General features: G+C 60.9%; 59 protein-coding genes and 3 pseudogenes (1 of these 62 only partly in view). 28 read left to right on the top strand and 34 right to left on the bottom strand.

The window, feature by feature from the left end; genetic code table 11:
• From AC0L2L_RS21010 to AC0L2L_RS20980, 7 genes and pseudogenes are all read left to right on the top strand, one after another.
• Positions 1–1,211 carry the 3' portion of a TIGR04295 family B12-binding domain-containing radical SAM protein gene (locus AC0L2L_RS21010; protein ID WP_473580821.1) on the top strand. 82 nt of this gene lie to the left of the window's left edge, so 1,211 of the gene's 1,293 nt are visible here — the last part of the coding sequence; the start codon falls outside the window, past its left edge; its stop codon occupies positions 1,209–1,211.
• Between the two features lie 23 nt (positions 1,212–1,234).
• Positions 1,235–2,296: a glycosyltransferase family 4 protein gene (locus AC0L2L_RS21005; protein ID WP_473580819.1), complete on the top strand. Its 1,062-nt coding sequence runs from the start codon at positions 1,235–1,237 to the stop codon at positions 2,294–2,296.
• A 2-nt stretch (positions 2,297–2,298) separates the two neighbouring features.
• On the top strand, positions 2,299–3,429 hold the full coding sequence (locus AC0L2L_RS21000; RefSeq protein WP_027168563.1) for a CgeB family protein: 1,131 nt from the start codon (positions 2,299–2,301) through the stop codon (positions 3,427–3,429).
• The gene (locus AC0L2L_RS20995; protein WP_473581018.1) at positions 3,426–4,520 is read left to right on the top strand and encodes a CgeB family protein; all 1,095 of its coding nucleotides are present in this window, start codon (positions 3,426–3,428) and stop codon (positions 4,518–4,520) included. Before AC0L2L_RS21000 ends, AC0L2L_RS20995 begins: the two co-directional genes overlap by 4 nt.
• Positions 4,517–5,626: a CgeB family protein gene (locus AC0L2L_RS20990; protein WP_473580817.1), complete on the top strand. Its 1,110-nt coding sequence runs from the start codon at positions 4,517–4,519 to the stop codon at positions 5,624–5,626. Before AC0L2L_RS20995 ends, AC0L2L_RS20990 begins: the two co-directional genes overlap by 4 nt.
• Before the next feature lie 26 nt (positions 5,627–5,652).
• A pseudogene (locus AC0L2L_RS20985) lies at positions 5,653–6,630 on the top strand (UDP-glucuronic acid decarboxylase family protein); the annotation flags it as partial.
• A 400-nt stretch (positions 6,631–7,030) separates the two neighbouring features.
• The gene (locus tag AC0L2L_RS20980) at positions 7,031–7,189 is read left to right on the top strand and encodes a DUF3309 family protein (protein WP_036259377.1); all 159 of its coding nucleotides are present in this window, start codon (positions 7,031–7,033) and stop codon (positions 7,187–7,189) included.
• 207 nt (positions 7,190–7,396) lie between these two features.
• On the opposite strand, the gene AC0L2L_RS20975 is transcribed toward AC0L2L_RS20980, so the two are convergent.
• A complete protein-coding gene (locus AC0L2L_RS20975) occupies positions 7,397–7,564 on the bottom strand; it encodes a hypothetical protein (protein ID WP_473580815.1) in 168 nt (55 codons plus the stop codon).
• A gap of 197 nt (positions 7,565–7,761) precedes the next feature.
• On the opposite strand from AC0L2L_RS20975, the gene AC0L2L_RS20970 reads away from it, so the two are divergent.
• The 12 genes from AC0L2L_RS20970 to AC0L2L_RS20915 all read left to right on the top strand — a co-directional run bounded on the left by AC0L2L_RS20970 (position 7,762) and on the right by AC0L2L_RS20915 (position 17,524).
• The gene (locus tag AC0L2L_RS20970) at positions 7,762–8,865 is read left to right on the top strand and encodes an inositol-3-phosphate synthase (protein ID WP_473580813.1); all 1,104 of its coding nucleotides are present in this window, start codon (positions 7,762–7,764) and stop codon (positions 8,863–8,865) included.
• A complete protein-coding gene (locus tag AC0L2L_RS20965; RefSeq protein WP_473580811.1) occupies positions 8,862–9,458 on the top strand; it encodes a histidine phosphatase family protein in 597 nt (198 codons plus the stop codon). Before AC0L2L_RS20970 ends, AC0L2L_RS20965 begins: the two co-directional genes overlap by 4 nt.
• Positions 9,459–9,471: 13 nt before the next feature.
• Positions 9,472–10,572: a CgeB family protein gene (locus AC0L2L_RS20960; protein WP_473580810.1), complete on the top strand. Its 1,101-nt coding sequence runs from the start codon at positions 9,472–9,474 to the stop codon at positions 10,570–10,572.
• A complete protein-coding gene (locus AC0L2L_RS20955) occupies positions 10,572–11,375 on the top strand; it encodes a sugar phosphate nucleotidyltransferase (protein ID WP_473580808.1) in 804 nt (267 codons plus the stop codon). The genes AC0L2L_RS20960 and AC0L2L_RS20955 overlap by 1 nt, the downstream gene beginning before the upstream one ends.
• A 2-nt stretch (positions 11,376–11,377) precedes the next feature.
• Positions 11,378–12,139, top strand: coding sequence for a TIGR04290 family methyltransferase (locus tag AC0L2L_RS20950; RefSeq protein WP_473580806.1), 762 nt, complete (start codon positions 11,378–11,380; stop codon positions 12,137–12,139).
• On the top strand, positions 12,132–13,064 hold the full coding sequence (locus tag AC0L2L_RS20945; RefSeq protein WP_473580804.1) for a beta-xylosidase: 933 nt from the start codon (positions 12,132–12,134) through the stop codon (positions 13,062–13,064). The genes AC0L2L_RS20950 and AC0L2L_RS20945 overlap by 8 nt, the downstream gene beginning before the upstream one ends.
• A 7-nt stretch (positions 13,065–13,071) precedes the next feature.
• A complete protein-coding gene (locus tag AC0L2L_RS20940) occupies positions 13,072–13,917 on the top strand; it encodes a PIG-L deacetylase family protein (protein ID WP_473580803.1) in 846 nt (281 codons plus the stop codon).
• Positions 13,914–14,978, top strand: a complete 1,065-nt coding sequence (locus tag AC0L2L_RS20935) for a glycosyltransferase (protein ID WP_473580801.1) — start codon at positions 13,914–13,916, stop codon at positions 14,976–14,978. The genes AC0L2L_RS20940 and AC0L2L_RS20935 overlap by 4 nt, the downstream gene beginning before the upstream one ends.
• The gene (locus tag AC0L2L_RS20930; RefSeq protein ID WP_473580799.1) at positions 14,975–15,967 is read left to right on the top strand and encodes a GNAT family N-acetyltransferase; all 993 of its coding nucleotides are present in this window, start codon (positions 14,975–14,977) and stop codon (positions 15,965–15,967) included. The genes AC0L2L_RS20935 and AC0L2L_RS20930 overlap by 4 nt, the downstream gene beginning before the upstream one ends.
• A complete protein-coding gene (locus tag AC0L2L_RS20925) occupies positions 15,964–16,875 on the top strand; it encodes a class I SAM-dependent methyltransferase (protein ID WP_473580797.1) in 912 nt (303 codons plus the stop codon). Before AC0L2L_RS20930 ends, AC0L2L_RS20925 begins: the two co-directional genes overlap by 4 nt.
• 65 nt (positions 16,876–16,940) lie before the next feature.
• Positions 16,941–17,159: a hypothetical protein gene (locus tag AC0L2L_RS20920; protein WP_473580796.1), complete on the top strand. Its 219-nt coding sequence runs from the start codon at positions 16,941–16,943 to the stop codon at positions 17,157–17,159.
• 188 nt (positions 17,160–17,347) lie between these two features.
• A complete protein-coding gene (locus AC0L2L_RS20915) occupies positions 17,348–17,524 on the top strand; it encodes a hypothetical protein (RefSeq protein WP_473580794.1) in 177 nt (58 codons plus the stop codon).
• A 9-nt stretch (positions 17,525–17,533) separates the two neighbouring features.
• On the opposite strand, the gene AC0L2L_RS20910 is transcribed toward AC0L2L_RS20915, so the two are convergent.
• From AC0L2L_RS20910 to AC0L2L_RS20885, 6 genes are all read right to left on the bottom strand, one after another.
• A complete protein-coding gene (locus tag AC0L2L_RS20910) occupies positions 17,534–18,118 on the bottom strand; it encodes a sigma-70 family RNA polymerase sigma factor (RefSeq protein ID WP_473580792.1) in 585 nt (194 codons plus the stop codon).
• A 34-nt stretch (positions 18,119–18,152) separates the two neighbouring features.
• Positions 18,153–18,941 carry an NRAMP family divalent metal transporter gene (locus AC0L2L_RS20905; protein ID WP_473580790.1) on the bottom strand — a complete coding sequence of 263 codons (789 nt, stop codon included), beginning with the start codon at positions 18,939–18,941 and terminating at the stop codon, positions 18,153–18,155.
• A 50-nt stretch (positions 18,942–18,991) separates the two neighbouring features.
• Positions 18,992–19,357 (bottom strand): divalent metal cation transporter, encoded by a 366-nt coding sequence (locus AC0L2L_RS20900; protein ID WP_473580788.1) that lies wholly within the window; start codon positions 19,355–19,357, stop codon positions 18,992–18,994.
• A 451-nt stretch (positions 19,358–19,808) separates the two neighbouring features.
• Positions 19,809–20,189, bottom strand: a complete 381-nt coding sequence (locus tag AC0L2L_RS20895) for a response regulator (protein WP_473581016.1) — start codon at positions 20,187–20,189, stop codon at positions 19,809–19,811.
• Positions 20,190–20,200: 11 nt separating this feature from the next.
• Entirely contained in the window at positions 20,201–23,779 is a 3,579-nt protein-coding gene (locus tag AC0L2L_RS20890) for a CheR family methyltransferase (RefSeq protein WP_473580786.1), read from the bottom strand.
• Entirely contained in the window at positions 23,733–24,833 is a 1,101-nt protein-coding gene (locus AC0L2L_RS20885) for a chemotaxis protein CheB (protein ID WP_473580785.1), read from the bottom strand. The genes AC0L2L_RS20890 and AC0L2L_RS20885 overlap by 47 nt, the downstream gene beginning before the upstream one ends.
• Positions 24,834–25,060: 227 nt before the next feature.
• Between AC0L2L_RS20885 and AC0L2L_RS20880 the strand changes: the two genes are divergently transcribed.
• Positions 25,061–25,264, top strand: a complete 204-nt coding sequence (locus AC0L2L_RS20880) for a CsbD family protein (RefSeq protein WP_027168580.1) — start codon at positions 25,061–25,063, stop codon at positions 25,262–25,264.
• 545 nt (positions 25,265–25,809) lie between these two features.
• Positions 25,810–26,064, top strand: a complete 255-nt coding sequence (locus tag AC0L2L_RS20875; RefSeq protein ID WP_027168581.1) for a hypothetical protein — start codon at positions 25,810–25,812, stop codon at positions 26,062–26,064.
• A gap of 114 nt (positions 26,065–26,178) precedes the next feature.
• Here AC0L2L_RS20875 and AC0L2L_RS20870 read toward each other — a convergent pair whose 3' ends face one another.
• The 3 genes from AC0L2L_RS20870 to AC0L2L_RS20860 all read right to left on the bottom strand — a co-directional run bounded on the left by AC0L2L_RS20870 (position 26,179) and on the right by AC0L2L_RS20860 (position 29,730).
• Positions 26,179–27,090, bottom strand: coding sequence for a hypothetical protein (locus AC0L2L_RS20870; RefSeq protein WP_473580783.1), 912 nt, complete (start codon positions 27,088–27,090; stop codon positions 26,179–26,181).
• 356 nt (positions 27,091–27,446) lie between these two features.
• Positions 27,447–28,397, bottom strand: coding sequence for a YihY/virulence factor BrkB family protein (locus tag AC0L2L_RS20865; protein ID WP_473580781.1), 951 nt, complete (start codon positions 28,395–28,397; stop codon positions 27,447–27,449).
• A 322-nt stretch (positions 28,398–28,719) separates the two neighbouring features.
• Positions 28,720–29,730 carry an SDR family oxidoreductase gene (locus tag AC0L2L_RS20860; protein WP_473581014.1) on the bottom strand — a complete coding sequence of 337 codons (1,011 nt, stop codon included), beginning with the start codon at positions 29,728–29,730 and terminating at the stop codon, positions 28,720–28,722.
• A 300-nt stretch (positions 29,731–30,030) separates the two neighbouring features.
• Here AC0L2L_RS20860 and AC0L2L_RS20855 point away from each other — a divergent pair, with 300 nt between their 5' ends.
• Entirely contained in the window at positions 30,031–30,333 is a 303-nt protein-coding gene (locus AC0L2L_RS20855; RefSeq protein WP_473580779.1) for a DUF982 domain-containing protein, read from the top strand.
• 179 nt (positions 30,334–30,512) lie between these two features.
• Positions 30,513–31,034, top strand: a complete 522-nt coding sequence (locus AC0L2L_RS20850; protein WP_473580777.1) for a YciE/YciF ferroxidase family protein — start codon at positions 30,513–30,515, stop codon at positions 31,032–31,034.
• A gap of 124 nt (positions 31,035–31,158) precedes the next feature.
• Here the strand turns inward: AC0L2L_RS20850 and AC0L2L_RS20845 are convergent, their stop codons facing one another.
• The gene (locus AC0L2L_RS20845; protein WP_473580775.1) at positions 31,159–31,677 is read right to left on the bottom strand and encodes an inorganic diphosphatase; all 519 of its coding nucleotides are present in this window, start codon (positions 31,675–31,677) and stop codon (positions 31,159–31,161) included.
• 198 nt (positions 31,678–31,875) lie between these two features.
• On the opposite strand from AC0L2L_RS20845, the gene AC0L2L_RS20840 reads away from it, so the two are divergent.
• Positions 31,876–32,265 carry a low affinity iron permease family protein gene (locus tag AC0L2L_RS20840; protein WP_473580773.1) on the top strand — a complete coding sequence of 130 codons (390 nt, stop codon included), beginning with the start codon at positions 31,876–31,878 and terminating at the stop codon, positions 32,263–32,265.
• Here the strand turns inward: AC0L2L_RS20840 and AC0L2L_RS20835 are convergent.
• The 5 genes and pseudogenes from AC0L2L_RS20835 to AC0L2L_RS20815 all read right to left on the bottom strand — a co-directional run bounded on the left by AC0L2L_RS20835 (position 32,258) and on the right by AC0L2L_RS20815 (position 35,826).
• Positions 32,258–32,503: a hypothetical protein gene (locus AC0L2L_RS20835; protein WP_473581012.1), complete on the bottom strand. Its 246-nt coding sequence runs from the start codon at positions 32,501–32,503 to the stop codon at positions 32,258–32,260. The two genes, AC0L2L_RS20840 and AC0L2L_RS20835, sit on opposite strands and share 8 nt — an antisense overlap.
• Before the next feature lie 399 nt (positions 32,504–32,902).
• Positions 32,903–33,037 (bottom strand): annotated as a pseudogene (locus AC0L2L_RS20830) (DUF3182 family protein); the annotation flags it as partial.
• 43 nt (positions 33,038–33,080) lie between these two features.
• Positions 33,081–33,446, bottom strand: coding sequence for a PRC-barrel domain-containing protein (locus AC0L2L_RS20825; RefSeq protein ID WP_027168590.1), 366 nt, complete (start codon positions 33,444–33,446; stop codon positions 33,081–33,083).
• A gap of 131 nt (positions 33,447–33,577) precedes the next feature.
• Complete coding sequence (locus AC0L2L_RS20820; RefSeq protein WP_473580771.1) at positions 33,578–34,558, bottom strand: cation diffusion facilitator family transporter; 981 nt, start codon at positions 34,556–34,558, stop codon at positions 33,578–33,580.
• Positions 34,559–34,722: 164 nt separating this feature from the next.
• Complete coding sequence (locus AC0L2L_RS20815) at positions 34,723–35,826, bottom strand: DNA topoisomerase IB (protein ID WP_473580770.1); 1,104 nt, start codon at positions 35,824–35,826, stop codon at positions 34,723–34,725.
• Between the two features lie 270 nt (positions 35,827–36,096).
• Here AC0L2L_RS20815 and AC0L2L_RS20810 point away from each other — a divergent pair, with 270 nt between their 5' ends.
• Entirely contained in the window at positions 36,097–37,464 is a 1,368-nt protein-coding gene (locus tag AC0L2L_RS20810) for a PAS domain S-box protein (RefSeq protein ID WP_473580769.1), read from the top strand.
• 435 nt (positions 37,465–37,899) lie between these two features.
• On the opposite strand, the gene AC0L2L_RS20805 is transcribed toward AC0L2L_RS20810, so the two are convergent.
• The 6 genes and pseudogenes from AC0L2L_RS20805 to AC0L2L_RS20780 all read right to left on the bottom strand — a co-directional run bounded on the left by AC0L2L_RS20805 (position 37,900) and on the right by AC0L2L_RS20780 (position 42,435).
• Positions 37,900–38,811 carry an aldehyde dehydrogenase family protein gene (locus tag AC0L2L_RS20805; protein WP_473580767.1) on the bottom strand — a complete coding sequence of 304 codons (912 nt, stop codon included), beginning with the start codon at positions 38,809–38,811 and terminating at the stop codon, positions 37,900–37,902.
• A gap of 74 nt (positions 38,812–38,885) precedes the next feature.
• The gene (locus AC0L2L_RS20800; RefSeq protein ID WP_473580765.1) at positions 38,886–39,164 is read right to left on the bottom strand and encodes an SDR family oxidoreductase; all 279 of its coding nucleotides are present in this window, start codon (positions 39,162–39,164) and stop codon (positions 38,886–38,888) included.
• Entirely contained in the window at positions 39,140–39,322 is a 183-nt protein-coding gene (locus tag AC0L2L_RS20795) for an SDR family oxidoreductase (RefSeq protein WP_473580763.1), read from the bottom strand. Before AC0L2L_RS20795 ends, AC0L2L_RS20800 begins: the two co-directional genes overlap by 25 nt.
• Positions 39,323–39,399: 77 nt before the next feature.
• Positions 39,400–39,624 (bottom strand): annotated as a pseudogene (locus tag AC0L2L_RS20790) (SDR family NAD(P)-dependent oxidoreductase); the annotation flags it as partial.
• A 234-nt stretch (positions 39,625–39,858) separates the two neighbouring features.
• The gene (locus tag AC0L2L_RS20785; protein ID WP_473580762.1) at positions 39,859–40,779 is read right to left on the bottom strand and encodes an NADP-dependent oxidoreductase; all 921 of its coding nucleotides are present in this window, start codon (positions 40,777–40,779) and stop codon (positions 39,859–39,861) included.
• Positions 40,780–40,941: 162 nt separating this feature from the next.
• A complete protein-coding gene (locus AC0L2L_RS20780; protein ID WP_473580760.1) occupies positions 40,942–42,435 on the bottom strand; it encodes an FAD-dependent oxidoreductase in 1,494 nt (497 codons plus the stop codon).
• Between the two features lie 504 nt (positions 42,436–42,939).
• Here AC0L2L_RS20780 and AC0L2L_RS20775 point away from each other — a divergent pair.
• Complete coding sequence (locus AC0L2L_RS20775; protein WP_473580759.1) at positions 42,940–43,584, top strand: redoxin domain-containing protein; 645 nt, start codon at positions 42,940–42,942, stop codon at positions 43,582–43,584.
• A 140-nt stretch (positions 43,585–43,724) separates the two neighbouring features.
• Here the strand turns inward: AC0L2L_RS20775 and AC0L2L_RS20770 are convergent, their stop codons facing one another.
• The 12 genes from AC0L2L_RS20770 to AC0L2L_RS20715 form a co-directional block, all read right to left on the bottom strand.
• Positions 43,725–43,940 carry a hypothetical protein gene (locus AC0L2L_RS20770; RefSeq protein WP_473580758.1) on the bottom strand — a complete coding sequence of 72 codons (216 nt, stop codon included), beginning with the start codon at positions 43,938–43,940 and terminating at the stop codon, positions 43,725–43,727.
• Between the two features lie 750 nt (positions 43,941–44,690).
• A complete protein-coding gene (locus AC0L2L_RS20765) occupies positions 44,691–45,032 on the bottom strand; it encodes a hypothetical protein (RefSeq protein ID WP_027168601.1) in 342 nt (113 codons plus the stop codon).
• Between the two features lie 2 nt (positions 45,033–45,034).
• The gene (locus AC0L2L_RS20760; protein ID WP_473580756.1) at positions 45,035–45,397 is read right to left on the bottom strand and encodes a hypothetical protein; all 363 of its coding nucleotides are present in this window, start codon (positions 45,395–45,397) and stop codon (positions 45,035–45,037) included.
• Positions 45,394–46,614, bottom strand: coding sequence for an Nramp family divalent metal transporter (locus AC0L2L_RS20755; RefSeq protein WP_473580755.1), 1,221 nt, complete (start codon positions 46,612–46,614; stop codon positions 45,394–45,396). Before AC0L2L_RS20755 ends, AC0L2L_RS20760 begins: the two co-directional genes overlap by 4 nt.
• Complete coding sequence (locus tag AC0L2L_RS20750; protein ID WP_473580753.1) at positions 46,611–47,045, bottom strand: hypothetical protein; 435 nt, start codon at positions 47,043–47,045, stop codon at positions 46,611–46,613. The genes AC0L2L_RS20755 and AC0L2L_RS20750 overlap by 4 nt, the downstream gene beginning before the upstream one ends.
• Positions 47,046–47,567: 522 nt before the next feature.
• Complete coding sequence (locus AC0L2L_RS20745) at positions 47,568–48,548, bottom strand: alpha/beta fold hydrolase (RefSeq protein ID WP_473580751.1); 981 nt, start codon at positions 48,546–48,548, stop codon at positions 47,568–47,570.
• Positions 48,549–48,628: 80 nt separating this feature from the next.
• Positions 48,629–48,877, bottom strand: a complete 249-nt coding sequence (locus tag AC0L2L_RS20740) for a hypothetical protein (protein WP_473580750.1) — start codon at positions 48,875–48,877, stop codon at positions 48,629–48,631.
• A gap of 80 nt (positions 48,878–48,957) precedes the next feature.
• On the bottom strand, positions 48,958–49,275 hold the full coding sequence (locus AC0L2L_RS20735; RefSeq protein WP_473580748.1) for a hypothetical protein: 318 nt from the start codon (positions 49,273–49,275) through the stop codon (positions 48,958–48,960).
• A gap of 528 nt (positions 49,276–49,803) precedes the next feature.
• Positions 49,804–50,412: a LysE family translocator gene (locus AC0L2L_RS20730; RefSeq protein ID WP_473580746.1), complete on the bottom strand. Its 609-nt coding sequence runs from the start codon at positions 50,410–50,412 to the stop codon at positions 49,804–49,806.
• A gap of 323 nt (positions 50,413–50,735) precedes the next feature.
• Positions 50,736–50,960 (bottom strand): hypothetical protein, encoded by a 225-nt coding sequence (locus AC0L2L_RS20725; RefSeq protein ID WP_473580744.1) that lies wholly within the window; start codon positions 50,958–50,960, stop codon positions 50,736–50,738.
• A 22-nt stretch (positions 50,961–50,982) separates the two neighbouring features.
• Entirely contained in the window at positions 50,983–51,261 is a 279-nt protein-coding gene (locus AC0L2L_RS20720; protein WP_473580742.1) for an usg protein, read from the bottom strand.
• 7 nt (positions 51,262–51,268) lie between these two features.
• The gene (locus AC0L2L_RS20715; RefSeq protein WP_473580740.1) at positions 51,269–51,616 is read right to left on the bottom strand and encodes a hypothetical protein; all 348 of its coding nucleotides are present in this window, start codon (positions 51,614–51,616) and stop codon (positions 51,269–51,271) included.
• A 325-nt stretch (positions 51,617–51,941) separates the two neighbouring features.
• Here AC0L2L_RS20715 and groES point away from each other — a divergent pair, with 325 nt between their 5' ends.
• Entirely contained in the window at positions 51,942–52,256 is a 315-nt protein-coding gene (groES, locus tag AC0L2L_RS20710) for a co-chaperone GroES (RefSeq protein WP_473580739.1), read from the top strand.
• 56 nt (positions 52,257–52,312) lie between these two features.
• Positions 52,313–53,941, top strand: coding sequence for a chaperonin GroEL (gene groL / locus AC0L2L_RS20705; RefSeq protein WP_473580737.1), 1,629 nt, complete (start codon positions 52,313–52,315; stop codon positions 53,939–53,941).
• Positions 53,942–55,302: the final 1,361 nt, after the last annotated feature.

Here is a 55,302-nt window from a genome sequence, read left to right as displayed (position 1 = left end):
AGCTTGGCTATGCGAAAGCCCTGCTGGAGATGGACGGGCACGACCTGCTGATGCTGGATGGGCAACTGCAGGACCTCGACAATGCCGCGCTTGCCGAGCAGGTGGCGGCTTTCGGGCCGCAGATGACGGTGGTGACGACCGCGCCCACATATCTCTTCTGGCGCTGCGCGCCGCCAGAGCTGCGGGTGCCGGCTGACTTCCTGAAGCATCTCGCCGGGCGCGGGGGTCGCACCGTCGCTGTTGGGCCGCATGGCTCGGCGACGCCAGCCCCTACCCTGCGCAAGCTTGGCGTCGACATCGTCGTGCGCGGCGAGTGCGAGGAAGTCGTGGCGGAGCTTGCCCGTCAAAGCGACTGGAGCGCCGTGTGCCATACGGCTCGGCTTGAAGGCAAGGAATTGATCTCAAACGGTGGAGTGCATGCCAGCCGCTTCGTCGACCACCCGGCGCTCCATTGGCCGTCGGACTGGATCGCTGCCCATGCGCACCATCATCACCGGTTCGACGCGAACCAGATAGGTGCCGGCGCGGAAGTGGAGGCGTCCCGGGGATGCCCCTATAATTGCAGCTTTTGCGCCAAGATCGATTTTCGCGATGCATACAGGCGCAGGAACCATGACGCCGTCGTTGCCGAGATCGACGGGCTGATCGCGCAGGGCGTCGGGTATGTCTATTTTATCGACGAGATATTCCTGCCGCAGAAAGCGCTGCTTGAGGCATTGATCGACCGCGATGTCCAATTCGGCATCCAGACGCGTATCGATCTGTGGAAACCCGAACTGCTGGAATTGCTGGGCGAAGCTGGCTGCGTCTCGATCGAAGCCGGCCTCGAAAGCCTGACTGTCGAAGGCCGCGAGATGCTGGCCAAGCGCTGCCGGCTCGGCACCGAGGAGTTGGCCGCGCTGCTCGTCGACGCCCGCCGTCATGTTCCTTTCGTCCAGGCCAATCTGATCGGCGTGGTCGAGGACGATCCGGCGCTAGTGGATTATTGGCGCAAGCACCTCATCGACAACGGCGTCTGGGCCAACGAGCCGGTGCCGCTCTATCCTTATCCAAGTTCGCCCAGCTACCGCGAGCTGTGGGGCGAACCCGACGATTTCGCCTGGGAGCGTGCGCATGAGCACTACCTCGCCTCGTTCCAAGCATTCAGCGACATCCAGGACCAGCGTCCACGTGCGCTGGCCGAGTTGGAGTTCTCATGCTGCAATCATTGACCCATCCCCCGAGACGTATCCTGATGACCACCGATGCCGTCGGTGGGGTCTGGCGCTATTCGCTCGATCTGGCGCGCGCGCTTGCGACCGGCGGCGACAGCATCATGCTCGCCGGCTTAGGACCTCAGCCTTCGGCGGAGCAGGTCAGGGAGGCGCGATCTTTCGCGACCCTCACCTGGCTTGAAAGCCCGCCTGACTGGATGACACGCGACGAGATCGATCTCGAGCAATTTCCTGGCGAGCTGAAGGCGCTTGCGACCGCTTATGGCGCCGATCTCGTCCACCTCAACGCACCGGCGCAAGCGGCGAAGCTCGATCTGCCCTGCCCTATCGTCGCGGTCTCGCATTCATGCGTCGTGACATGGCTGCATGCGGTGCGCGACCAAGTCGTGGCGGGCGACTGGGCTTGGCAGAAGGATCGCAACAGGGCTGGGTTCGATCGGGCCGGGATGGTCGTCGCGCCTAGTCGAAGCCACGCCGATATGCTCGAGACCTGCTACGGGCCGATTGCGCGCTTGAGCGTCGTCCACAATGGCGCCCTGCCCGGCCCGCCTGTGTCGCGCCGCGAGGCGTTCGTCCTCGCAGCCGCCCGCTGGTGGGACGATGGCAAGAACGCGGCGGTGCTGAATGCCGCGGCTGCGATCACCGAATGGCGGGTCTATGCCGCCGGCCCGCTCGAGGGAGCGGCTGGAGAGAAGGCGTGTCTCGATCATTGCGTCTCGCTCGGCTCGATCGACCATGCCGAGGCGCGTCGGCTTATGGCCAGGGCCAGCATTTTCGTCTCAACGTCGATCTATGAGCCTTTCGGTCTCGCTGCTTTAGAGGCCGGACTCTCGGGCACGCCATTAGTGCTTGCCGATATTGCAACCTATCGCGAGATCTGGGACGGCGCGGCCATTTTCTTCGACACACGTGATCCGCACGCACTCGCAGCATGCATCAACGGCCTCGCCCGCGACGCGGATTTGCGGCGCCAACTCGGTCGGCGCGCCGCTCGGCGTGCGCGTAGATATTCGTTGCAGGCGCAGTCGGCCACGATGCGCGAAATCTACGATCGGGCGGCGACGGCCGTTGCGGGGCACTGACCATGCATTTCGTATTCTATACCCATTCCGTCGTTTCCGACTGGAACCATGGCAATGCGCATTTCCAGCGCGGGATCATGCGCGCGCTCGTCGCGCGCGGGCATCACGTGTTCGCGCTCGAGCCCGCTGACGGGTGGAGCCGTTCGAACCTACTGCGCGAGCAAGGTCCCTTCGCCGTCGAACGTTTCCGGAAGGATTTCCCCGAGCTCGTTCCGGTGACCTATGACGCTTCTTTCGATCATGAGGCATGGGTTGCCGACGCGGATGTGGTGATTGTCCATGAATGGACGGATCCAGACCTCGTCGCCCGCGTTGGGCGGGCCAAGCTCAATAGTGGCAATTTCACGCTTCTGTTCCACGACACACACCACCGCGCAGTATCGTCGACGCAGTCGATTTCGGCGCTCCACCTGGAGCATTTCGACGGCGTGTTGGTTTTTGGCGAGGCATTGCGGGAGAGCTATCTTCGGGCCGGTTGGGGCAAAAGGGCCTTCACTTGGCATGAGGCAGCGGACGATCGTTTGTTCAGGCCGCACCCCGAAATCGAGCCTGTATCGGAGCTGGTCTGGATCGGCAATTGGGGCGATGAAGAACGCAGTGCCGAAATCCAGCAGTTCCTGGTCGATCCGGCACGCGAGCTCGGCCTGTCGGGAACCGTTCACGGCGTACGCTATCCAATGGGAGCACTGGCCGCACTCGCCGATGCCGGCTTGCGCTACGAGGGCTGGATCGCCAATGCCGACGTCCCAAAATCGTTCGCGCAGCATCGTGTCACAGTACACATCCCGCGCCGGCCTTACCGAGAACACCTGCCCGGCATTCCCACGATCCGTATGTTCGAGGCATTGGCCTGCGGCATCCCTCTTGTCTCGGCGCCCTGGTCAGACGTTGAAGGACTGTTCCGTCCCGGCAAGGATTTCCTGTTCGCCCGCGACGGCGCCGAGATGCGGCAGCACCTGCGCGATGTGCTGCATGATGCCGAGCTCGCAAAGGCGCTGGCAGCAGCCGGGTTGGAAACCATTCTAGCGCGCCACACATGCCGGCGTCGCGCGGATGAGTTGTTCGAGATACTCATCGCATGCGGCAATCAACGCGCATTCGAGGGCGCATTAACAAAGGAGGTCGCCGCATGAAAATCGCGTTTTATGGATCCAGTCTGCTGTCGTCCTACTGGAATGGCGCCGCCACCTATTATCGGGGCCTGCTGAAGGCCCTTTCCCGACGCGGTTATGATATCGTTTTCTATGAGCCGGACGCCTTCGACCGGCAGAAACACCGTGATATCGAGCCTCCCGACTGGTGCAACGTCGTCGTCTACGAGGCAACGCCGGATGGGCTGATAGAGGTCGCGTCCCGTGCCGCGCAGGCCGACATCGTCGTCAAGGCAAGCGGCGTCGGCTATGAAGACGAAGCGTTGTTGCGCGCGGTGCTCGACCACGCCCGCAGTGACGCGCTGACGGTGTTCTGGGACGTCGACGCGCCCGCGACACTGGGCGAACTACGGAACGATCCCGACCATCCTCTCCACGACGCGCTGAAAAGAATCGGGCTAGTGCTCACCTATGGCGGCGGCGACCCGGTCGTCTGGGACTACAGAGCATTTGGCGCGGCCGAATGCGTGCCGATCTACAACGCGCTCGATCCCGAAACGCACCATCCCGTCGCAGAAAATCCGCGTTTTGGCTGCGATCTCGCTTTTCTCGGCAATCGCTTGCCGGACCGCGAGGCACGGGTCGAGTCGTTCTTCCTCGAGCCCGCACGTGCCTTGGCCGGCCAAACCTTCCTGCTCGGCGGATCCGGCTGGGGTGACAAGCAGCTGCCGGCGAATGTCTCCTGGCTTGGCCATGTCGGCACCCGAGATCACAACGCTTTCAACGTCACGCCAAAAGCGGTGCTGAACATCAGCCGCGACAGCATGGCCAACAACGGATTTTCGCCCGCCACACGGGTCTTTGAGGCGGCTGGCGCTGGTGCGTGCCTCATCACGGACGCATGGGCCGGCATAGAGATGTTCCTGACGCCCGGGGAAGAAATTCTGGTCGCGCGGGACGGCGCCGATGTCGCCGAGATCACGCGGACGCTCAGGCCACGACGGGCGAAGACGATCGGCGCGGCAGCGCTTCGGCGCGTTCTTGCCGAACATACCTACACGCTGAGAGCTGAATTGGTTGACGCCATCTTCAAGGCGGATTTTGAGCGCCGGACGGTGGAGGCCGCGGAATGACGAAGCCGCTCGATATCGTTTTTCTTGGTCTTTCGTTGTCCTCTTCCTGGGGCAACGGCCACGCAACCACCTTTCGGGGACTGTTGCGAGCGCTCAACACGCTCGGCCATCGCGTCACATTCCTCGAGCGCGACGTGCCCTGGTACGCGCGTCACCGCGACCTGCGCGATCCCGATTTCTGCCGCTTGCGCTATTACGGCACGGTCGACGAACTGTGCCGCAAGCACAAGCGAGTGCTTCAGCGGGCCGATGTCGTGGTGGTCGGTTCCTTCGTACCCGAGGGCAGAGCGATCATCGATGCGCTCGCGTCATTGTGCACCGGACAGTTCTGCTTTTATGACATCGACACGCCGGTGACGCTCGCAAGGGTTGCCGAAGACGATTGCGATTATCTGGCCCGCCGGCAGATTCCCTATTTCGACGTCTATTTCTCCTTCACCGGCGGGCCGACTCTCGAACGCCTGAAGTTCGAATTCGGGGCACGCCGGGCGGAGCCGCTCTACTGCTCCGTCGACCCCGAGTGGCACCACCGAAGCGGAAATGCGATCGAATGGGATCTGGGCTATCTCGGCACCTACAGCCCGGACCGCCAGCAGACCCTGGAAGCACTTCTGCTTGAGCCTGCGCGTCGACTCCCGGATCGGCGCTTCGTCGTGGCGGGATCGCAATATCCTCACGATATCGCCTGGCCCGACAATGTCACGCGGATCGAGCACCTGCCGCCTGCCGAGCATGCCGGTTTCTACAGCCGGCAGCGCTATACGCTTAATGTGACACGCACCTCGATGATCGCGGCCGGATGGTCGCCCAGCGTGCGGCTATTCGAGGCCGCAGCGTGCGGCACGCCGATCATCAGCGACCGCTGGCCCGGCCTCGACAGTTTCTTTCCGACTTCGGCGATCCAGACGGCCGGCAGCGCCGATGATGTGACGGAAATCCTTCTGGCAAAGTCCGACGGGGCACGACTCCGTATGGCCAGACAGGCTCATTCACTGGTCCTGGCAAGACACACCGGAACCGCTCGGGCTCGTGAATTCACGTCCGCACTGACGCAGTCAAGACAGATACGTCCGGTGCTCGACCTGGGCGTTGAGAGTGCGGCATGACAGGCAGACTACAGGAGAACACACAGATGCGGCGTTCAAGAAAGGCCCAACGGACACGGACGGTGCTTGTCGCCGGCGGCGCTGGTTTCCTCGGTTCGCACCTATGCGAAGCCCTGTTTCGCAATGACTATCGCGTGATCTGTGTCGACAACTTTCTCACCGGCCGAATAGAAAACGTCACGTCGCTCATCGGCCAATCGCGGTTTCGGCTGATCGAGCAGGATATCTGTAATCCGCTTGAGCTCGGCGAGCCGGTCGATCGTATTTTCAACTTGGCATGCGCGGCATCGCCGCCCCGCTACCAAGCCGATCCCGTCCACACGACGCGCACCTGCGTAATCGGAACGCTCAATCTGCTCGAGCTTGCCGTTCGCGACGGTGCACGATTCCTGCAGGCATCGACGAGCGAAATCTATGGCGATCCCGAACAACATCCACAGCGAGAAGACTATCTCGGCCATGTGAACTGCACCGGCCCGCGTGCCTGCTACGACGAAGGGAAGCGCACCGCAGAGACGCTTTGCTTCGACTATCTGCGAGCCGACATGGCCGATGTCCGGGTCGCGCGCATCTTTAACACTTACGGCCCCAGGATGGATCCCGCCGACGGGCGAATCGTCTCAAACCTGGTCATGCAAGCACTGGAAAAGCGGCCGCTGACGATATTCGGCGATGGCCGACAGACCCGATCCTTCTGCTACGTCACCGATCTGGTCGAAGGACTGTTGCGGCTCATGGACATCGAGCCCAATCCGCGCCAGCCGATCAACCTTGGCAACCCCGGAGAATTCACCATCCTCGATCTGGCAGGCCTGGTGAGGGAACTGACGGGCACCAGATCGCCCGTGAAATTCCTACCTTTGCCGGAAGACGACCCTCGCCGGCGGCGCCCCGACATAGCTCGTGCGCGATCCCTTCTTGGCTGGTCGCCCAAAGTGCCTCTCAGGCAAGGTCTGCTGCAGACGGTCGTTTATTTCTCCGACCTTGGCAACGGCGCAACAGAGCCGGTTGCTGCGACAAACGGGTCAGGTGCAAATGGATTTGCACCTGGCGCCCGCGATAATCCGGATGCAACCCGCGTTCTTTACGCCGAAGGGGAACATCCGACAGAGATTCTGGTTGGGTCCGACAACCCCCGGCACGGAGAACGCAGTCGTGCAGTCGAAGCGATCAGCCAAGGACATCGAGCAGATGGCGGCCGCGCAAACCGCCGACTTCCTGCGACGATCGTCCATCACGTATCTCGAATGTTGCGTCAGCCTGATGATGACGCATCTCCAACGCGAAGAGGTCGCCAGCATCCTCGAGCAGGAAGCTGACATGTTGCGCAGGCTGGACTGAGCCTTGAGCCTCAGATGAGGCAGCCCAATGGCAGGTCCTAGCATCACTTGAAGAGGAACAGATATGAGCCTCGGCACTATCCTGATCGTAATTCTGATCCTGCTGCTAATCGGCGCGATACCGGCCTGGCCATATTCGTCGGGCTGGGGCTATGGGCCATCGGGCATTGTCGGCGTCATTCTTGTCATCCTGATTATCTTGGCGCTCATGGGCCGGGTTTGAGGCCAGACTGGAAGGGATGAGCCATTCCGTCCGCAGACACGGTGAAATGACATCCGGTCGCGCCGATCGTGCAAGCCGGTTCGACAGCAGAGATCGACAGTCATCCTGCAGGTGTCAATCCCGAACGGAACTCACGCTGCCATCAAGTTTTTTCTTCGCGGAAGATCCGCTCCCGATCCAAAGCGCAGCAAGGATCAACGCGGCCGCCTAATAAAACGTGCTGGCGCCCACCCACATGATCAGGCCGCCGAGTTGCTGGTCTTCAATCGCTGTCAGGCCCCATGGCGGCGCTGCCATGTCGCACCTTGCGCGCAGTTCCTCGTCGCCCAGATCGGAGTCACGGACCTCGCGACGCTCTTCGATCGAAAGACTCATTGCAAGTTCTCAGACACAGAAGCTCGAGATATCGGCCATAGCGTGTTGCGATCGGTTCCATGTGCTGGCCGTCTGCGAAGCAATCATGCCGATCCTCCTGTTGGACTTCGCAATTTTTCCGGCTTTCAAGGAACATTCCTGCTCTGTCCCAGTTCGGCGACGTGGACGGTTCCTTCAACAGCAGAGGCGGCAGTTTCGTGACATCGAAAAAGGTTCGCATCGGCATCGTCGGCGTCGGCAATTGCGCGTCCTCCCTCGTGCAAGGCCTAACCTACTATCGCCAGGCAAAAAGCAACGAGCCCATTCCGGGGCTGATGCATGCCGATCTCGGCGGCTATCATGTCGACGACATCGACGTCGTTTGCGCTTTCGACGTCGCCAAGGCCAAGGTGGGGCGCGACGTGGCTGAAGCAATTTACAGCGCTCCGAACAACACCTTTCGATTTGCCGACGTGACCCCGATTGGCGTGCGCGTGGAACGCGGGCCGACGCTCGACGGCATCGGCAAATATCTGCGCGACGAGATCGAGGAAGCGGACGAGCCGGTCGCCGACGTGACCGCAGCCCTACGGGAAAGCGGAGCCCAGGTGCTGGTATCCTATTTGCCGGTCGGCTCCGAAGCGGCCACCCACTTCTATGCCGAACGCGCCCTGGAAGCCGGATGCGCGTTCGTCAATTGCATACCGGTCTTCATTGCGTCGCGGCCAGAATGGCGGCGACGTTTTGAAGAGCGAGGCCTGCCCCTTGTCGGCGACGACATCAAGAGCCAGGTGGGCGCGACCATTGTTCACCGGCTGCTCGCCAATCTTTTCCGGGAACGTGGCGTGCGTATCGACCGCACCTACCAACTCAACTTCGGCGGCAACACGGATTTCCTAAACATGCTGGAGCGGGAGCGGCTGGAATCGAAAAAGATCTCCAAGACGCAATCGGTCACCAGCCAGATTGACGTTCCGCTTGAACCTGGCAACATCCATGTCGGACCAAGCGATCATGTGCCTTGGCTGACCGATCGAAAATGGGCCTATATCCGCGTCGAAGGAACGACTTTTGGCGGCGTGCCACTGAATGCCGAGCTCAAGCTGGAAGTCTGGGACTCGCCCAACTCCGCCGGCGTGGTGATCGACGCCGTGCGCTGCGCCAAGCTCGCCCTCGATCGCGGCATTGCGGGGGCGCTCACTGGGCCTTGCAGTTACTTCATGAAGTCGCCGCCGGAACAGTTCACGGACGCTGAAGCTCGCCTGCGGACGCTCGCTTTCATTGCCGGCAGGGACGAGCCGATGCTCGACGCCGCGGAATGACCACGACCTTCTTCCTCGTCCGGCATGCGGCGCATGACGACGTCGGCCACTGCCTGGCCGGCCGCCTGAAGGACATCGACCTCGGGACCGCGGGCCGCTCACAGGCGCAGGATCTGGCCCAACGCCTGGCGAGGGAGCCGCTTGCCGCGATCTTGAGCAGTCCACGCAAGCGCACGTTGGAGACCGCGAAACCCATCGCCATGTCATGCGGCGTGAAGCATATTTCGATCCGCCAGGAATTGGACGAAATTGATTTCGGTGCATGGTCCGGCAAGACATTCGAAGAGCTGAATGGCGATGCCGCCTGGCGAATGTGGAATGACCAGCGACAGAGCGCCCGCACGCCGGGCGGCGAGACCATGCAGGACACGCAGGAGCGGATTATCGGGCTGATGGATGCGTTGCGCCAACAGAAGCCAAATCGACATGTCGCGCTTATCAGCCACGCGGACGTCATCAAGGCTGCGGTGTGCAAGGTCCTCGGCCTTCAGCTCGGCGAGTCTTTCCGTTTCGACATTGAGCCCGCCTCGATCACCACCATCGTTCATGGCGACTGGGGCTCCAAGCTCATTCGCCTGAACGAAGTCGCCTGACGGGAGCTGCCCGATGCGCATGGTCATCTTCGGCCTCACTGTCACTTCCTCCTGGGGAAACGGACATGCCACGCTCTGGCGCGGGCTGATACGAGCGCTGGCGCCACTCGGCTGGCGTATCAGCTTCTTCGAGCGCGACATGCCCTATTACGCCGGTGCAAGGGACCTCGACCATCTCGATGGCGGCGACGTGGTGCTCTATGCCGGTTGGGACGAAATCGCCCAGGCCGCAGCGGTCGCCGTCCGGGAAGCTGACGCTGTCATTGTGACCTCCTACTGCCCGGATGCTATTCAAGCCTCACGCCTCGCGCGAGAAAGCTGTGCCGGGCTGAAAGTGTTCTATGATTTGGATACCGCGGTGACGCTGGCACGCATCGAACAGGGCGATCAGCCAGCCTATTTCGGTCCGGAAGGACTTCGCGATTTCGACCTGGTGCTGAGCTATACCGGCGGCCCGGCGCTTGATGCACTCAAGACCATGTTGGGCGCGCGTCTCGTCCTGCCGCTCTACGGCCATGTGGATCCCGGCCATCATCGGCCGTCGCAGCCTCGGGCCGAATTTGCCGGCGATCTGTCCTATCTCGGCACCTATGCCGACGATCGGCAAATCGGCGTCGAGAAATTGCTTGTCGCGCCGGCGGTCCGGATGCCCGAGCGCCGCTTTGTCATCGGCGGCGCACAATACCCGCAGGATTTTCCGTGGAGTGACAACATCTTCTTCGTCAGGCATCTGCCGCCCGCCGACCATTCGGCCTTCTTCTGCTCGTCACGCCTGACCTTGAATGTCACCCGCGAGGCGATGGCACGTAAGGGCTGGTGCCCCTCGGGCCGATTGTTCGAAGCGGCAGCCTGCGGCGCCGCGATCATTTCAGATGACTGGCCAGGCCTGGAAACCTTCTTCGAACCTGGCAAGGAGATACTACTTGCGCATTCCACGGAAGACGTGGTCGCAGCCCTGGGTTTATCGGACAGCGAGATCGGAGCGCTGGGCCGTAGAGCCCGCGAACGCGTGCTCGACGAACACACATCAGCTCGCCGCGCCGCGGAACTGGATCGGATCCTGAACGAGGCGGCCCGGGCGGCAGCCAGCGAACAGATGAAGGAAGCCGTCTGATGTTGGGCATCGTGCCTGCCGCAGGGCGCGGCAGCCGCATTCAACCGCTGGGCTTTTCCAAGGAGTTGCTGCCAGTGGGCAGCCGGATGGATGGGCAAACCGAGCGCCCCTGCGCGGTCAGCGAATATCTGGTGCGCCGAATGGTGCGCAATGGCGTCGACAGGATCTGCTTCATCATCGGGTCGGGCAAGTCGGACATCCTCGAATATTATGCCGCCGGCTATGGCAGCGCCGCCGCCATCTTCGTGGCCCAGCCTTCCCCGGTCGGCCTTTGTGACGCGATCTTCCGCGCTGCGCCTCTCGTCGTGCCGGAAGAAACGGTGCTGATCGGTCTGCCGGATACGATCTGGTTTCCCGAGGACGGCTTCTGCCATCTTCCGGACGACCGTCTGTCATTCCTGCTGTTTCCTGTGGACCGGCCGGAACTTTTCGACGCTGTGGTCGTCGATCAGGATGGCCGCGTCGAGCAGATCCAGGTCAAGCAGCGGGACGCGGCCACGGATTGGGTCTGGGGAGCATTCAAGATGCCAGGCCGCATCTTTCATCGGCTCGCGGGGCTCTGGCGCGAGCGGGATGGCTGCGATGAATATTTCGGCACGCTGGTCAACGCCTACCTGGCCGCCGGAGGTGAAGCCTGGGGTGTCAAGGCGGGCCTGGCCTATGTCGATGTCGGCACGTTCAACGGCTACCGCACGGCACTGCGGCTGCTCGAAAACAACGAAACGTCGGAAGACGAAAGCACGCCGAGGTTCATGCCGCCGAGCAGCTCCCAGGTACCATACCTGCCAGGCGAAGGAGGCTGACGATGCTGCATTCCGACGCGGAAATTCGCCGTCGAATAGATGCGCTGGGGCCGTGGTTCCACAACATGGAATTGGCGGGCGTTCAGACTGCTCCCGACCATTTCCTCGGCAACTATCCTTTGGTCAAATGGCAGAAGTTCGCCGATGCGATCCCGGCCGATCTTTCAGGCAAGTCGGTGCTCGACATCGGCTGCAACGCCGGCTTCTATTCCATCGAAATGAAGAAGCGGGGCGCCGATCGCGTGCTCGGCATAGATTTCGACGTAGCTTATCTGACTCAGGCGCGTTTCGCCGCCGAAATCGCCGGCTGCGACATCGAATTTCGCGAGCTGTCGGTCTATGACGTCGGCGCCCTCGGCGAGACTTTCGACATCGTGCTCTTCATGGGCGTGCTCTATCACCTGCGCCACCCGTTGCTGGCGCTCGACCTGATCCGCCAGCACGTTGCGCGGGATCTGGTAATCTTCCAGTCGATGCAACGCGGCAGCAGCGACGTCCCCGCGCTGGAACAGAACTACCATTTCTGGACCCACGATCTGTTCAATCGACCTGAGTTTCCGAAACTGCACTTCATCGAACACCGCTATGCGGACGATCCGACCAACTGGTGGATTCCGAATCGCAGCTGTATCGAAGCCATGCTGCGCAGTTCCGGTTTCGAGATCCTGCTCCACCCGGAAGACGAGGTCTATTTCTGCCGTGCATCCGGTGAGCCAGCTGGCGGAGGTGCGGTCTACCCTGCGAAAGGAAAAAACGATGATTGAAGCTGCGATGATCTGGAACGAGCCCAACAACAAGTCGCATTGGGACCCCGAACTCGATCCGGACTGGAGCCGCTTCGCGAACATGACCATCCTGGCTGCCGATGCGATCAGTCTCGAAAACCCGGCGATCACCCGGGTGCTCGGTGGCATTTCGCCGATCGACGCCGGCTTCATGTCATTGATGAAGGGGTACGGCGTGCTCGATCGTGTCGACGCCGTTGCGGTGCATGGCTTCCCGCTCGACTGGAATCTTTGGCAAATGCATGAATGGCCGCAAAAGCTCGCCGAGATTGCGGAAATCACCGATCTGCCGATCTGGATCAGCGAAGCCGGCGTGTCGAGCTTCGGCGCCGAGGAGGTCCAGGTCTGGGGTCTGCGACGAACGGCGGAGCTGCTGCTTGGCCGGGCACCCCGCGTCCAATGGTACAGCCTCTACGATTTGCCGCACGCCTGGGGAGCGACCACGCGGCATCGCGAGGTGGAAGGCTCCTCCTATTACCGTCATTTCTACATGGGCCTGCTGCGCGAGGATGGCACGCCCAAGCCGGCCTTAGAGGAGTTCCTACGCCACACTCCGCAGATGGGATTGGTCCAGTGGTTCCATTTCGAGGACCACCGGCTGGACGACGCCGTCGCCTGGATGAAGCGGTTGGGCGTCACAAATCTGCGCACGGGTCTTTCCTGGGCCGACAGTTTCAGACCGAGCGCCCTCGATTGGTTCGACCGCCAGATGGAAGCCCTGGCAGATTTCGACGTCACCGTCACTTTTTGCTTCACGCCCGAACACCGAGGCATGCAGCCTCACCATACAAGCCCGCCACAAGTGCCCGAAGAATTCGCCGAATTCTGCGCCAGCATGATGCGCCGCTACGCACCTGGCGTGCGCAGCGACGCGGTGCCGATGCGGCGGGTCTCGGCCGCATGAGATCGCCATGTCCTCAATCGATCAGTCGCCTGACGTGCTGGCAGAATTCGCCACACGGCTGACCGGCGATGACATCCATCCCGGTGCCGGCATTATGATTGTCGTGGCGCACCCGGACGACGAGACGATCGGCATCGGCGGACATCTCGCTGGACTGTTTGAGTGCCGCATCGTGCATGTCACCGACGGAGCCCCCCGCAACCTTGCCGACGCAAAAGTCCATGGTTTTGATAGCTGGCAAGACTACGCCCATGCCCGTCGCGGTGAATTAGAGGACGCGCTGTCGACGGCGGGCCTGTCGTGCGGGATCCTGACCAGCCTTGACTATCCTGATACGGAAGCGGTCATGCATCTCGTCCCGCTCGCGCAGGAGTTGGCCTGCCTCTTCGCTGCCGCCGAGATCCGCTTTGTCTGCACGCACCCCTTCGAAGGGGGGCATCCCGACCACGACGCCACTGCCTTCGCGGTCCATGCCGCCTGTCAATTGCTGCGCCGTGACCGGTGTCCGGCGCCCACCATCATCGAGATGGCGTTTTATGCCGCAGGGCCGAAGGGCCCCATCTTCCAGGATTTCGCCGATGATCTTGGGACGGACCGTGTCGAGGTCCGCCTAACCGAATCGGCCTTTCGGCTCAAGCAAGCCATGCTGGCCAGCTACAAGACGCAGTTGCGGACGCTTGCACCGTTCTTCGGGTCGACCGAGCGATTCCGTTTGGCGCCGGCCTACGATTTCCGCACGCTGCCCAATAACGGGAGGCTCTATTATCGATTGCTGCCTTTGGGCTTCGAGCCCCCGACCTGGCTGAGCGCCGCGGTTCTCGCGCATGAGGAGCTTCGGCTCGATCAGCCATGACGCTTACCGTGCTCAACGTCGCCTACCCGCTTGCGCCCGTCGGCCCCGATGCGGTCGGCGGCGCCGAACAGGTGCTGTCGATGCTGGACCGCGCGCTGGTGCGGCAAGGCCATCATTCCATCGTGGTCGCCTGCCGGGGCTCCAGCGCGGCCGGGACACTGGTCGAGACACCCGCGGAAAAAGGCGTGCTCGATGAGGCGGCAAAGAGCCGCGCCCAACGCGCGCATCGCGCGGCAATCGCTGCGGCCCGGGCGCGTTGGCCGATCGACGTCGTTCACCTGCACGGCATCGATTTCGACGCCTATCTCCCTGGCGACGGCCCGACACTTGTGAGCCTGCACCTGCCGCTCGCCTGGTACACACCCGACGTACTGAGACCGGCCCGTGACGACCTGTGGCTGCATGCGGTTTCGGAGGCGCAGCAAAAAACCGCGCCGCCCGGATCGAGACTCATCGCGCCGATCCCAAACGGCGTTGACGTTGATGCGCTGAACGAAATGCGATCGCGGCGCAATTTTGCGCTCGTGCTGAGCCGAATTTGCCCGGAGAAGGGCGTCCACCTTGCGATCGAGGCCGCCAAGCGTGCCGCCGTGCCGCTTGCGATTGGCGGTCAGATCTATCCCTACCAGACACATGTCCAGTATTTCGCCGATGAGGTGGCGCCTCGCCTCGACAGACGGCGGCGCTTCCTGGGACCGCTCGGGTTTTCCGCCAAGCGCAGGCTTCTGAATGCCGCCCGCTGCCTGGTCATTCCGAGCCTTGCGGCGGAAACAAGTTCGTTGGTTGCCATGGAAGCTCTTGCGTGCGGCACGCCCGTCGTGGCCTTCCCGAATGGCGCCCTGCCCAATGTCGTCGAACATGGCAAGACCGGATTTCTCGTCACCGACATTGACGAGATGGCGAGCGCCATAAACGCCTCGGCCGACCTCGACAGCGAAACATGCCTGGGCGAGGCGCGACATCGCTTCTCGCTCGACACCATGATTGTGGCCTACATGGATGCCTATCGGGCATTGGCAGAGCTCGGCGCTTGCCGCTCAGGCTCGAAGGCCGCGCAATGAACGGCTTGCGCGCCGATGTCATACGAGACCCGGGTGCGTTCGATGATCTCGAGCAGCATTGGTGGGCGCTCTGGGCGCAGTGCAGCTCTGCCACGCCTTTCCAGTCGCCCGCCTGGCTCTTGCCATGGTGGCGGACATTCGCGCCGGGCGATCTTTCGGCGATCGCCGTGTGGAACGGAAATGATCTTGTAGGACTGGCACCGCTCTACCTTGAGCGGCATGCATATGGTTCGCGCCTGCTTCCAATCGGGATATCGCTGAGCGACTATCTCGATGTTCTTTGCGTACCCGAACTCAAGAAAGCCGTCGGTACCGCGATTGCCGAAACAGTGGTTTCGCTCGAATGGGCGCAATGCATTCTGCCGGACCTTCCGCTTAAGGCCACCTCCCTGGATCTTGTACTGCCCGACATTGACGAGAGCCTATCTGCCGGGCATGCCGCCTGTCCGGTGCTTGCCGTGGCCGGCGACGAGACGCTTACAGGCTCGGTTCCCGCGCGGCGAAGACGCCAGCTTCGTCGCGCTCTGAGAGCCGCGCAACGGAGAGGCCGGGTAACGATTACGCGGGCGGAAGCCGCACCAGAGATGTTTCTCGGCCACCTGGTGCGCCTGCACAAAGCACGTTGGGCCGAACAGGGCGGAGGCGTACTGACGGACATCGCTCTGGGATTCCATCGGAAGGCCCTGCCTCGCCTTGCCGCGAACGATCTGGCGCGATGCTGGCTGATCGGAATCGGCGACGCTATCGTCGGCGCGTATTATGGCTTCCATCATCATGGCCGCGCCTATGCCTATCTCGGTGGTTTCGACTCGGCCTATGCGCAGGAAAGCCCCGGCGCGATCCTGATCGGCAACGCTATTGCCGAAGCCGCTCGCGAAGGGGCACGGGAGTTCGATTTTCTACGCGGCCGGGAGAGCTATAAGTATAGCTGGGGGGCAGTGGACCGGTGGACCGCGCAAAGGCTCTGGACCCGGAGCGCAGCGCCGTGATCGCGGCAGAACAGCAGAGGATGGCCGCCAGCCGCATTCTCGAGAATTGCATGGCAGACGACCTGTCCGCCGAGGTTGCGGTAGCCAGATTGGCCGTCCTTACGGCGGAAATCAATGCTGCGAAATTGGCGGATATCGCGCTGGAGATGCGGACAAAGGCCTACCATTGCAGAGGCTGGCTCGAGGACGTGGCCGCGCTTCTTTCGGCCAACACGGGCGCCTTTGACAGTCTCCGGGCGACGGCAGCTTCCATATGTCATGACCGTCAGGATAGCGAAACGGCCGAGATGACGGTCCGCCGGCTGGCCAGTGGCTTTGACCAGGCCCTCGTCATCTCACCGGCTGCCAGCGTCCAACTTTCGTCGCTCGGTGATGAGGAAAAGCTCTCGGCTACAACTGCCGAGATCGCCTCTTGGCTTGAGCGACAAGGGTTTACAGGCGAGGACAAAACAATACTCGACATCGGCTGTGGCATCGGCCGTTTCGAATGCGCGCTCTCCGCTAGAGCCAAACGCATTGTCGGCATCGATATTTCCTACGGGATGATCGCCGCGGCGCGTCGAAGGTGCGCCGGCCTCGGCAACGTCGAGTTCCGTCAGACCTCCGGCCTCGATCTTGCCGAAGTCGCCGACGAGCGCTTTGACGGCGTATTGGCGGTTGACATTTTCCCCTACCTGGTGATCGCCGGCGTCGCCGAGCGACACTTCAGCGAAATCGCGCGCCTATTGCGACCTGGAGGGATGGCGGCAATTCTCAACTATTCATACCGGATGTCCCCTGCCGCCGATTCTGCCGACGTCCGCAACTTCGCCAATGCATGCTCCATGGACATCGTGATCGATGGCGCGACGCCTTTCCGTCACTGGGATGGCACCGTCTTTCTTATTCGCCGTACCGGCGGAACATAACAGGCGGCCCGAAGTTCGGGCGCCGAGACCAGTTGCGCAGAAGCTGGCAGACCCAGGAGAAGCAGATGGCATCCGGCGGTAACAAACACATGGGCCGCGGCAGTCAGGGCAAACGTTCCGGGACCGGGGCCAAGACGGAGGTTCCGAAAGACATGGTCGGAGAAAACGACGTCTTGTCGAACCGGGATAAGAAGCAGCATACAAAACAACGCGGCCTGGACGGCAATCGGATTAAGTCCGATCAGTATCAGGACCACGCGGGAAACCGGCTCCCCGAAGACTGAGCTCCGGCGGCTCTCAGCGGACTTGCAGGGGCGCAAACGGATCAGATATGGGGTCAGGCAGAGGGCTTTGCTCTGGGCACAATCCAGTGCCGAGCCAAATCTGATCGGCGGCTGGAGCGCCTTGCAAACTCTGGCCGGCTATGGTCTCAGTGAATTTTCGAAGGGACCTTAATTGCTAAGAGAAAGCCATGTCTCGCCCGAGCCAAAGCGATACCGCCAGTAACGCAATCCTGAGCATAGACAAAGAGATTGCATCGCTGTTGACGGCGATCGAGCAGGAGAAGGTCCCGGATCGCCTGACCAAGCTCGCGATCGAGTTGCAGAATGCGCTGATGCAGAAGCGTCGCCGTGAAATGGAAAGCTGACGCGTGCTCTCATCGAGGTCTGTCAGCGGCTCTGTCCCAGTGGTCTTGCGAGACATGCTCATGTCTTTCGATCAGCGCTTGTGACGAGCTTTCATCAAGGGATTCCAGGACGCTGGCGCGCGCGCGGTTGAGACGGCTTTTGATGGTTCCTATCGCGCAATTGCATATCTCAGCGGTTTCTTCGTAGCTGACGCCTAGCACACCGATCAGCATCAGCACTTCGCGTTGATGTGACGGAAGCTTCTGGATGGCTTGGTAAACTTCCTTGCTTTGAATGGACCACTCTTGGGAGGCTTCCGAAATCGGTCTGCTGGAGACGCAGTCGAGCAATCCAGGTGCTTCTCTGGCTGCAGCGTTCACCCGCGTATAGTGCGTGTTGCGCATGATGGTGAAAAGCCAGGACTTCAAGCGCGTTCCTGGCTCGAACTTGTCCAAATTGGCAAGCCCCTTCATCAAAGTCTCCTGCACGAGGTCATCGGCATCATCGGGAACCCGGCAAAAAGTGCGGGCAAAAGCACGCAAGGCAGGGATGAGATCGATAACGTTGATTTCGCCCGGCACGCAGTCAGGCGTCGCATGGCCTTTTGGTAACACGGTTCGAACCCCGGCAGCGCGTTGATAGCAATGATTAGGAAGAATGCGTGACGATGACGATCGTTCCTGTTGGAAACGAACATCCTTGGATATCCGTTTGCCAAACTGATGCCGCCGTTCGGGCTAGAGAAACCAGCTCGCCACCAGGACAGCCGAGCCCGCAAAGATTGCTGCGTCGTGACGCCTCCAGGATGTTCGTCCTCCGGCTATTGACCCTGTCGCCCACAATCCTGCGATCGTTCGTCATCAATAGGATCAACAGCAGCAGCGGGGGAGTGGAAAAGCCTTGCACAACGCCCGCCCAGACCAGCGCATGTATTGGATTGAAGCCGAGAAAATTTAGGCCGACTGCGATCAACGTGAATGCCGCCGTCGCCAGGTAGAAGGCTGGCGCTTTCTGCGGCTTCGCGTTCATGCCATGGTTCCAGCCCATGGCCTGCGCGAGATCGAAGGCAGCGCCTGTCGTCATGACAGGAACGGCCAGAAAGCCGACACCGATCAAACCTGCGGCGAAAAATATGCCGGCTGCATCGCCAGCAAGCGGTCGCAGCGCTTCAGCCGCCTGGGCTACCGTTTCGATCTGGGTTTGGCCGGCCTTGTGAAGCGTCGAACCCGTCGAAAGTATGATGAAATAGATGATCAGGTTGGAAAACGTCATGCCGATCAGAATGTCCTGGCGCGACCGGCGCAGCTCTCCATCGGTCGCTCCGTGGCGTTTCTCAAGAGTAGTTCTGCCCTCGGCGATCTCCTCTTCCACCTCCTGGTTGGATTGCCAAGTATAGAGATATGCCGAAAGCGTTGTTCCGATGATCGCAACGAGCATCAACAAATACTCGTGGCTGAAATGCACCCTCGGCAGCAAGGTGCCACTTATCACCGACATCGTTCTGGTCTGGCGAGGACAGCCGAGACGACATAGGCGAGCAGCGCCAACGCCAGCAGACGGAACAGATTCCTGAGGAGGCCGTAAGAACCAAAAACTTGAAGAGCAAACATAAACGCTGCGATGAAAGCGACGATCACCGGGATGGGCAACGGCACGAACAGGTTGATCGCCGCCGACATGGCACCCAGATTCGCCGCAGCCTCGATCACGTTGCCAGCCAGGGCTCCAACCAGGACCGGCAATAGCAGCCATCGCGGATAGAAATCCGCGATAACCTGGAACAGTCCGCGGCCGGACACCTGGCCGAGCTTCGATGAGAGGTACACGACAGCGTACATCATCGGCAGTGTCACTGGGGCGGTCCAAAGCAGATCCGGTCCGAACCTTGCTCCCGCGCTGGCATAGGTACCGATTGCCGAGCAATCGCACCCGCGATCAGGGCTAGGCCAACGGCTCTCCCTAAGCGTTTCCGCCTTCGTCCGTTCGCCTCCTTGTTGGCTTGCGCGGTCATCACTTGCGCTCGACGCCCACCGGGAAAGGATCGGCCGAATATAAGTGCTGCCGCCTTTGGTCCCGGGTCGAACTGCCTCATCAGGCGTTTTGTTCCGCCGCAGGGGCCCGTATCCATGTGGAATTTTTCGCGCTTTTGGATCGCCCGTTCCGCCGCGTTGCCGGGCTGAACGGCCATCGAACTCTGTTTCGTTGCTTGTTGCTACGCACCTGGATTGGGCCGCCTTGGCGGATGCTAATGGCGCGGCAGCTGCTGGCGGGGGTCTATCGGCCAAGCGAGAGCGCCGCGTGGCCTCAATGCTTACCTTTGTCGAAACGCGCGACCGCTTCGATCAACACCCTGATCTCGAAAGGCTTCGACAGTCTCGGCGAATCCTGGAACCGATCGGGAAAGACCGTGGCGCTGTCATAGCCGGTGAGAAAGACAAAAGGCACACCGAGGGTGACGAGATGCTCGGCAAGCGGGAAGCTCCGTTCGCCATGCAGGTTGACGTCGAGCACCGCACCGTCCAGTTCAACGCCGTCGATCTGCTGAAGTGCTTGTTCGACAGAGGGCGCAGGACCGACGACGTCGCATCCGGCTGCCTTCAATTCGTCGGCCAGATCGAGCGCAACCAAGAATGCATCCTCGACGACGAGGACCCGCAGGCCGGATAATGGAGCGCTCTTATTCATTCGTTTCCGAGCTAAGGATCGATCGACCCCTCGGTTCGGGACCATGGAATTTCAAGCAGGCATTCCACGCCGGAGGGCTTGAACGTCAATCCTACAGTTCCCCCCAACTCGTACTCCAAACTCTGCTGGATGAAAGTTGTTCCGAAATTCCTGCGGGATGGTTCTTCCACGATCGGGCCGCCGGTCTCCTTCCAGCTGATCGACAAGAAACCCGGCTTCACGATATCCCAAGACACTTCGACGCGGCCGATGTCGACGGAAAGCGCGCCATATTTGGCCGCGTTGCTGGCTAGCTCGAAAAAAATCATGCCGAGCGTCGCCGCCGTGGCCGAATTGAGGTGGAGCGGCCGCCCCTTGACGACTACGGACTCGCGTTCCGTGCTACCATAGGGAGCGAGCGTCGCCCTGAGCAGCTGCTCGAGGTCGGCATCGCCCCAATTGTAAGATGACAGGACCTCGTGCGTGCGGGCCATCGCATGCAATCGCTCGTGAAATGACGTCGAGAACTCGCCTATCGAGCCCGACGAGCGGATCATGCGCGAGGCCAGCGCGGTGACCGTGGCGAGGATATTCTTCACGCGATGCTGCAACTCATGCAACAGCCTCTCCTGGCTGCGCTCCGCCTCCTTGTGGTTCGATATGTCGACCAGGGCTGCAATCGCGCCGCGGACCTTGCCGGATTCGTCAAATAGCGGATTTGCCGAAATCATCACGTCGAAGCGTGCACCATCAGCCCGCGCGATCCGCGCCTCATATCCGGGAATGGCTTTGCCCGTCCGCATCGCTTTTTGCAGGGGCTGGTCACCCGCGTCCACTACAACGCCATTAACCGTCAACGGCAGCACAGCCGGCACCGACGTCAGCTTGCCGTCAGCGCCGCTCCGGGCGGCAAATTCAACCGCCCGGCGATTGGCACGGATCGCCTCGACGTTGCCGTCCTCGGCGATCAGAATGCCCACCGGCACCAGGTCCAGCAGCGTTGCTAGGCTCTCGATGCGGTTGCGCAGATCTTGCGAGAGCGCGCCGATCTTTTCCTCGGCTTTCACGATCTGGGTGACGTCGACGAAGGTGACGACCAGACCGGCGATGACGTTCTCGACCGTACGGTACGGCAGTACGCGCATGATGTAGCGCCGGTCGTTGTCGACGCCCTTGATCTGCCGCTCGATCGTTCCAAGCCGCAGCAGGACCTGCTCCAAGTCCCCTTGCAATCCGTCGGCCAGAAAGCGCGGGCGCACATGCGCGAGCGGCCGCCCGACGTCGCTTTCGACCAGCCTGAACAGGTCGCGCGCCGTCGGCGTGAAGCTCTTGATGCAGAGGTCGCGGTCGAGGAAGACGGTCGCGATCTGGGTGCTCTCGAGCAAGTTCGCCATATCGTTGTTGGCGCGGCTGAGTTCGTCGACACGGATACTGAGCTCAGCATTGACTGTCTGCAATTCCTCGTTGATCGACTGCAATTCCTCCTTTGAGGTCTCCAGTTCCTCGTTGGAGGACTGCAGTTCCTCATTGATGGATGACAGCTCCTCGTTGGAGGATTTCAACTCCTCGTTGGAGGATTCGAGTTCCTCCGTCGTGATCTGCAGCCGTTCCCTGGTTTCCCTCAGCTCCTTTTCGAGCTGGCTGACATTGGCGCTTTCGACGTCGTCGGCTGCGTGGGCTGGCTCGTCCTCGGCCTCCGGTTTGATGCCGCCGATATCGCGGAACACGATCATGTAGAGCGGATCGGCCGAGCCGGCGGATAGCAGCGGCTGAACGACGAGGCTGATCGTCTGGCGTCCGCCATTGGTGCCTACCGCAATGTTGCTCTGGATCGCCACCTGTCCGGAGCTGACGGCCTTGTGAAGCGCTGCCCGCAAATCCATGCGCAGGCCCCGTCTGGCCATGGAGAAGACGTTGTGGTCGGGTGCGCCGGCGGCGAGCTCAAGATATTTGCCTGTACCTCCGGAACTGTGCATGAGTTCGCCGGCGGCGTTGACCACCACATGCGCGGGCGAATAGCGCTGGAGGATCAGCCGTTCCGCGGACTCCTGCAGGGTTGAAGTCGTGGCGCGCAGACGTGCATGCGAGGCCGGCTGCCTAGCCGCCGCGGCGAGCGGGAATTCCGGCAGCCGCTGCGCCGCCACCTCGCCGCGCTTTTGAAAGATGCGGCTGGTCTTGTCCACGGTCGAGAACAGGCGCCCGTGACGGGTGACGTTCTCGGACGATCCGAGAAATAGATAGCCGTTGCTGCGCAGAGCGTAGTGGAAGACCGGCACGATCTTCTCCTGCAGGTCAGGACCCAGATAAATCAGCAAGTTGCGACAGGCGATCAGGTCGAGCCGGGAAAACGGCGGGTCGCGTAGAAGATTGTGTGCTGAAAATAAGCAGATCTCCCGCAAATCGGCGCCGACACGATACGTACCGTCCTCGCGCGAGAAGAACTCCTTGAGGCGCTTCGGCGTGACATAGCTTGCGATCGCCGCGGGATAGCGCCCGGCGCGCGCTATTTCCAAAGCGCGCTCGTCAACGTCGGTGGCGAATATCTGCAGGCTGGGCGAAGCGGCGCCGCGCGCGTTTTCCTTCAGCAGCATCGCGATCGAATAGACTTCTTCGCCAGTGGAGCAGGCCGGCACCCAGACCCGGATCGTCTCGTCCGGTTTGCGGTCCTTGAAAAGCTTTGGAATGACGAAACGTTCGAGCGCTTCGAAGGCCCGTGTGTCGCGGAAAAAACTAGTCACGCCGATGAGCAGATCCTGGAACAGCAGGTCGATCTGCTGCGGATCGTCGCGCAAGTGCTCATAGAAAGTGGCGGGATCGTCGATCTGCAGCACGTGCATGCGGCGCTGGATGCGCCGCATGATGGTGTTATCCTTGTAGCCGCTGAAATCGTGGCCGGTGCGTACCCGAAGCAGCGTCACGATCCGCGAAAGCTGTTCCGCCAAGTCGCGCTTGCGGCGATCGCGCTCGCTTTCGGTCCGGTTGGAGCGGCTGAAATAACTGACCAGCTTTCCCGCCATTTGCCCTGCGGGAAGCACCATGTCGACAAGGCCGCCCTGGACGGCGCTTCGCATCATACCGTCATATTCGGCGCTTTCCTGCGCCAGTGTCAGTCCGCCGTGCTCCTTGATTGCCCGCAGTCCCATCGTGCCATCGCTGCCGGTCCCCGAAAGGATAATGCCGGCCGCATACTCAGCCTGCTCCCGCGCCAGCGACGTGAAAAAATCGTCGATCGGCGTGCGCTTGAGACGCGCGGCAGGCATCTTGGCGAGGTGAAAGTGCTGGTCCTCGATCGTCACCAAGACGCCCGGGGGGATGACGTAGATATTATCCGGCTGGATTTCCGCGCCCTCTGCCGCGGTTTGCGTTTCAATCGTGGTGGAGCGCTGGATGATGCTGGCAAGCGCGCTTTCATGCCCGGCGTCGAGATGCTGGATCACCACATAGGCAAAACCGCTGTCGGCCGGCACTTCGGGAAAGAATTGCTGCAGCGCTCCGATGCCGCCCGCCGATGCGCCGATGCCTATGATAGGGAAGGACGCCGGCTCTTTGGCACCCCCTCGCGGCCTAGCCTTCGCGTTTCTTGCCGTTGCTTTCCTGGTCGACTGTTCCATTGCCCGTTACGCGAACCCGCCTGCTTTCGAGGATGCGCTCGACGAGAGCGGCATCCGCATCGTATTCCTCCGCCCGCTGGCCAAGCTCTCTCGCGAGCTGTGAGCGATGCCGTGTTCTTTCCCGCTCGGCCATGCGCCGGGCAAATTCCGCCCGTTGCTGATGTGACCGCAGCAGACTCCATAGAATCTCGTCCGCCTCGATCGCCTGCGCTTCCAATACCGCCTCGGCAGTAAAAGCGTGTCCGGTATGACACCGGTAGCGCAGCATGTCACCGTCTTTTAGCTCCCACAGCGGCCCGTTGCATTCTGGGCATGTAAACACCGACAATTCGCCAAGTCGATCCGCTTCTTTCATGGTCGAATGCTCCTGCGCAGCGATGGCCGCCTCCAGTCTGACTATTGGCGGGGCAGGCAAGGTTTCGCCTGCCGGCTCGGCCGCCAGTTTCGCCAGCAGGCCACCGAGCTTGGCCGCCGGTACGCAATGGTCGATCTCGACGTATTGCAGCGCGCTTTCCACCATGGATGGCACCACCGCGTCTTTCGGATGCTGCACGGCCGCGATCCCGCCCACCGCCTTGACGGCTCTCAAGCCGGCGGTGCCGTCGGAAAGTGCACCAGAAAGCAGGACGCCGATGACACGCGCGCCGTAGCTGAGCGCCGCCGAGCGGAACAGCGGATCTATCGCCGGCCGGGCGAGGTTTTCGCGCGGTCCGCGCCGCAGCATCATGTGGTCGCCATGCAGGAGAAGATGGAAGCCGGGTGGCGCCACATAGATATTGCCGGTCCTGAAAAACGCGCCGTTCTCGGCGACCGAGGTTTTGAGCGTGGCCACGCGGTCGAGGATTGCGGGCAGATAACTGATCTGGCCGACATGGAGCACGATGAACACGGCTGCCGGCAGCTCGGCGGGCAGATCGCTCACGATCTTCTTCAGCGGTTCGATCCCGCCCGCCGACGCGCCGATCACGATTATGAAACGGTTGCGCGCCTGTTCTCGCGGCGAGCTTGTCCGGTTCGCGCGAGCAGGTGAAATGCGGTTTCGAGTGTCGACCATGAAATCCGTAGGGGCGCGCCCCGCCCTCGATCATAAGTCGCCTAAGGGGACTAAGGTTCCATGAGGTGGCGGCGTCGTCGATTTGCAACTGCAAAATGCAGCTGGTGTTAGCGAGGCGCAATATGTTTGTAAAAAGGCAATCGCCTACTCGCGACAAACCCTTTCGGCAGGAACCCCGGAACATCGCCGCCGTTGTTACTCCATGCAACCTAAGGAGATTTTGGACCATGGATTGGAACCGCGTCGAAGGAAATTGGAAGCAGGTCAAAGGCAAGGTCAAGGAACAGTGGGGTAAGCTCACCGACGATGACCTCGACCGCATCGCCGGCAAGCGCGACCAGCTCGAAGGCAAGATCCAGGAACGTTACGGCATCGAGAAGGATCGTGTTCGCGCCGACGTCGATGAGTGGGCTCGCCGCCAAGGCTGGTAGGCCGACACTTAATGGAGAAGGGTTGTGTCGCTCGAGCAACCCTTCTCCGGCTCGCCTCGGCGGATGAACGCCACACGAGCGTTGCGCCCCGTCGCTTCAAAGTCCGAAATTTGGAGCCGCGAGCTATCAACTGACGAAATGAGTCTGCTACGGTGAACCGATGACCAAGAAGAAATCGAAACCGGCATTGTCCGCCATAGCGACAGCCACTCGCTCGGAGGCCACCGAGGCGGTTTATTTTGCCCGCAAATGCGGTCTCACGCCAGAGGAAGCGCTAACAATCATGCGGCAGGCAAGTGAGACACCGGGGCAAAAGATTCCAGCGAACAGGAGCGCTAACACTCGATCTCGTTAAGCTTGGCCTGCATGGCCGCGATTCTGCCATCTGGGTAAGCATGACGCGGTGAGCGCCAATGCCGAGATATCGGCCCGCGCTTTGTGATTGCAGGCCCACCAGGAAGGAGCCGCCGGCCGCCGCCAGGTGGAGAGATACTACGGAGATGGCACTTCAATCACAGCTAATTGCATCTTGATGGCGGACCAGCATGACCAGATCGTCGCTTCATCTGCTCAAGGGCGTCGGATATTCGATCTCCGCGGCAAGCGTATTCCTGCTGGCGATCGTCAGCTGGGATAGCGCATCGAAAAGTCCGTTGCTGATTGCCTGCCTGCTCGGCGGCGCTGCCACGTCGATCATCGGCATGTTCTGCCGCTGGCTTTCCTACGAAATCGAAGAGCGATGGGAGAACTACCAGACCGACAATGAGGCGACGCCAACTGCTGGGGCGACTCGAGAATGACTTACCGGGCAGGTATTGTTAGACCTACCCGCCAGCTCCACTAAAATTTACCCGCGGGCAAGCCAGCGGGCAAATTTGATTGGATAAATGTCAGCAAGCGAACGGTACTTGCGGTCAGTCGCGAACGAACAGCGCCTCGTCTTCATCGCGCTGCTTGCCGCCGAGCACTGCGGCCACGCTGGCGATGAAAGCGCCCACAATCATGGATAGGGCGCCGACCAGCGCGAAAGCGGCGCTTGCCTTCCTGGCCGTATCGGCGGCCGCCTTTGCCTTGTTCTTGGCATCCTCCATGCCGGTAAGGACGGTATCTACGCGCTTGGCGGCGTCGGCCTCCGAAAGCCCGGTGCGGGATGCGACCAGTTTGGCAAGATAGGCCTTGTCGTCTGGCGACACTTCACCTCTGGCAGCGCTCGCGACCAGGATGCGAGTTGCCTGCGCGGTCGCGCCGGCGTCATTCTGTCCAGCGGGGGCGACGGTTCCGGTGTCGGCCGGGCGAAACAGCGCATCGGCGAAGTAGGCCAAACTGTTGCTGTCGGGTGCCCCCCCGGCGCCACTGGTGGCAGCAGATGTGGCCCCCGCCGTCGCCCCTGCTGCGATGTTGGAGGCGGCCTGCACGCCCGCGCCGACAGCTGCGGACAAAGCCGAACCGAAGACACCCGCAACCAGCAATGTTGCCAGCGCCCAGGCAAGGAAGCCGTGCGCGGTATCGCGAAAGACGACTTCATTGTCGTGAATGCCGACCCATTTTGTGCGTAGCCGGCCGGTGAGATAGCCGCCCAGGCCGGCCGAGAGCCATTGCACGACGACCAGCCAGGCCGCAGCCGAGACCGCGAATGTGGTGGCCGATGCGCTTGCGCCGGTCCAAGGTGAAACCATGGTCAAGCCGAGTCCGGAGCCGACCAGCATCAGGATCACCGTCAGCGTCGACGCAGCGAAAGCACCGGCGATAATCGGGCCCCAATTGACGGCGGATAAAGGCGATTCCCTTGCGGCGGAAACTTCAACATCAGCAATTGCGGAGTTCATCTGAAGGCTCCTACCGTGCGAACAGCATGAGCAAGATAATGATTGGAATTGGAACTCCGAGCAGCCAAAGCAATATACCGCGGCCCATATCGACCTCCTTTTTTGTCAAGGCAATGTACCAATTCCGACAACTGGCTTTCGTTCCATGGGATAGTGAGTTAGTTCAGGATAGAGTGGCGGATTTACTTATTGACGGCCGCATGCCAACGGCCGTCGGCGCCACGCCCGGGCTAGCCGGAGCGCGATCTGGATTTAACCGACCGGCGGCCTTTAAAATCGGGTGCCGCCGCAAGGCCAACTTCAGAACGCTGTATTGGTTCCGCCTTGAAGATCACTCGGCACGGCTGGGGTGGCGCTCAGTCCTCCCGCCGCCAGACCTGCGAGACCAGCAGCGTGATCAGGTAGATGAAAACGATCCAACCGCGAATCTTCCTCTCGGAAGATCCGAACCGCACTGCAGTCGCGGCTCCAGATCTAAGTTGCGAGCCCGGCTTGCTCTGCACCACCGGGGCGAGATCCTGCCGGCTGCCGCTCCGCACCGAATAAGCGCGGGTGATCTCGGCGCCGAATAGAAATATCTGGGCCGAGTAATAGACCCACAGCAGCACGACCATCAGCGCGCCAGCGGCGCCATAAGACGTCGCGATGGCGCTGGTGCCGATGTACCAGCCGATCGCCGACTTGCCGATGGTGAACAGCAGCGCCGTGACCAGCGAACCAACGGCGACGTCGCGCCATTTCAGCGTGCGGTCCGGCAGGACCTTGTAGATCGCGGAAAAGAGGAGCGCGATCAGCACGAAGGACACGACGGTGTTGGTGGCACTCACGATCAGTTCGCCGAAAGGCAGGCGCTGATTTATGTACTCGCCCAGTGCCGAGATCGCGGTGCTTGCCGCAAGCGACACCAGAAGCATGAAACCAAGAGCCGCCACCAGGCCGAGGCTCGCTGCCCTCGCCCGCACCAGGCGCGATAGCGAAACGCCCTTGGGCTTGACCTTCCATATCTGGTTCAGCGACAGCTGCATCTCGCCGAAGACGCCGGAGGCGGTGACAAGGAGCGCCATCAGCCCGAGGAGGGTGGCCAGCGTGCTGGACCCGCGATGCGAAGCGGTCTCGATCGTTGCCTTGAGGAGATCGGCGCTCTGCGGCCCCATCACACCCGCGAACTCGGCCGAGAGCGCGAGCTGGGCAGCATCGTTGCCGACGACGATGCCGGCGATCGCCACCACAATGAGAACGACCGGCGCAAGGGAGGTCGTGGCATAGAAAGCAATCGCCGCGCCATGGCTCAGCGCATCGTCACTCATGTACCCGCTGACGCTTTCCTTCAGCAAAAGCCAGGCTTCCCGAGACCAGCCAGCCTTCGATTTCCCGTGTTCCGCCATACGCTACCCAACGGCAATTAAAGCGGGCCGGATGGGACAAGAGCTCGACTGTGTTTTCGTTGGCCAGGTGTGAAGCCGGAAAAACCACCCTGTTCTCTTTACCACCATGTCCGGCTGAGACGGCCCGCTGAGATCAATAGCGCGTGCATCATATGGTTCCGAATTCCGATCGTAACATGATCGCGTGATCGCATACACATCGCCGTAACCGGAGCGACGTTCTGATGACCGGCAGCGGCCACGTTCAGTAACCTCCGATGATCGGCAATATCTCGCCGGTGATATAGCTGGAGCATTGCGGCGAAGCGAGAAACACATAGGCTGGAGCGATCTCTTCCGGCTGGGCCGGCCGCTTCATCGGCGTCTGGGCGCCGAACTGCGAGACGTCCTCCGCCTCCTTTTCGGACGGGTTGAGCGGCGTCCACACCGGCCCCGGCGCCACGGCATTGACGCGAATACCCTTGCTGACCAGGCTGCCTGAAAGGGCTCGGGTGAAGGCGTGAATGCCGCCTTTGGTCATCGAGTAGTCGATCAGGTCCTTCGAGCCTTCGATGCCGGTCACGGAACCGGTGTTGATGATCGCCGAGCCGGGCTTCATGTGCGGGACCGCTTCCTGCGCCATGTGGAAATAGCCATAGAGATTGGTCTTCAGCGTGGTGTCGAAATGCTGCTCGGTCAGGTCGGCGAAATCGGACGAATGCACTTGGAAGGCGGCGTTGTTAACGAGAACGTCCAGTCTGCCGAAGGCCTTCAGCGTCTGCTCCACCGCTTTGCGGCAGAAGGTCCGCCTGGCAACATCGCCGCGTATGGTGATGCAGTTCCTGCCTTCGGCCTCGACTGCCTGCTTTGTCGCCTTCGCGTCGCGGTCCTCGCTGAGGTAGACAACGGCGACGTCCGCCCCTTCGCGGGCGAACAGCACGGCGACCGAGCGGCCGATACCGGAATCGCCGCCGGTGATAAGCGCCACCTTGCCCTCCAACTTGTTCGACCCCTGCCAGAACGGCGCATCATAAAGCGGCGCGGGCTCGATCGCCCATTCCTCGCCGGGCTTCGGATGATGCTGCTTCGGGAAGGGCGGCACTGGATATTCGCGCGCGCCAGCCTGCATGGCTCGTTGCGATTTTGATTTGCCGTTCGGCTTGGCGCGATCGGTCGCGTCGACCTTGCGCTGCACACTCCGTTGCTTGCTGGCCGCTTGCTCCGATGAGGAATTGATCCGCGCAGCGGATCTTGCTGACGTCGCGGATTGAGCCATTCTGTTGGATTTCGTCGGCATCGGTTTTCTCCTTCGCTTTCGGGAGACAACGCATGCGGACAGAAAAGGTTAGCGTTGTTCCGCGCCTCCATCTTTCGGGTGGTCATCGGCCAGGCGCTGACCCCTGTGGACGTCGAATGCAGAGGTGGATGCAACCACCCGGCGGCAGCTTCGTTTATGGCCACTACGCGGTGGCAAGATGAAATCCTTTTGGACGTACAATTTTCATTCTTGTTCTGGCAGCGGCCGTCATCGGCCTCGCCTGGCGCATGAAGGAGAGGCTAGGATGGTGAAAGAGCCTTGAGCAGATTCCTGCCGCTCACGTTCCACTTCGTCAACGGCGGCACGATGGTGGTTTCCTCGATCGCCGACGCCAAGAAGGCGCTTGGCCGGAAGTGGAGGAATAAGGACGCGCCAGCCTATCTCAAGGCGGCCCGCTTGGTGGAAGACGCGGGCAAAGGGATTTGCCGCCCGGCAATTGCCTTTGCTGCTTACAAGAAGGCGGCCGCTGAGCAGGGTCTGCTGGAGCATTCAGAGCCGAGCGTAGCGCTCTGCATACTCGACCAGCTCTCGTCCGGCGACGGTAAGGGTCCGCTGAAGTGACCCCCTCCTCTTACCTCGGATCGCCGGAGCTTTCCGAACATCAGGTTCACAAGTTATTTCGTCGGGAACATCGGTCGATCATGCCGGTTTTGCTGCTTAAGGAAGGAACCTTCCTTAATAGCTTAGAACAATAGTCGGGCGCCGTTCCTTGGAAAGGCAACCCATTGAAGGAGACATTCATGGCGAAGAAAAGTTCGTCCGGCGCCGCGAACGGCCTCGAAAGCCTGTTCGTGGACGGCCTGAAAGACATCTACTATGCGGAAAAGAAAATCCTGAGGACGCTGCCGAAAATGGCTAAGGCGGCGCAGGCGGAAGAGGTGAGCGCGGCCTTCGAAAAGCATCGCACCGAAACGGAAGGCCAGGTCGACCGGCTCGAGCAAGTATTCGAAATGCTGGGCAAACCGGTGCGGGGTAAGACGTGCCCCGCGATCGATGGTATCATCGAAGAGGGATCGGAAATTCTCGAGGAATACAAGGACGAGCCGGCGCTCGACGCCGGCCTTGTAGCAGCCGCCCAGTCGGTCGAGCATTACGAGATAGCGCGCTACGGCACGCTGATCGCGTGGGCGGAGGAACTGGGGCTGAAAGACGCCCTGCCCTTGCTGCGCGAGACTCTCAAGGAAGAATCCGCCACCGACGAGACACTTACCAAGCTCGGCGAAAGCGGTGCGAACAAGCGGGCCTTGCAGGCGGCCGCATAAGGCGCGCTGACGTGACATGCGCTGCCGTTCGCATGCCACGCCGAGCCTGGCGATGCGGCCCCGGTCATCTGACCGGGGCCGCATCTTTTTTGACGAGGTAATGGCGCGGCGACACAGCAGTCAATCAGCGTGTCATCTTTTCCTTTTTTGCGAAATTCTTCATCCCCCTTTTCAGCAGAGCGGCCGCTTCCTTGGCGTCGCACCAGCCTTCTAACTCGATCTTCTTACCCGTGCCCAGCACCGATGACAGGAAGAACTGCTCGATTTCGTGGCGCAGATCGTCGGGCACGTGGTCCTCCAGGACCGGCTTGTCGTGCGCGTCCTGCTTGTGAGGGCGAAAGATATAGCGGTCATTGTGGAATTGCGAACCTTCCGCATCCTTTTGTTTGACGCGCAGCGCCCCAAGCAGATGGCAATTGATGACGACGCCGGGCGCGGAGCCCGCCTGGTGAACGACGAGGCCATCCAACGGGTCGCCATCCTCGCCGAGCGTCGATGGCACGAAACCCCAATCGTAGGGATAGATGTTTCCAACCGCCAGCGGCCGGGTGAATTCAAAGACGCCGATTTTGGGCTCATAGGAGAACTTCGCAGCTGCGCCGCGCGGTGTTTCGACGACGACCCTCACGCGGTCGCCATTCATCGTCGGCAGCTTCTCGTAATCCGGCATGATCCAAACTGGCTTTCAATCCTCATTCTAAGGACTGCCGGAGACGAAAAGTTCCCAGTGCTCGTTCGGGACTCGTGTGAACCGCTGAAACTCGCGCGCCGTCGCCGCGTTGATCATTGCAACGGTCCGGATGCCTCCAGCAAATAGGCGGGCGCCCAGTCGGAGTTCAAAATGGAAAAGGCGTTCAATCGGCTCGCAGAAATTGTCGCCCTCGCAGCCGGACGTGCGTGGATCTTCACCTTGTGCGTGGTTTCGGTGGTCTTCTGGGCCGCTACCGGCCCGATTCACCAATATTCGGAGACCTGGCAGCTGATCATCAACACCGGAACCACGATCGTTACTTTTCTTATTGTTTTCCTGATTCAAAACACACAGAACCGCGACGGCGTGGCCATCCAGGCAAAGCTCGATGAGCTCATTCGATCGGGCCGTGCGAAAAACGAGTTCATCGGCATTGAACATCTCACCGAAGCGGAGGTTCAAGAATTCAGAGATAGGTGCGCAAAAGCCAAGGCCGCGAGCCAGGGCGCAGCCGCGCCCGCGGAAGGCGGTCCTACTTAGAACCTCGGCTCTTGTTATGGGCGCTTTCCTGATTTTTGCCGCGAAGGATGTTGCGGTCGTCCGGATCGACAAGGTCGGGCGCATCGCTTTTGAGATCCGAACCCTTCCGTCGCGCCTCGCGCGCGGCAGCCGATTGCTTCAGCTCCGCCTTGGCGTCGAATTCCTTAGGCGCGTTCTCCGTGTTCTCGCGCTCCTCGATGATACGCATTTGCTGCTCATGGGTTCTGCGTCCGGTCATCGCTTTCTCCTGTGCTTTTGTGGCTAACGACGATTGGGACTCGATCGTTCCGGGTGCGCGCGAGCAGTTTGTTGTCGTTCGGGATTTTGATAAGTTCTCAGGCGCCCGCCGGGTTCTGAACGGCAACAGCTCGCCTACGACGATGGTGGAGTGCGCATAGCCTGCGAGACGACGGTGTAGCGCGTGATCAGCCAGTTGGCGGGTCGGCGGCAGCAGCACAGCCGAGCTCGCCGCAATGGAATTGATGAAAGAGGATCCGGAGATTCGAACAGTCCGCGTCTCCGCCGTCAAGCAGTAAAAGAGCGATTGCAGGCCTCCGGAGGCGGCAGATATCCACTTCCAGGGAGACGATCCTGAGGAAGGCCCTCGAGCACGCTCGACCCCCAAAATGCCGGACGAGTCGATCCCATGGCCGATGTCGTAGTTGCGCCGCGAGGCAAAAAAACCGGGGTAATTGACCTCGAGCACACGCTTCTTCTTGGTACGACGTTCGACGGCCGCCCTCTCGGACGCGTTTGCGCGCTTCTTGCGCATCGTCACTTGCCTCTCTGCACTTACTGGGCAAGGAAGACGAAGCTCATTGCCAGTATGGATCGACACGCCAGTAGTTAAAGGAAGCTTCGCGAGCCGCCCTGCCATCGTCGACGGTTAGTTCGTCGATCGAATACGCCGGCGCGGCCTTGAGCTGCTCGGTGCTATACGGCACGGTATAGCCGCCTCGGTTGGGATCGAAATCCAGCAGCGACCAGGGAATCGCATGATATTTCTCGCCGATACCCAGAAAACCGCCGAACGAAATGACGGCAAACATGATGTCATTGGCGGTCTTTTCGAGCATCACGTCTTCGACAGTTCCAATCTCTTCTCCCGCCGGATTGTAGACTTTGGTGCCGATCACTCGCGAGGCCCGGATGGCGTCGGTATGTCCGCTTGGTGTTGGCATGGCTTGCACTCCTCGTTTGGGTTTGCATAATACCAAACCGTCGGTGGCAGGCGATGTTCCCAAAAATAGCGACTGGTCAGCACATGACGTGTGAGCCGCCTGAATAGGCCAACCGCCGGCACATGACATGGTCACGGAGCAGTCGGAACCGAGGGGCCGCTGCCGCTCCATCGCCGGCTTGTCTGCGGCTTCACGAACAGCGTTGTGACTTCCTGGCGCTCGGCGGCTAGCCGCGTTTCCAGGCGTTCGACGCACTCTTCGATATCGTCGGCATTCGCTTCATCGTGAAACTGCGCGCTGAGCGCGGCCACGACCTGGTCGGGCGCCAGATGAACCGTAATCACGCCGTTAGCTCTTTGAATGGCCGGATCTTCCCTTGCCATCGCCAAGATGGCGGCCTCGATGGCCGGCGCTGCTCGCTCTCCAATCAGCAGTCCCTTGCATTCCCGTGCCAAGAATCCTGCGGTCACCGCGAGCAAGACGCCGATACATATCGAACCAACCCCATCCAGCGACGGCATATCGAAGTATTGAGCCAACACGATGCTCACAAACGCAATGCCAATGCCCGTCAACGCAGCGCTGTCTTCCAGCAGCACAGTGAAAACAGTTGGATCCTTGCTTCGGCGGATTGCTTCCAGAAAATTGCCTTCCCCCTTGAACGATCTGAAGTGCTTGAAGGCGATCTGCCAAGAATAGCCTTCAAAAACCGCAGAAAGAGCCAGGATAACGAAATTGACGCCAGCGTTCTCGATCGATACCGGGGCGCGGATGTGAATTACGCCTTCGTAGAAGGAAACGCCGGCACCGAGGGCGAAGACAAGCAGCGCGACGACGAAGCTCCAGAAATAGAGCTCGCGCCCGTGCCCAAGCGGATGACTGTCATCCGGTGGCTTTGACGAACGGTTGAGGCCATGCAGAAGCAGCACTTCGTTGCTGGTATCGATTAGCGAGTGCACACCCTCGCTGGTCATTGCGGAACTGTTGGTGAATGCGGCCGCGATGAACTTCGATATCGCAATCAGCAGATTGCCTATGAGAGCCGCGTAAATGGTCTTCCTTGAAGGATGCGCAATCGAAAGCCGATCCGTTTCATGGTTGGTTTCGGTCACGTCCGGAATTTTCCTCAAACGCTGGAGAAGTAGCGCGCATGCGAACGGCCACGGTCGTATCGCGAACAAACTTCCGGGCGTCCATGTTGTTCCGCCTTCACACCGCCCCTGATGGCGCCGGACCGCGGCAATCCAAAGTCGACGCCATAGTGGGACAAGATTCGCTACGAGGGCGGCGCGAGATACGAAGCTTCAGATGTCTCCAAAAAGCGGAGCACCAGCGCTTCCCATTTGTGCAGTCGCTGCGGCGGCTCGCGTAGCCGTCGCTCGATCTTATCGAGTTCGTCGCCCAGTCGACCGGCATACCAGGCATCGATCACAAGCGGGTGGACATAGCACTTACGACAGACGGCGCGGGTGTTGCCGAGCTTTGCGGCAACGGCGTCTATCGCCATGTTCATGGCGATCGCCGTCTCCCGCTTAGTCTTCGGAAGCTCTGTTTGTGAAAGAATTTTCGCTGCGCGAACCGTACCCGCCCAGGTCCGGAAGTGCTTGGAACTGAAATCAGCTTTGCTGGCGCGGCGAATGTAGTCATTGATGTCGTGCGAGTGTATTGCTTTGCGGGACCCATCTGTCTCTACATACTGAAACAGGTGCTGCCCCGGAAGGTCCTGAGCACCCTTCACGATCTTGGCAATCCGGCGGTCATGGATCTTGAGCTTCCATTCCTTGCCGGATTTACCGCGAAAAGCGAAACTAAGCGTTGAACCGTCGATGGTCGCATGATGGTCGCGCAAGGTCGTGAGCCCAAAGCTGTTGTTTTCATGCGCGTAGGCCGGGTTGCCGACCCGGATAAGTGTCTTATCGAGAAGCCAGACGACAGAGGCTATTACGCGTTCCGCTCCCAGGCCCTTCTTGCGCAAATCGGCCTCGATGTGTCGTCTGAGACGAGGCAGCGCATGGGCGAAGGCCGTCAGGCTGGAATATTTTGCTTCGTCACGAAAAGCCATCCATTGGGAGTGATAGCGATATTGTTTGCGGCCACGATCGTCGCGGCCGGTTGCTTGGAGATGACCCTTGGGGTGTGGCGAGATCCAGACGTCGCTCCAGGCCGGCGGGATCGCGAGCCGGCTAATCCGGTCAAGAACCGCCGGGTCGACAATCCTGTCACCCTTTGGACCAATGTAGTGAAAATACGGACCATTGCGTCGGCGCCGGATACCTGGCTCGAAATCACTGCAATAGACCAACGCAGTGGCTTGCGCCACGGCGGTCGCAACTTGCGCATCATAGCTGGCCTGCTCCCGGGCGGATTTCAGTGAATGCATTTTGCCGGCATTCGTCGAGTGAGCTCGGGGACCAGGAAACGGGGCAATATGTTCGATCGGCGACACCGCGGCTAAACGCCAATCGCCACGGCTTGTTCCGATCAATGTCTAGAGGGGGACGGTTCCCACCTCGAATTTCGAGATCTCGGTCGGTGCCGAGAGTCCTCGGCAACAAAATTTGCCGCATGGGCATCATGGAACCGAAGCATATCAGGCGCTTTGGGGTCTTAGCGGTTTGGTGGACCACCATCCTTCGCATGCGAGACAGACATGGATCTCACGCCCTACGTCGGCAACTCAACCGACTTGATGCAAGGTTTGCCGGTTGCCGTCTATATCACGGACAAGGATGGCTACATCACGTACTTCAATGAGTCGGCTGCCGAACTTTGGGGGCGTTGTCCAGTGATCGGGGCGGACAGGTGGTGCGGTTCGTGGAAGCTCCGTCATCTCGACGGAAATGCCATGGCGCATCGGGATTGTCCCATGGCGGTCGCGCTGCTGGAGGGCCGCAACGTCCACGGCGGCAAGGCTGTCATCGAGCGCCCGAATGGCGAGTTGATCCCGTTCTGCGCACATCCGATCCTGCTGCGCGATGCGACGGGCAAGGTCGAGGGCGCGATGAACACTTTGCTCGACCTGCGGACGCAAACACGCGCCGACGAATCTGACATGCGGCTGGCCGCCATCGTCGAGTCTTCGATGGATGCCATCGTGTCGAAGGACATGAACGGTATCATCACCAGTTGGAACGAGGCAGCAGTAAATCTATTCGGCTATACAGCCGCCGAGGCGATTGGCCGACCGGTGACCATGCTTATTCCCGCGGACAGGTTAAGCGAGGAGACGGCGATCATGGCCCGCCTTCGCAAGGGCGAACGCACGCCGACCTACGAGACTGTCCGGCTGCGCAAGGATGGGACCCAGGTTCCGGTCTCGCTTACCGTCTCCCCGATTCGCGATGGCAGTGGAAGAATTGTTGGTGCCTCGAAGATCGCGCGCGACGTCAGCTCCTATAAGGAGAGCGAGCGGCGCATCCGGCTTCTCATGCGGGAAGTCAATCACCGCGTAAAAAATCAGTATGCGGTGATCATTTCAATGGTACGCGAGATCGGAAAGCTGACGAGCACGCCGGAAAGTTTTGTCGACCAGGTTCGGAGGCGCATCACGGCACTTTCGCAATCGCATGATCTCCTGGTCGAAGGCGGCTGGCAAGGTGCAGCTCTGCAAGAGTTGATTGAGGCACAGCTCAAGCCATTTGTCGCTCACTCCCGGCTATCAGTGACCGGTCCCGCAATCTTGCTGGGATCTAACGCTGTGCAGTATCTGGGCATTGCATTTCATGAACTGGCCACGAACGCTGCCAAGTACGGAGCCTTATCCCGGCAGGCCGGCCTGATAGAGGTTCAATGGGAAGTAGCCAAGATTGCCGAAGGCGCCGACACATTTCGGCTGATGTGGCGGGAATCCGGTGGGCCTGCGATCAAGCAATTCGATCGCCAGGGCTTCGGCACGCTCGTCCTCAAACGCGTGGCCCCGCAGGCGATTGACGGATCTGGTCAACTGGAATTCAGCGAGTCCGGCCTTGTCTGGACGCTGACCGCCCCGCTGCGATCGGTGCAAAGCATCTCGGAATGAGCTTCACAAAGTTAGCCGTTGCCGATGCCGCCATTGCGAATTGAAGCATGGATAGCCTTGTCAACGATCAAGAAGGATCTGCCACAAGGTCCTTGGATTGGATCGCAGTGCCGAATTGCAAAAATGGCATTGTTGGCCTGAGCTATTTGTAGAGAGAGTCCGCCACGGTGAGGGGGCGGACTCTCTGGTGACGCGGGGTACTGGCTGTTGGGTGAGCCGGACGTCACCTCGTGATCCAACTTGCGGGAATTCGCTTTGTTCCAGCCGAACTTGCAAAACCACTGAATGTGCCGCGATGCGAATTTTGGAGCCATCTCGTTCGGCCAGGACACCTGATCGACGGCATAAACGGCGCGACTCTCGCCATGGCGTACCGCCTACCAGGGGCTTGGCATGTCGCCACTCCACGCGCGAAAGCGCCGCTAAGTCTGCGCCTCAAAACCGAAACGACGCGGCAAAGCGAAGCGATCCTGCATTGGTGTCGTGGTCACTCCGATCGGGCGCCTGACTGGGCATGCACGGGAGAACCATCACTTGCAGCGACCACGACGGTCTTGATGTTGACGAACTGCTTGATCCCGTAATGCGACAGCTCGCGGCCAAAGCCGCTCTCCTTAACGCCACCGCTTGGGGTCCGATTGGACAGTAGCGTTGACGAACACGGAGCCGGCGTCGATATCGCCGATGGCCAGACGCTCGCCGCGCGACTGCGCGGCCTGCAGGGCCGCTGCCGGTGAGAGTGACGGCGCGTATCCGCGGATCCTCGACGATACTGTCCACGGCACTCGAACCGACCATCAGAGTGCGGAAGAGATGTTCCGGGAAGCTCGCTTCGCGGAATACCTCCTCGATCGCCAGCGCGCAGCCCGGAACGTTCGACGAATGCTTCAGGATCGACGCATTCCCGGCCATGAGCGCCGGCGCGGCGAAACGGAATACCTGCCAGAACGGAAAGTTCCAGGGCATGACCGCGAGAATGACGCCCAACGGCTGGAAGACAACGGAGCGCTTCGGAGGTCGCGCTTCGATCATCTCAGGCGCAAGGATCTTGACTGAATTGTCGGCAAAGTAATCGCAGGTCGTCGCGCATTTCTGCGCCTCTGCCACCCCCTGCCTGACAGGCTTGCCCATCTCTTCTGCCATCAGCCGTTCGTAACCCTGCGAGCGGTCGCGAAGCAGGCCGGCCGCTGCCCGCATAAACCGCGCCCGTTCGCCGAAATCGCGGTGCCGCCACTCGCGCCAGGCCTCGTGGACGTTGGCAATGATGTCAGCAATCGCGGCCGCCGAAGTTTCTTCATAGCTCGCGAGAGTTTCGCCGGTTGCCGGGTTGATCGAAGTGAATGCCATCAGCCGGACTCCTGCATACAGTTAGGCGGCGATAGCGAAGAGCCATCGCCATTGCGTGCCGCTTCGGCTGAGATTCAGTGCAGCCGGTTCTGGGTCGCCTTGTTCCTCAGCCCGTCATGGCTGTGTCGCAGCGGCAGCGAAGGTTTCGGTTGCGTCGCAAGCTCCGCAGGGACGATTTGGCCGGGCCCACCCTTGGCGATCGTCGTGCCGCCATCGACATACCAGAGAGCGCCGGTCACGTTGCTCGCTTCGTCCGAGGCAAGGAAAGCATAGACGTTGGCGATCTCCTCGGGCGTGCCACGACGTCCGAGCACCGTGCCGGCAACCGTCATCTTTTCCATCTGCTCGTCCATGGGGCCGCTTTCCTTGTGCGTCCAGGCCGTACGACGGGGCCGGGACAGACGCAGTTTGCGCGCACGCCATATTTGGTTTGCTCGAAGGCGATGCCGCGAGTGAAAGCATGGACGAAGCCCTTGGTTCCGCCATAAGGCGCGTTGTTGCCTTCACCCATTTCGCCGGCTTCGGAACCGCATTGAGCACGGCACCGCGTGTCTCCTGCAGGTGCGGCAGCGCGAACTTGGTCATCAGGAATACGGAGCGCATGTTGTCGAGCATGGTCCGGTCGAAATTTTCCACCGAATAGTCCTGACACTCTGCCACTTCGAGAAAGACGCCGGCATTGTTCACGAGAACGTTGAGCTTGCCGAAGCGGTCGATCGCCTTGTCGACACAGGCGCCGGCCGATTGCTCCTCGGCGAGATCGGCGAAGCACACCTCCGCCTGCCCGCCATTGTCGCGAATGACCCGAGCCACATCTTCTATAGGATCGTCGGGCAAGGCTGCGAGCACCAGCCTGGCACCTCCCGCGCGAATTTGTGCGCGATCGCCTCGCCGATGCCTGCGCCCGCTCCCGTCACGATTGCAACTTTGCCGTCCAGTCGTCCTGCCATCGAAGAATCTCCTATCTTTTGAGCCTCGCTCAAGGCCGCCTGTTCTTCACAACAGAGATCGGTGGGTCGCCGTCGGTGGGCCGGGGCGTTTCCGCCGCTATGCGACCTTCAGAACAACCTTGCCGCGGACGTGCCCCTCTTCCAAGGCGCGTTCAGCGTCCGCCGCCTCGCGCAGCGGAAAAATCTTGCCAACCTCGACGCGGACAGTACCCTCGTCGATCAGCCGCCCGATCTCGGCAAGCTGAGCACCGTCCGGCTTGGCCATGTAGTGGGTCCCACGAGCTTTGCGCTCGGCGGCTTTTTCCTTCGAGGGTTGCTGCAGCGTCGAGACAATGGTCCCGCCCTCCTTGAGAACCGACCAGGAGCGCTCCTGGGTCTCGCCGGCGACGAGATCATAGACAAGATCGACATCGCGCACCGCATCCTCGAACCGCTGGTTCTTGTAATCGATGGCCTCGTCGGCGCCTAGGCTCTGCACGAAGTCGATGTCGCGCCCCGAGCATGTTGCGAATACCGTCGCGCCTCTTGCCTTCGCGAACTGAACCGCAAAATGGCCGACACCGCCGGCGGCGCCGTGAATCAGTGTCCGCTGGCCTGCGCTCACGCCGCCATGGTCGAAAATGCCCTGCCACGCGGTCAGTGCCGCCAACGGAACGGCCGCCGCATGCAGATGATCGAGCCGTTCCGGCTTGGCCGCGCAATCCTGAGCCTTGGCGGCCACGAACTCAGCGTAACCACCCCGGTCCGGTGTCAACATCGCATGGACCGCATCGCCCGGCTTGAAAGCCTCGACATTCGGCCCGCATCGTTCGACCACGCCGGAGAAATCACGCCCGAGTGTCAGAGGCAGGCGATCCTCCTCAACATAGCCGCCGTTGCGGATTTTGTAGTCTACCGGGTTGACGCTCGCAGCATGTATGCGAACCAGAATCTCTTCGGGCTGAGGCTCGGGCGTCGGCGCCGTCTCGAGCGTCAACACCTGCGGGCCGCCAAATGCATGGATACGAACACTCTGCATTCCGGTACTCCTGTCCGTTCTGTGCTCCCGCCGCCGAATTTGCCGGCCTAACTGCCGATAGGAGAATTGGTTCCGGGCGCCCGGCCGCAGAGCCGCCAAAGCTGTTGGCGTCAAAGGGGACCGATCCCGTCATTATCACCGCTCCTCCCGGGCATCAGGCCTTCAAAGGGCAACCGGTTGGAGCGGCTTTCTGGCGGGGCCATGAATGAGCGATCCGTCCGCCGCGAAGATCGAGCCATGGCACGGGCAATCCCATGTTCGATCAGCATTGTTCCAGCTCACCGTGCAGCCCTTATGCGTGCAGACTGCTTCGACAGCATGCAGCGCGCCGGATTTGTCGCGCCAGGCAGCTATCTTTCGTTCGCCGTTTACAACGACACCGCCTTCTCCGGGCGCGATTTGATCGAAGCTTTCGACAATCGACCGGCTATCCCCATTGACGTGAAACTTTTCGTCGTAGGGTCGCGCCGGATCGTAGAGCTTATCCCAGGCACACGACCGGCCTAAAATGCGCTCGGCGATCAGTATTCCGGCGGCAGTCCCGTTGCTGATGCCCCAGGCGTTGAAGCCGGTTGCGACATGAAAGCCTGGTGACTTGCCGGGATCAAGCTCTCCGGCATACGGCACCCGATCCGGCGTGTCATAATCTTCGTTGCACCAACGCCACGCGACATCGCCTACAGGAAGGTTGGCGCGCGCCCAAGCTTCGAGCTCGACGAACCGTCGAGCCACGTCGCCATCCTGACCGGTGTTGAATTTCGGCCCGAGCACCAAAAGCAGCGGCCCCTTATCGTCGCGGCCGGTCCGGATGGACCGGGTCGGGTCGTCGATGCCGAGGAAGAAGCCCTCGAAGGCTGCAGGATCCTCGATGCGAAAAGCCATGGCCGTGTGGCTTCGCGGCTGTGTCCGGTTCGCCATCCCGACGGGGCTCTTGATCGTCATGTTCGTGGCGACGACCACGTGCTCGGCGCGCACGGTTCCGTCGTTCGCCGCAACGCGCCAAGCGTTTTCTTCGTCGATCGACGTCACGCGGCTCGCTTCGAAAATGCGACCGCCCAACTTCTCGACCGCCAGGGCAAGACCGACCGCGTACCGCGCGGGGTTAAACTGCGCCTGGTCGGGGAACCGCAACGCACCGGCCGTATCGAAAGGAAGCGGGGCGCGGTCGACCACTTCGGCATCGAGGCCCATTTGCCGGGCTGCTTGCGCTTCGGCCGCGATATCTCCGCGCCGGGCGGCATCGGTGGTATAGGCGTAGGCCGGCATGGTCTCGAGATCGCATTCGATCCCATGCGCACTTGTCCAGTCGAGAATCTGGTCGACGCCGGCACGATTGGCATCGGCATAGTTCTGTGCCGCCGGCCGTCCCAGATTGCGGATAAGGTCGTGATAGACCAGGCCGTGCTGGGTCGTGATCTTGGCGGTCGAGCGGCCGGTCACCTGACGGCCGACACGCAACGCCTCCAGGAGGATAACGGAGCGTCCGGCTTCGCAGAGCCGCAATGCGGCGGTCAGCCCAACGATACCGGCCCCTATTATGACGGTCTCGGCTTTGATGGAGCCGGTGATCGGCGAGTAGTCGGTCTGCCTGGCCGTTGCTGTCCAGCAGCTCGCATTCTGGCCGCCGAGCGATGCGGTTTTGGTTACGTCTGTCATTCAATTTGCCATAACGTGTTGCCGCGCGACTTGTCTCAACCGACTTCGGCTTGGCCTGCATGCTCCTATTCGGATCAGCCGCATGTCGAGATGCAGCCTGGCGTCCATTCAGCTTTTCGCGGCGTCCTGGTTCGCTTTCAATTTAGCTGCCTTCTGCTCCAGGTTTTTTCATCGTTGCCATGCCGCGCTACCAACTCACGGGTTTGCTTCATGCTGAGGCCGTATTGGCCGGCTAGCGCCTGCGCCCGAAATTTGTGGAGACGGCAACCGATACGCGACCCGCATCAGTTTCGCTCTCACCTGCCACCACTGGCATTCTCCTTTGCAGCATAAACAACAGTTTCACAAAGCCGCTGTTCCATTCCACGAAAGCAGCGGTGAGCGGCCGAGCGCGAAACCGGCATGCTCAGCCACGAGGTTCCACCTCTTGCGCCGCGCAAATCCTAGGAACAAGCCGCAGCCACGCGGGTTCGGTTCGTGTCCCAAACACATAGGAGAATTCTGATGAGACAGGATATATCGGCTGGAGCGAAATTCCCGGATTATGTTCTTCCCGACCACACCAAGACACCTCGGCGCCTATCAGACCTGCAAGGCGACCAGCTTATGGTCATTGTGCTGACGCGCGGCTCGTTCTGCCCGAAGGATCGTCAGCATATGCTCGAACTCGTGCGCTTCCATCCGCAGTTCGTCGTCGGCTACACCCAACTTGTCACTATCACAACGGACGACTGGCATACCACGAACAACTACCGCCAGCAGACCGTGGCCTCATGGCCTTTCCTCTATGACGAGGAGCGGATCGTGCAGAAGGATCTGGACATCAAGGAATATACTGACACGTCGCACGACGTGATGATCCCGCACACAATCGTGCTAGGCCGCGATCTGAAAGTATTCAAAATCTATAATGGCTATTACTATTGGGGACGACCATCTGCGTCGGAGTTGCACGCCGAGCTGCGCGAGTTGGCGCGCCAGACCTATCACGATTGGGACATTACCGACCCCGAACTACGGCAGAAATGGAAAAGCGGCGACAAATCAGACTTCTATCCCTATGGAGACAATTCAATCTCAATGGACGAGCTGATGCTACAAATGGCGGGAGCGGTCGATCAATTCGCGGGCAGGCCTGACAAAGGGTGAAATCGTCCGCCCACGATTTCAGGCAATGCGTGTCTTACCCCAGCGTAGCCACGGCAGCGCGCGAGCACTCTGGGCCAGCAGCTTGCAATGCCAGCCGGCCCGCCAAGAAGGCGAGTGTCCCAGCTCAGATCGGGAGCGGTTCACCGCCGGTGCGCAGGCCGCGTGTCGCCTTTTCTCTCCGGATCATGGCTATGATGCCGGTCGCGCTCGCCGCCACCACCCGACACACCGCTATGGCTGCGCTGATCGGAATCCGCCGGCGGTTTTCTGATCTTCAGCGGAGCTTTGGCGTTCTCGTGAGCTGCGCCCGGGCCGCCTTGCCTTACGCTCGCGGGCGTCTTGCTGGATGTCGACATGTTCAACGGTCCTGCTGACTGCGCTGTGGAGTGACGTTCACCTTGGTATTGCCCTGGTGCCCGCGTTTCTCTGGATCTTGAACTGGAGATCCGCCCTTGCTCTTCTGATCAAGCGGCGCCTGTTTCGAGTCGCCGGGACCCTTCGGGCTTTGGTTCCCGGGAGGTGTAGGTGGTGCTTTGCCGGTCATTGGAACTCCTTCCTGACTCGAAGCGTGAACGGCGAGGCCGAGGCGATGGTTCCGGAGGCATCCGCGCAAAACGGCTGGCGAAGTGTTACGTTGCCGTCCGTAGCGGTCCTGAGCTGGATATGAACGCCTTGCGACTGTAGTCCCAAGGCCGAAAGCATTGGTCCCAATCCCGAAACATAAGCCGGTGAAGCTCATTTGGTTAGGAACCGGTGAGCATCAGTCCCTTTGTCGCCGGTTCACAAACACCCGCCGCTGTCTGCGAGACGGCGGGTGTTTGTTTGCGGGAGTCGCACATGCAGTTCGGCGAAATCATTGCGAACCTATTCGCAGCCCTTCTCCTGACATGCTTGCTCGCAATCGTGTTCTCGCTGGCCGGCAGACCACTCTGGCCAGAACAAGAGGCGAAGATGACCGTTCTCTTGCCGTGGGACGTTATGACCACAGCATCCGTCCGGGCGCCAACTCACCCGCACTTGCCTGACACCTTCGACACTCGACTTTTGCAGCCGAGACCCGAGCGGGATCAATAGTTGGTTGACTTCAGCTCTGTCTGACGAGCATTTCAGCGCGAAGTTTTTCGTCGTTGGCTTCCGGCCTTAAAGCCGGAAAGCTCTTGATCCGAGCAGAGCAGCCTCGGGCGTGCCGGATCGGAAATATCGATCTTGTCCCAGGGAATGCGGTAGAGACCTTCGCGACGCCGCAGCCCGAAGAAGTCGAGCAATGCAGTGCCGATGGTCGACGCCGACAGGCGTTCGAAAGCGGCGAAGATACCGACGTGGAATTCAGTCACGACGAGGTCTTCGCCATCCCACTCTGCGATGATCTCCTCGATATAGCCGATGCTCCTGTCGCGTTCGGACAACAGGCGCCTGCCGGCCAGATGATCGAGATTGACGGTCGCCATCGTCAGGCCCCCGGAATCCGGCCGATGACGTGTTCGCGCAGCCAGTCCTGCCAGGCAAGGATTTTGGTCTGGCGCACGTCGATATCGAATTCGATGTCGACCCCGATGTCGCGCACCTTGTTCCACGCGATCCGATGCGGCCGTGTCTGGCGCTTGCCGCTCAGCCTTGCCACGAGCCGCGCGGCCCATCGCCCGGCCACAGCACCAAGCCGTCGCCCCAGCGCGATGGAGCCAAGTTCGACGGCAATGACCCTGGGCGGCTTTGCTTGCCTCAGCTCGGCGACCAGCCCATCCACCTTGCCGATCTTGACCTGCTCGCGATCGACGACCTGCTTGTCCAGTATGTCGCGCAGCAGCTGCATCATGCGCCTCCGAATATCTGCAGCGGAATGGTCACCAGCGCCAGCACGAAGCCTAGCGCGATGATGAAGATCACGGCCGCGTTCGAAATGACGCCGTTGCAGTGCTCGCCGACATAATGGTCATCATTCAGCAGGAAAAGGAACGGCACCACGGTCAGCGGCAGGCTGGCCGCGGTCAGTGCCATTGAGAAAATCGTGAGCTTCAGCGGATCGAGACCGAGCGCTATCGGAACGGCGGCGAGGAAGACGCTGAGCGTGTAGACGAGGCTGAAGCCAGGATCGTCGCGGGGCTTGAGGTCTTCGCCCCACGTCCAGCCGAATCCCTGAGCGACAAGATAGGCTTGCTGCAACGCCACCTCGAGCGCGGCACCGAAGCAGGCGATGGCCAGCGAAACAACGAAAAGTACGAAACCCCAGAAGCCGAATATTGGGATCAGCATCAGAGGAAGCTGGTTGTAGTCGTCCACCTGGGTCACGCCATGAGCGCCAAGCACAAGAGCCGCCACGATCAGCACGCCTACAGAGATCCCTCCGCCGAAACTCATGCCCAGGCCGGCAATGGCCCGGTTGGCGCCGATATAGGTCTTGTCCCATTGGTCCTCGATTCCTCCCGAAGAATAGAACATGAAGAGGTAAGGCGATATCGAGGCGCCGAGAATGCTGACGGCCATGAACCAGTATTTTGCCGTGTCGTGCTGCGGCAAATTAGGCACGGCACCGGTGGCCACCTCCTTCCAGTCGGGGTGAAGCATCACGGCTGCCACGACGAAGCACAGTGTGACCAGGCCAAGCATCGACATACCTTTTTCGATGAGGCCGAACGTGCCTTTCCACAACAGCAGCCACACGAAAAACGCCACCGGCAACGCCCACCACTGGAAGCCAATACCGGTGGCAAGCTCGGCCGCGATGGCAACGCCGCCTATTTCCGCGGAAAGCACCAGAAAGTTGACAAACAAGGCTGCAAGCAGAGGCCAGATGAACGCGTTGAAGCCGAACCTTTCGCGGATGCCATCGGCGATAGTGTGATGACTGACGGCAGCGAAGCGGCCGGCCATCTCGACCAGGAAGATGATGCAGATGGTGCCGAGCACGACCGCCCATACGAGTTGGAAGCCGAACAGCGCGCCGGCCTGTGCCGCAGTCGCTATCGAACCGACCTCCAGAAAGCCGCCGACGCTGGTCACGACACCAAGCGAGATCTCCAGCAGCTTCTTCATCGGTCCGGCGAGAAATATTGCCGATAGGCGGTGGCGAGATCGCTTTGCGCGGTGCGAAGCTCCCGTTGCGCCTGACCGGCCTGCGCGTGCTGCTCGGCCTCAACCGCGGTCTGGGCCCGCTTTGCCGCGCTCGACAACCGGCCGAGCGCCGTGCTTACCGCCTCGCGCCTCGCTGGATCCGACGGAGAGACCGACTGCACCTGCCGGCCGGCGTCGGCGAGTGTCTCGGTGAAGGATTGCAAGGCAGAAGAGGCGTAGCGGGGTGGCGCGGCGCCCGAAAGCCAGGCATCGGTCACCATCACGGCCGCCTGCGCCGTCGAGCTTGCAAGCTTGATTTGCTGTTCGGCGGTTTCAGATGAAGAACAGGAGGTTAGCGCCAGTAAGAGCAGCGGTAAAAAGGCGCGGCTTAGCCGAACGGCCGAGCCGACCATCTTCCTCTCATTGCAATTGCTTGAAATCATGAAGATAAAGGCCGCAACCACAGGAAAGTTCCTCCCGTGTTCAGGATTTGCGGAGCCGAGGCTTGCCTGGTTCCATGCCGCCCTAACTTCGCTTGTTCTTCAGCTGTATCAGGACGGCCATGAATCGCGACACCTAGCAACGATGTTGCCCGAGCGCGCCAGAAGCTGGGCAATCGCGCTCACTGACCAGAAAAGCGTGACCGGCACAGCGGCAGAGCGCGCGTTCGGTCCATGGCTGGCGGCGCAGCTACGGGGCGGATCCCGATTGAGCGATTGGATGTGAACTACGCGTTCGCCATTCTGCTTCGACTCGTTCGGGATGTATGCGCAAGCCTGCTGCAATGATCGTGAATACAAAGATGCTTGGAGGCGATTTGACCAATTCGCGTGAGGTCGCAATCGATGCGGCAGCAGGGCCTGTTTCCGACATCGTTTGGCTAATCTTCGGTTGGCGATCGATCATCTGCGCGCCAGTCTCCAGCCGAGGTGGAGTTAGCATTGGTTCCGACTCGATTCCGGCCTCTCATTGGCGCTGGCAAAGGCGGCAACCTTGTCGATCATGGCGAGAACCGCCGGCGGCTTGCTTTGATGTACCATGTGTCCGGAATCCAAGACGATATCCAGCAGCGAGTGGCTTATCTCGGCTTGCAGCCGCAGCGCCTCGGCCTTGGCGTCGAACAGTTGATCGCCAGCACCGGCAATTATCCCGACAGGGACGGCGATGTCGGCGTATCGACGATTTGGGAATAGTGCCGACACCAGCATCAGGAAAGATTCCGCAGAGATGGACCGCAGCTGCGAGGGGCGGCTCGCCAACTCTCTTGTCATTGCCGCGAAAGGCGCCGCTATCGTTGCCGGATAGAAAATCTTCTTCATCGCCCAGCGCCAGTTCAGCCTGACCAGCGAAGGCAGCACGGTGTGGCGCAACACCGTCCCGATCAGCGGAAGCGCTGGCAGCGCGGAGATGGCAAGAGCCAGCTGTGGCGGTGGGTAATGATAACCAGCGACGACAACAATACCGGTGACGAAGCGGGAATATCGACGCGCCATCTCGAGCGCCACGGCGGCCCCCCAGGAATGGCCGACAACGACGTAGCGCTCGATGCCAAGCTTCGCGGCCGCGGCCTGGATGAGATCGGCCTGGGCGCTGGCGGTCCAAGGTCTGCCTGCCGGGCGTGGGCTCATGCCGAACCCGGGTCTGTCGAAGGCAAGTACGCGATATTTGGCAGCGGCTTTGTCGAAGATGCCGCTTGTCGTGAAGTCTTCCGCCGAAGCGCCATTGCCATGCAACAGCAGCAGCGTTTGCCCATGGCCTGCCTCCAAGAAATGCAGCTTCGTTCTGCGGAGGTGGATGAAGCGCCCGAGCGGGCGTCCAGCCAATGCCCGTCTCGCAAGCAGGTTGTTGTACAGGGCCAAGCCAACCGTTGCCGCCGCAAGCAACAGGACGGCTTTCTGTTTGGGCTTTGCGGTCACGATTGCAAGGATTCGAGGGCGGGGAGGCCACCAGCAGGGCTTAACGATCCTCGGGGGCGCGGCGTCACTGATGGGCCGGTTCAGGCCGATCCTTTCTGGGGCAGTTCGGTCTCTTCCTCGACCTGATTGCGTAGCGCCTGGCGTCCAGATTTCGCGTTCTCGGTGTCAGCCGGCTGCTTTTGTCGATCGAGTTCATGATCCACCGTCTTGCGAGATCCCTCCACGGGATCTTCTTGCGGCAAACGTTCGTCCGTCGCCGTTTGCCGGACGGGCTGACTGCTGCTAGATCCCGATCTGGCAGGGTTCGCTTTCTCATTAGACTTCGTCATCGATACGTTCTCTGTTTCGACCGATTATCTGTCCGCCAAACCTTTGGCATCGGTGTTTGTTCCGGCATGCACGCAGATCATTACTGCGGGCCCTCGGCATCCTCCGAAGTCTCATGTCCAGGCTCGGCTGCTTCCAGTGCATCGATGACTGGTGCCAGTGAATTCTCCTCGCCGAGATCCGCCTCCTCGTTTCCGTCGCCGGTTCTATCGAGGGCGCGCTGGATGGCGTCGTCAATGTTGCCGAGCTCCTGCTCCCGCACTTCGCGCCCGTAGCCGGCGGCATCGGCATCCTGCTCGAACTGCTGGGCCAGCATCGGAACGCTGACCTCGGTGTCGGCCGGCAAGTTGCCGACATTCTCTTCCAGCCAGCTGCGCAGGAATTCTTTCGTCGCATTCATGGAGCACCTCCTCGCAGCAAGTTAACCGGGCCATGGCGCCGAGGTTCCGATGTGACTACAGGAGTTGAAGCGCGCCTCGGGATGCCGCCGTTCGGTCAGCGGCCAGCCATCCCCATTCACCTGTTGGAATGAGAATTAATGCTACCATCAATATCTTGGGCAGCAGCGTGCCGGCCGCTCCCCGATGCGTTTCGGTGGCTAGACGCGAGGCCAAAAAACATTTTCGAAGATCACGGGCGTGATCCGTTTCTTCTGCGCCGAATGCGGAACATCGATCGGCTTCCACGATGAAAGTTTGCCAAACGAATTCTACATCTCGATCGGCTTCATGGATGCTTCGGAGAAATTCCCCTCAGGCTCGGGCCTATTGGGAGATCCGCCTGCCCTTCATTGTTATGAATGACTGCCTGCCTCGACTCGATGGGTACATTCGGGTGCGGGACCCCGCTCTAATGAAATTTAGGTTTAGGGAGCGGCACTGCTCAGCCGCGCGAACGCGACATCACGCTGATTGATCTTTGGATGCTTCTAGCGGGTTGCGCCGCCGCCGACCATCATTCTCAGCCCAAGCCCCACGATGAAGACGCCGGCGATCCGCTGCTGCCAAAGCCTTGCTCTGGGCCTTGCCATAATCCAGGTCCCGACGCTCCCAGAGGCCAAGGCATAGGCGCTCAACACCAGTACGCCAGTTGCCTTCTGAGTTGTTCCGAGCATCAAAAGCTGCAGCGCTACCGAGCTCCCGTGCGGGTCGACGAACTGCGGGAGGAAAGCGACCATGAAGGCGATCGGCCATGGATTGATCAGATTGGCGATCATGCCGTCGATTGCCGCAGCAAGTGGTCTGATGGGACGTTTGTTTTGCTCGACGGAAGCGTCGCTCGCCGAGAAGATCAGCCGTGCGCCCATCCAGACAAGATAGGCCGCTCCCATCCATTTAAGCGCAGCGAATGCAATCGGCGACGCTTTTATGAGGGTTGTAACGCCGAGCGCGATAAGAGGCAGTTGCACCATACCCGCTCCAACGGTCATACCCAGCACCGTGAGCAGAGCGACCGAGCTGCCTTGCCCGATGCCGCGCGCCATTACGAGCATGCTATCTGGCCCGGGCGGCATCTGCATCAGGATGACCGTTCCCACGAACGCTATCCAGTGAACGGGATCGATGACGTATACCTCCCCTGGCCGACACCCACTGATTGGAATTTAGCGCACCGCCTGCAGCGATCAACGAGTCGACCTAACTGGCACGCCAACGTCGCAGAAGTCGTCATTCGCAACTGTCTGATATGCTGGCCATACCAAGAGTTTGATCACCGCCTCACAAGCCTCTTCGGAGGCGCTACAGACGGCGTCTTGGATCATAGCATTGAGCGGGGCAAACCCTCCGTCGTGTCATCACAATTACGACTTGAGGTCCCCTGAAAACCGAGCGAACAGAGCGTGCATACTGATCAGAACGCTTAAGGTGTCTCCTGTTTCGGAAGAAAACGGATAGCTGCAGCACGCCCGGCGCACGATGTGTCGGGTGACTGTGCAAGGTTGGCGATGAAGTCTTCGGCGATTTTGGAGCTGCACGGACTGAACGCCTTGACGTTGTGACCGATAGGCCCGAAGCCGCCTGAAAACTCACCCTCTTCTTTTGCATGCACGCGGGCAAATGATGAATTGAAGGCGGCCGCAAACACGACCGCCTTGGGGACCCGATTTTCAATGGATCGCTATGATCCCGTCGACGGCCCGCCATTCCGAAGGCCTGATGAGCCGATGATGGGCGACACGCACCGAGTGCAAGGCGCCCGCCAGCTCGCGCTCCCAAAAAACCAGGAAATCCCTCAGCTCCGGAAAACCCGGAGCAAGGTCGTAGTCCTGCCAGACATAGAGTTGAAGCAGACTGGGATGGTCGGGCAGATGGTAATGGATCTCGGCGGTGGTCAGGCCATAGCCATCCATCTGCAAGCGGAATTCCCTGCTAATTGCGGTCGCCATCTCTGCCTCACGCGCTCAGCCGGTCGACCATCTGCCGATGGCCGTGATCGGCGCGGCCGGCAGGCGGCGGGGCAGCAGCATCGAGCCGGCGCAGCGCGTCTATGATCTCGTCGAAGGATACCGGCCGTCCAGCGCCGGGCGGCTGGCGCAGCGCCGGCACCGATTCCACGGCGCAGGCGTCTGATGCCCAGAACGAAAGGATCGCCCGCTTTTCGCATGTGTCGAGCGAGCCGTCCTCCAGCACATCCTTCGGGTGCTGAAAATGGCTGGCCGGTGACAGCAGCCGGTCGAGCGAAAGGTCTGATATTTCGGGAGCTAGGGAAGGAATGATCGGCGAAAGCATCTGTCGGTCCATTTCTGTCCTCCGTCTCTAAAAACTCCTGTTTCGGGTTCCAATTCCTCAGCGGTCCCGGCGCTGCCGGGTACCGGTAATCTTGTTTAGCTCAATCGCGAATTCAAGCCCCTTCTTATCGGAGCGATCCAATTTACCGCATGTTTTCAGTGCGCTAGCACTCAATGACCGAGAGTGCTAAAAATTTTGCCACACCCTCTTGAAAGTAGAAGAAGACAAAATTAGCTCGACATGCGCGCGATGCCGAAAGGGTCGCGCGAGCCCCGCTCCGGTCTGCCGGTCCGGAGCGGAGGACCCTCACAATCTGTTTGTCCAGAAGGAGAACGATATGACGTTCCGTCCATTGCATGATCGCGTGCTCGTCCGCCGTATCGAAGCCGAAGAGAAGACGGCTGGCGGCATCATCATCCCCGATACAGCCAAGGAAAAACCACAGGAAGGCGAAGTCATTGCGATCGGTCCTGGCGCCCGCGACGAGAGCGGCAAGCTCGTGCCCCTCGACGTGAAGGCCGGCGATCGGATCCTGTTCGGCAAGTGGTCCGGCACCGAGATCAAGCTTAATGGCGAGGATCTGCTCATCATGAAGGAAAGCGACGTGATGGGCGTGATCGAGCAAACTGCAACGCTGAAGAAAGCCGCCTGACCAGGACCAATCAACCCAATTCAGTCAATGAAAGCTGCCTAAGAAGGAGTGATCCAATGGCTGCCAAGGAAGTGAGATTCCATTCCGACGCCCGTGAGCGCATGCTGCGCGGCGTCAACATCCTCGCCGACGCGGTGAAGGTGACGCTTGGCCCCAAGGGCCGCAACGTCGTCATCGACAAGTCGTTCGGCGCCCCGCGCATCACCAAGGACGGCGTCACCGTCGCCAAGGAAATCGAGCTTGAGGACAAGTTCGAGAACATGGGCGCGCAGATGGTCCGCGAGGTCGCCTCGAAGACCAACGACCTGGCCGGCGATGGCACGACCACCGCGACCGTGCTTGCGCAGGCGATCGTTCGCGAGGGCGCGAAGGCGGTTGCGTCGGGCATGAATCCGATGGATTTGAAGCGCGGCATCGACAAGGCGGTGGATGCCGTCGTCGCCGAACTCAAGTCCAACGCCCGCAAGATCACTAAAAACGATGAAATCGCCCAGGTCGGCACCATTTCGGCCAATGGTGATGCCGAGATCGGCCGCTTCCTGGCCGACGCCATGGAAAAGGTCGGCAACGAGGGCGTCATCACCGTCGAGGAGGCCAAGACCGCCGAGACCGAGCTGGAAGTCGTCGAAGGCATGCAGTTCGACCGTGGCTATCTCTCGCCCTATTTCGTCACCAACCAGGACAAGATGCGCGTCGAGCTCGACGAGCCCTATGTGCTGATCCACGAGAAGAAGCTCGGCAATCTGCAGGCGCTGCTCCCCGTGCTCGAGGCCGTCGTGCAGTCCGGCAAGCCGCTGCTGATCATCGCCGAGGATGTCGAGGGCGAGGCTCTGGCCACGCTAGTCGTCAACAAGCTGCGCGGCGGCCTAAAGGTCGCTGCCGTCAAGGCTCCAGGCTTCGGCGACCGCCGCAAGGCGATGCTGGAGGATATCGCCATCCTCACCGGCGGCACGGCCATCAGCGAGGATCTCGGCATCAAACTGGAGAATGTCACGCTGGAGATGCTCGGCCGCGCCAAGAAAGTGGCGATCGAGAAAGAGAACACCACCATCGTCGACGGCGCCGGCAAGAAGGAGGAGATCCATGGCCGCATCACGCAGATCAAGGCCCAGATCGAGGAGACCACCTCGGACTACGACCGCGAGAAGTTGCAGGAGCGCCTGGCCAAGCTCGCCGGCGGCGTCGCGGTGATCCGCGTCGGCGGTGCGACGGAAGTCGAGGTCAAGGAGAAGAAGGACCGCGTCGATGATGCTCTGCACGCCACGCGCGCCGCGGTCGAGGAAGGCATCCTGCCCGGCGGCGGCGTTGCCCTGCTCAGGGCCGCACGCGCGCTTGACGCGGTCGCAGTCGACAACCCCGACCAGCGATACGGCGTCGATATCGTGCGGCGCGCGATCGAGGCGCCGGCCCGCCAGATCGCCGAAAACAGCGGGGCGGAGGGCTCGATCATCGTCGGCAAGCTGCGCGAGAAGACCGACTTCGCCTATGGCTGGAACGCCCAGACCGGCGATTATGGCGATCTCTACAGCCAGGGCGTGATCGACCCGGCCAAGGTCGTGCGCACTGCGCTGCAGGACGCCGCTTCCGTCGCCGGCCTACTCGTCACCACCGAAGCGATGGTGGCCGAGAAGCCGAAGAAAGAAGCCGGCCCGGCGATGCCAGCCGGCGCCGGCATGGACTTTTAAGACGCTGACGAAAAGCCCGCTCCTTACTAGGGAGCGGGCGCTTCACCAGGAGCAATGGGAGGCCTGCATGAACGTAATGAATGGCAACGGATCGATTCCGGCGCCGACACATTCGGCGAGCGAATTCCTCGCCTATGAAGCCGAATGCCGAAGCGCGTTGAAGCCGCTGCTGACCGGCTTGCTTGACACGGCCGAATCGGCCGGATGGAACCGGCGGACCGTCGCCTCGACACTGATGTTCCTTGCAGCACAGCAGATTTCCGCGGAAACGTCGGCGCCAGCTGACCGAATCGGACCTCACCTCCGCTGGCGGGGTCCATTCGATTGCACCGAGACAGTCTCAATGTTTCGCGGGGAACAGGATCAACCATGATTGCAGGACGGCTGCGAGAATACCTGAGGATCTTGAGGTGGGAGGCCGCCGACGTGGCGCAGGAGCTCGACTGCCCGCGCAACGACGTGGTACGCTGGCTTGAAGGACGCGCGCCGGTGCCACTACCCGTCGCCGCCTGGTTCGAAGCCCTGGTAAAGGCGCACAAAGGACTGCCGCCGCCTGATTTGAGCCCCCCGAATTTCGCGGAAAACGCTAAGTCGCCGGGCCCCGTGGTTGTCTCAGCCTTCGCTGCCGGGATCCCTCCGAAGCCGTTTGTATAGGCTGCAATCTCCTTAACCACGCCGCCGCCGGAACGGCGTTTAATCCAGTGCGCTTTGTGCTTCACGGCTTGCGGCCGATCACGGCGCCGTTCACGGCGGGTGCGTCGAATCGGACCGTCTCGAGGTGCTTAAATCCGGCATCCTGAAGCCCCGCCGAATATTCGACCGGGGTGGTTTCGTCCTTCCGTCTCGATCGGCATGCTGAGGAGCGGTCGGCGCCGGTCCGGGTTTTTCCTCATTGACGAGAAGCTCGCTTTGACGGCCGCGCCGCCTCTTGGCAACCCTCGAAGACCCGGCGCAGCAGGGCGCGGTTCTTCGTCTCGTTCCATTCGTGCAAGATCATCGACAGAAGATGCACGGCGGTTGGTCCGTAGGGACGTGGCTTTTAGCGGGTGGTCCGTCCAGCGACACGTTCTTGTATGGCCTATCGAACAGAAGGAGCCCGACCAATGTTACTGCGAGGGCGATCGGGACAAGGTTCCCGCGAAGAAGGAGCGCTCCGATGGAAGGAGCTGCCGCCTGGTTGCGAGATGTAGACCGGGGCCGTTCAGTCAGACCTGATAGAAGTCGCGATACCATTCCACGAAGCGCGGAACGCCGATCTCGACCGGGATCCTGGGTTTGAACCCGATCACCTCTTCGAGCGAGGTCACGTCGGCGAAGGTTGCCGGCACGTCGCCCGGTTGGAGCGGCATCATGTTGCGGAT

The sequence above is a fragment of the Mesorhizobium sp. WSM4832 genome (genome assembly GCF_055811115.1).
The sequence above is the reverse complement of the archived record's forward strand: the minus strand, read 5'-3'. Positions and strand labels throughout refer to the sequence as shown.

Bases quoted from the DNA above. Each gene is read 5' to 3' on its own strand.
- AC0L2L_RS21005 (WP_473580819.1), top strand. From the start codon at position 1,235: ATGACCACCGATGCCGTCGGTGGGGTCTGGCGCTATTCGCTCGATCTG.
- AC0L2L_RS21000 (WP_027168563.1), top strand. From the start codon at position 2,299: ATGCATTTCGTATTCTATACCCATTCCGTCGTTTCCGACTGGAACCAT.
- AC0L2L_RS20995 (WP_473581018.1), top strand. From the start codon at position 3,426: ATGAAAATCGCGTTTTATGGATCCAGTCTGCTGTCGTCCTACTGGAAT.
- AC0L2L_RS20990 (WP_473580817.1), top strand. From the start codon at position 4,517: ATGACGAAGCCGCTCGATATCGTTTTTCTTGGTCTTTCGTTGTCCTCT.
- AC0L2L_RS20980 (WP_036259377.1), top strand. From the start codon at position 7,031: ATGAGCCTCGGCACTATCCTGATCGTAATTCTGATCCTGCTGCTAATC.
- AC0L2L_RS20975 (WP_473580815.1), bottom strand. From the start codon at position 7,564: ATGAGTCTTTCGATCGAAGAGCGTCGCGAGGTCCGTGACTCCGATCTG.
- AC0L2L_RS20965 (WP_473580811.1), top strand. From the start codon at position 8,862: ATGACCACGACCTTCTTCCTCGTCCGGCATGCGGCGCATGACGACGTC.
- AC0L2L_RS20960 (WP_473580810.1), top strand. From the start codon at position 9,472: ATGCGCATGGTCATCTTCGGCCTCACTGTCACTTCCTCCTGGGGAAAC.
- AC0L2L_RS20955 (WP_473580808.1), top strand. From the start codon at position 10,572: ATGTTGGGCATCGTGCCTGCCGCAGGGCGCGGCAGCCGCATTCAACCG.
- AC0L2L_RS20950 (WP_473580806.1), top strand. From the start codon at position 11,378: ATGCTGCATTCCGACGCGGAAATTCGCCGTCGAATAGATGCGCTGGGG.
- AC0L2L_RS20945 (WP_473580804.1), top strand. From the start codon at position 12,132: ATGATTGAAGCTGCGATGATCTGGAACGAGCCCAACAACAAGTCGCAT.
- AC0L2L_RS20940 (WP_473580803.1), top strand. From the start codon at position 13,072: ATGTCCTCAATCGATCAGTCGCCTGACGTGCTGGCAGAATTCGCCACA.
- AC0L2L_RS20935 (WP_473580801.1), top strand. From the start codon at position 13,914: ATGACGCTTACCGTGCTCAACGTCGCCTACCCGCTTGCGCCCGTCGGC.
- AC0L2L_RS20930 (WP_473580799.1), top strand. From the start codon at position 14,975: ATGAACGGCTTGCGCGCCGATGTCATACGAGACCCGGGTGCGTTCGAT.
- AC0L2L_RS20920 (WP_473580796.1), top strand. From the start codon at position 16,941: ATGGCATCCGGCGGTAACAAACACATGGGCCGCGGCAGTCAGGGCAAA.
- AC0L2L_RS20915 (WP_473580794.1), top strand. From the start codon at position 17,348: ATGTCTCGCCCGAGCCAAAGCGATACCGCCAGTAACGCAATCCTGAGC.
- AC0L2L_RS20905 (WP_473580790.1), bottom strand. From the start codon at position 18,941: ATGCTCGTTGCGATCATCGGAACAACGCTTTCGGCATATCTCTATACT.
- AC0L2L_RS20895 (WP_473581016.1), bottom strand. From the start codon at position 20,189: ATGAATAAGAGCGCTCCATTATCCGGCCTGCGGGTCCTCGTCGTCGAG.
- AC0L2L_RS20890 (WP_473580786.1), bottom strand. From the start codon at position 23,779: ATGGAACAGTCGACCAGGAAAGCAACGGCAAGAAACGCGAAGGCTAGG.
- AC0L2L_RS20885 (WP_473580785.1), bottom strand. From the start codon at position 24,833: ATGGTCGACACTCGAAACCGCATTTCACCTGCTCGCGCGAACCGGACA.
- AC0L2L_RS20880 (WP_027168580.1), top strand. From the start codon at position 25,061: ATGGATTGGAACCGCGTCGAAGGAAATTGGAAGCAGGTCAAAGGCAAG.
- AC0L2L_RS20875 (WP_027168581.1), top strand. From the start codon at position 25,810: ATGACCAGATCGTCGCTTCATCTGCTCAAGGGCGTCGGATATTCGATC.
- AC0L2L_RS20870 (WP_473580783.1), bottom strand. From the start codon at position 27,090: ATGAACTCCGCAATTGCTGATGTTGAAGTTTCCGCCGCAAGGGAATCG.
- AC0L2L_RS20865 (WP_473580781.1), bottom strand. From the start codon at position 28,397: ATGAGTGACGATGCGCTGAGCCATGGCGCGGCGATTGCTTTCTATGCC.
- AC0L2L_RS20860 (WP_473581014.1), bottom strand. From the start codon at position 29,730: ATGGCTCAATCCGCGACGTCAGCAAGATCCGCTGCGCGGATCAATTCC.
- AC0L2L_RS20850 (WP_473580777.1), top strand. From the start codon at position 30,513: ATGGCGAAGAAAAGTTCGTCCGGCGCCGCGAACGGCCTCGAAAGCCTG.
- AC0L2L_RS20845 (WP_473580775.1), bottom strand. From the start codon at position 31,677: ATGAATGGCGACCGCGTGAGGGTCGTCGTCGAAACACCGCGCGGCGCA.
- AC0L2L_RS20840 (WP_473580773.1), top strand. From the start codon at position 31,876: ATGGAAAAGGCGTTCAATCGGCTCGCAGAAATTGTCGCCCTCGCAGCC.
- AC0L2L_RS20835 (WP_473581012.1), bottom strand. From the start codon at position 32,503: ATGACCGGACGCAGAACCCATGAGCAGCAAATGCGTATCATCGAGGAG.
- AC0L2L_RS20825 (WP_027168590.1), bottom strand. From the start codon at position 33,446: ATGCCAACACCAAGCGGACATACCGACGCCATCCGGGCCTCGCGAGTG.
- AC0L2L_RS20815 (WP_473580770.1), bottom strand. From the start codon at position 35,826: ATGCATTCACTGAAATCCGCCCGGGAGCAGGCCAGCTATGATGCGCAA.
- AC0L2L_RS20810 (WP_473580769.1), top strand. From the start codon at position 36,097: ATGGATCTCACGCCCTACGTCGGCAACTCAACCGACTTGATGCAAGGT.
- AC0L2L_RS20805 (WP_473580767.1), bottom strand. From the start codon at position 38,811: ATGGCATTCACTTCGATCAACCCGGCAACCGGCGAAACTCTCGCGAGC.
- AC0L2L_RS20800 (WP_473580765.1), bottom strand. From the start codon at position 39,164: ATGGACGAGCAGATGGAAAAGATGACGGTTGCCGGCACGGTGCTCGGA.
- AC0L2L_RS20795 (WP_473580763.1), bottom strand. From the start codon at position 39,322: ATGGGTGAAGGCAACAACGCGCCTTATGGCGGAACCAAGGGCTTCGTC.
- AC0L2L_RS20785 (WP_473580762.1), bottom strand. From the start codon at position 40,779: ATGCAGAGTGTTCGTATCCATGCATTTGGCGGCCCGCAGGTGTTGACG.
- AC0L2L_RS20780 (WP_473580760.1), bottom strand. From the start codon at position 42,435: ATGACAGACGTAACCAAAACCGCATCGCTCGGCGGCCAGAATGCGAGC.
- AC0L2L_RS20775 (WP_473580759.1), top strand. From the start codon at position 42,940: ATGAGACAGGATATATCGGCTGGAGCGAAATTCCCGGATTATGTTCTT.
- AC0L2L_RS20770 (WP_473580758.1), bottom strand. From the start codon at position 43,940: ATGTCGACATCCAGCAAGACGCCCGCGAGCGTAAGGCAAGGCGGCCCG.
- AC0L2L_RS20765 (WP_027168601.1), bottom strand. From the start codon at position 45,032: ATGGCGACCGTCAATCTCGATCATCTGGCCGGCAGGCGCCTGTTGTCC.
- AC0L2L_RS20760 (WP_473580756.1), bottom strand. From the start codon at position 45,397: ATGATGCAGCTGCTGCGCGACATACTGGACAAGCAGGTCGTCGATCGC.
- AC0L2L_RS20755 (WP_473580755.1), bottom strand. From the start codon at position 46,614: ATGAAGAAGCTGCTGGAGATCTCGCTTGGTGTCGTGACCAGCGTCGGC.
- AC0L2L_RS20750 (WP_473580753.1), bottom strand. From the start codon at position 47,045: ATGGTCGGCTCGGCCGTTCGGCTAAGCCGCGCCTTTTTACCGCTGCTC.
- AC0L2L_RS20740 (WP_473580750.1), bottom strand. From the start codon at position 48,877: ATGACGAAGTCTAATGAGAAAGCGAACCCTGCCAGATCGGGATCTAGC.
- AC0L2L_RS20735 (WP_473580748.1), bottom strand. From the start codon at position 49,275: ATGAATGCGACGAAAGAATTCCTGCGCAGCTGGCTGGAAGAGAATGTC.
- AC0L2L_RS20720 (WP_473580742.1), bottom strand. From the start codon at position 51,261: ATGGCGACCGCAATTAGCAGGGAATTCCGCTTGCAGATGGATGGCTAT.
- AC0L2L_RS20715 (WP_473580740.1), bottom strand. From the start codon at position 51,616: ATGGACCGACAGATGCTTTCGCCGATCATTCCTTCCCTAGCTCCCGAA.
- groES (WP_473580739.1), top strand. From the start codon at position 51,942: ATGACGTTCCGTCCATTGCATGATCGCGTGCTCGTCCGCCGTATCGAA.
- groL (WP_473580737.1), top strand. From the start codon at position 52,313: ATGGCTGCCAAGGAAGTGAGATTCCATTCCGACGCCCGTGAGCGCATG.